This is a genomic window from Solibacillus sp. NPDC093137 (assembly GCF_050280445.1).
Lineage (GTDB): Bacteria > Bacillota > Bacilli > Bacillales_A > Planococcaceae > Solibacillus > Solibacillus isronensis_B.
In genome coordinates this window covers 1-56,659 of record NZ_JBNNVH010000006.1, presented here as the reverse complement: position 1 = coordinate 56,659, position 56,659 = coordinate 1, and the positions used below count along the sequence as shown (strand labels likewise).

Genomic DNA, 56,659 nt, shown 5'->3' with positions numbered 1-56,659 from the left:
AGTTCAGCCATTTTATATCGCTCATTACGATTAAATCTTCATCGATGTTCACTTCCGGAAATACTCGGTTGGCGATAAACAGACGTTTATTGTCATTAACATTTGCCATGATTGCCGATTTAAGCTGCACTTTTCCGATTTGCATATCATCCGAAAAGTTTTCCAGACGTGCATTCACTAAAACCATTTCAAGACCGCGCTTCAAACGTTCGACCTCTTCCTGCACACTTTTTTTATCCAGCTCTTCTTCCTGCTGCAGCAAAAGCTCCAAAACAGAGACAGGGGTTTTCATCTGGTGTACCCACTGGTTCATAAATTTATATTGTCTGGACTGTGTCGCATAAAGCGCCTGTACTTCATGCTGATACAATTTGTACAGCTCATGCAAATAACGCTCTGTCTCCATGTATTCCGTTGTTTTCGCATTCTTTTGAAGCGCGTCCTCCATCGTTTGCGGCAGCGTGGAAATCTTCGCCAAATAACGGCGCCTCAACATATAGCGCACGACTAAAAATGAGACGATTAAAAGAAGGCTGATTGCAATCGCATAAATGGCCGTAGTGACACTACGAAAGCCATCAAGCCAAAATAATGTAAGTAAAAATAATGTAAGGGCGATTTGAAAAATCAGGTAGGAAAGATGCTCCTTCACAAATAATTTAATCGCCATTACATTTCCTCCGAGCTTAATAAGAAGCGGTACCCTGCTCCGCGCACTGTTTCAATAACAGATGAAATGCCATAATCGGCCAGCTTCTTTCGAACACGCGTCATATTTACATTTAATGTGTTTTCATCAACAAATGCCTGATCATCCCACAATTCCTCCAGCAGCTGTTCGCGTGACACCACTTTTGGCGCCTGTCCCATTAATAATCCTAAAATTACACATTCCTTCTTTTGAAGCGGAACGACAAGATCCTTCAATTGAAGTTCCATCCGTTCCAAATACAATGTAAGCTGTCCTTGTACAATTTTCCGCTCTTCCTGTCTTGCAGAATATTCTCCATATGTACGACGTAAATGGCTGCGAATTTTAGCAAGTACGATTTCATAGTTAAACGGCTTCGTTATAAAATCATCTCCGCCGTTTTCCAATGCAAATATTTGATCCATTTCCCCCGAGCGAGCAGAGATAAATAAAATCGGACATTTCGTAAATTGTCTCAGCTCCCGGCACCAATAGTATCCATCATAGGAAGGTAAATTAATATCGAGTAAAATTATATGAGGAGAAAATGCTAAGCATTGTTCCATTAATGAATCAAAGTCTGTAATTGTTTCGACTTCATACTGGTATTTTCTTAATGTGTCTGCGAGTAGTGCAGCTATTTTAGGATCATCCTCAACGATGAAAATTCGATGTTTTTCCATCTGAATGACCTCCTTTTCAATAGGTTTCCAACTAAAATATCCCTACATAAGTTAATTGTTCATATTGTTCCATTGTATCAAAAAAAGGGGGCTCCCGAAAACAGGAGCCTCCTTTTCTACACTCACTATTACGTTCATGATGACTGACAGAAGCTGCTAGTAAATTAAATGAAGGAAATCCTCTTCCGTAATCCCGCCAAAGTATACCGGGATTTCAATATCTTTCAGCTTTTCTGCAATTGCGGCACGGTCATATTTCGTCCCGACCAATAATTCGGCGACCTCATCTACATCACCGACACCAAAGAAATCTCCGAAAATTTTCGCCTCTTCAATAACACCTTTATTCACTTCTAAGCGAATATCCAAGCTTCCTGAAGGGTAACGCTTCGTTTTTTGAATGTTAAAGCGCGGTGATTTCCCGTAATTCCACTCCCATAACTGGTAACGGTTTTTCGAAATTTCATAGATTTTTTCCCAATCTTCTTCGGTAAGCTCGTAGTATTGAATATTTTCCTCGCCACCGAAAATCGATTTTAAAATCTCCATACGGAACTCTTCTACCGTAATTTTTTCTGGAAGGAAATCAATGATGTTCGCAACACGCGAACGCACTGATTTGATTCCTTTTGATTCAATCTTGTCCTGTTTTACTTTAAGTGAGTTCACGACAGCGTCAATATCAAGATTGAACATAAGTGTCCCATGGCTGAACATGCGGCCACGTGTCGAATATTGGGCATTGCCGGAAACCTTTTTTCCTTCAGCCAAAATATCGTTACGGCCTGAAAGCTCAGAGTTAACCCCTAATTTTGCAAGTGCATCAACAACAGGCTGTGTAAATTTTTTATAGTTGCTGAAGCTGTTGCCGTCATCCTTTGTCAGGAAGCTGAAGTTCAGATTGTTTAAATCATGATAAACTGCCCCACCGCCGGAAAGACGACGTACTACAATGATTCCGTTTTCTTCAACGTAATCTGTGTTGATTTCTTCGATCGTGTTTTGATTTTTTCCGATGATAATCGAAGGCTGATTAATATAGAACAGTAAAAAATCATCCTTTTCGATATCCATGTTTTTCAGTATATACTCTTCTATTGCCAGGTTAATACGCGGATCTGTAATTCCTTTATTATCGATAAAATACAAGAGGCTCACTCCTTCAAAAATCGTCCATTTATATTTTAACTTAATTTAGGCATTTTGTGTTGACGAATTAAATCTGTTATAATACAATACATTATATAAACAGAAGTAATATAACAGAAACTTAAAGGAGGCATGCACAATGTTAGAAAACGTAGTGGAATTTTTCAAGAATTTACCTGATAAAATTTGCGTTCAATGCGGTGATAGAATCGAAGAACAAAGCGAATGCTACAGCAACAATTGTGATAAATGTAACTCTCTTTAATTCTTTACACACTGTTTAATTCGCATTACTGACAACCTTCATCTTAGAAATAGGATGAACCTATAATAGCTTACTTGAACCACGGGCTTGCTCAATGCTCGTGGTTTTTTCTGTATAAAAAAGCATGGACTCAACGGAAAACCCGAGTCCATGCTTTTTCTTTTTATAGTTCTGTTTGTTGATTTGAATAACGTTTTTTATAAAGCAATGCAAAATAACCGAACGTGATTGCTAAGCATGAAATCATAACTGCACCTAAAATTGACCAGTTGAACAATAGGAATGATGTATCACCAGTTGAAATGGCTGCTTTGAAGCCTTGTACAGAGAATGTCATCGGTAAAATTTTATTGAAGAAATGCAATTGCTCTGGTACTAGCTCAATCGGGAATGTCCCTGCACTTGTTGTTAATTGAAGAATCAACACGACGATGGCAATAAATCGTCCTGGATCACCAAACACAGATACAAGCAATTGAACCATAGCTAAAAATGTAAAGCTAGTTATAATTGTTGTCAGTATGAACTGCGGCATATTATTTACCTCAAGTCCAAGTCCCCAAACGACAATTGCAATCGTTATAAATGACTGCACCAATCCAACACCGATTAATACAGTTACTTTACTTACAAACCAGCTTGAACTGTTTTTCGGAATAATGGCTGGTTCAACTAATGGGAATACAATCGAAATTAATAATGCCCCGACGAATAATCCTAAAGAAATAAAGTATGGTGCAAAACCTGTACCATAATTCGGTACATGGTTTACGGAATCTTTTTCGACTTCTACTGGAGAACCGACCATATTATACGTATCTTCAGTCGGATTTACAGCGGCTTTTTCGCCTGCTTCCGCCAATTTTTCAGATAAAGTTGTCGTACCATCCTTCAATTCTTTCGTGCCATCCGCTAAAGTAGTAGAACCTTGTGCCAACTCACCTGACTTTTCTGCCAATAAGCTAGTACCGTCATATAATTTATTCGAACCATCAACTAATGTGTTCAAACCTTGCGCTAATGTGTTGGCACCTGTTGCAGCACTTGATGCGCCTGCTGTTAGTTCATTTAGTTTTCCGGCGATTGTTGTATTGCCTTGTGCTAATGAATTGGCACCCTCTATTAGCTGTGCTGAATTTTGCTGTAATTGTGCAACACCTGCTGTTACTTGTTGTTGCCCTGCATTTAATTTACTTGCACCATCACTGATTGCCGCAATTTTATCGTCCAATCCGTTTGTTCCTGCGTGCAGCTGACTTAAACCGCCACTTACTTGTTTACTGCCTTCTTGCAGTTGCCCTAGTGCGGCTTTTAATGCTGCTTGATTTTCTTCAGGCAACATTGGTAATATCGCTTCAAGTTGACCCGCCAATTGATCCATACCGCCTGCTACATTAGCTGAACCATCTGCGAGCGCTTTTACTTTGTCATCGATATTCGCTGTACCTTGTGTTAATAATTTCAGATTTTCAGCTAAGCTTGCCTGACCGGATGTGATGTCCTTTTGTCCGTTTGCTACTTGTGCAACACCACCCGTATAGCTTTCAATACCTTGCTGCAATGTATTGGCGCCATCTGCTGCAGATTTTGCTCCTGTTTCAAGTTGGCTGCTGCCATCCGCAATTTTTGCTACACCTGCCGCCAGATCGGCAGCACCTTTCGCAGCATTTTTAGCACCGGCAACTAAAGCGTCCGTACCATCAGATAATTGAACAGAGCTTGATGCCAATTGTTCTAAATAGCCTTTCAGCTCATCAGCGCCATCCGCCAGCTTCGCGGCACCTTCATCCAGTTCCCCTGCTCCATCTGCTGCCTCGGTAAAACCGTCACCAAGCTGCGTAATGGAATCAAATAATTTTTCTGCATATGTTGCTGAAACTTGCGTATTTACTTCCGCTTTTATGCGATCCATTGCAGTTTCACCAATTTGTGCTCCTAAAAAGTTGAAGCCTTCATTTGGAATATAATCAATAACCAATTTTTGTGGTTCTTCATCTAATAATGTAGTTGCATGTTCAGAGAAGTTTTCCGGAATTTTAATTAAGATATAATATTTTTGATCCTTTAATTTTTGGTCCGCTTCCTTTGCATCAACTTCCTCAAACCGGAATTGCTCGCTATCTATCAGCTTATCGACCAATGTTTGACCTAGCTCCATTGTTTCCACATCCATCACAGCACCTTTGTCTTCATTGACAACGGCAACCGGCAAGTCCTTTAAGTTGGCATATGGATCCCAAAATGCCCATAAGAACATCCCGCTGTACATAACAGGAACAAATAGAACGGCAATAACTGAAATAAGCATTTTCTTTGTTTTAAAAATCTTCAGCCATTCTGCTTTTATCATACTAATTTCCTCCTTCTAAAACTATATGACCAATATCGTTTTTCGGTCATTTCATGGTAAAAAGAAACCACTTCACCAGGAAGTGACTGCTACTTTTTCTTTGCCAAACCACGGAAAATGGTTTCGCTGAATAATGTCAGAATTTCTTGTTCGTTGAGTGGTTCTTTATGTGTCAACTGCCAGTCTACAATAAAAGCCAAATACGATTTAAATAATAAAAAAGCCACATGCTCAGGATTACAGTCAATAACCTCATCTTTTGCAATGCCATTACGAATACGCATCGAGACGTAAGAAATGATTTCCAACTCGATTTTCAACAGCATCTGCTGTACTTCAGGAGTTCCAAGTGCTGTTTCCTCTTCTATTAGTTTGGCAAACAGTAAATGACGCTCACGGAATTGCAGCATTTTCATCAATGCTGTATGGGCATTTTGCATAAAGCTCGCATTTGCATCGATTAGCTGATCTGTTTCACGCTTCATTTCACCGATTAAATGGAATACAACTTCCTGAAACAGCTCTTCTTTATTTTTAAAAAAAGTATAAATAGTCCCTTTTCCTACATTTGCAATTTTAGCAACTTGTTCAATCGTTGTCGCTTTATATCCAAATAATGTGAAAGATTTTGTAGCAGCTAATAAAATTTCATGTCGACGATCCATAAATCCACCTCCTCAAAAAAGTGACCAAATGAACACTTCGGTCATTCAGTCACTATTATACACCCATTTTCTTATATTGCAATATTTAATGGTTATGATCGTCTTCTTTTTCTTCTGTAATTTCTTCGTCATTTTCCATCGAATTAGAACTTGTATCTTCCAGCACTTTGCTCATATCTGGGTTGCCGACAATCAGCTCCTGCTTTGGCATCACGTGCATACCGCGCGCCGTCGTATGGGCAAACATATAGTATACGCCATCATGGTCAAACGTATAGTCAGCGACATAGATTCCGTCTTCTGTCAGTTCTCCGTCCAGCATCTCCCCTTCATCGCGAAGGCCAGATTCCCATACTTCAAACTTCACTTCTTTCGCATCATTTACCGCTTCATCATCTTGAGTCACACGTGCCGCAAGCTGAATCGTTTCCCCAGCATTCAATTGTTCAGCCGTTTGAATATGTACATCTACAATTGCCGGTACCTCGGCAGTATCAAGTGTTTCCACTTTTGGATCATCCCCACACCCAACTAACAAAATAGGTACTGCAACTAAACTGTAAAACCACTTTTTCATCGTGAAATCTCCCATCCTTGCTATAATTATGTAATTTATTTCAATCTTTTCTCCATCCTTCTTAGCGTACTAAAAAATCCGGACAGATGCATTACTATAATTAAGATAAATTTGTGAACCATTAGGAAAATCTTCAAACGAGAAATGCTGCATTAAAAGCGGTTCACTTTTAATACAGCATGTCGTTCAACTAGTCTATTGAATTATTGTTACATTGCTAATTTTGATTCGGCCAACTGGTTGAGTAATTGCTCGGCTGTATTTCTTCCTTGTAAAACACAGTCCGGAATACTAATTCCCTCATAGGAGCTTCCTGTTAATAAGACATTCGGAAACTCTTGATAAAACTGTTTTTTCATAGTTGACATACGAGACTCATGACCAATTGTATATTGAGGCATTGCTTCCTTCCAGCGTGCAACTGTCGTCAACAATGGCTGGGCATCTAAACCTACCGCCCGTTCCAAATCCTGCAATACGATTTTTTCAATTTCACTGTCGGAGAGCTCTACAATCGATTCATCCCCTACACGGCCAATGTATACCCTAAGTAGTTCATGGCCATCCGGGGAAACATTATCCCATTTCCGGTGACTCCACGTACAGCTTGTAATGGCAAAATGACTATTGCGTGAAACGAAGAAGTTAAGTGCATCTTCATATTTTTGCATCGAACCTTTTTCAAATGCCATCGTAACCGTTGCGATTGTAGCATAATTCATATCCGGAACTTGCTGCATTGTTACAGAGTCCGGGAAAATTCTTTTCGTTACATTAAACGGTGTCGTTACAATGATGTTATTTGATTGAATGGACGTCCCATCATTCAATTCAATAAGATGAGTATCATCATTATTTTTTTCAATGGAATTCACTTTCAAACCTTTTAAAATCGTTACATCGGTTAAAGCATTTTCCAAAGTTTCAATTAATGATTCCAGCCCGTTTTCAAATGATTCATAATGTAGTTCACCTGGAGTGTCAACGAGTGCGTAAATACCTTTACCGGTTTTTTTCATACCGAGCAGCAAACTGCGATAATCCTTTTCCAACTGATAAAACTGCGGGAACATCGATTGCATGCTAAGATGGTCGATATCACCTGCAAATGTACCTGCCAACACCGGCTCAACTAAATTTTCTACAACTTCTTTACCAAAGCGTCGATTGAAAAATTCACTAATCGGTTCGTCTGCCGCATGCGGTAATTTCGGTAATAACAAATCCCCTGCTGCGCGGAATTTCCCCATTAGAGATAGAACATTCGATTTCATGAACGGGAGGATTTTAGGTGACCCTCCGAGCAGGATATTACTCGGAATTTGGTGCAACTTGCCACCAACTGCGATGAATGTTCGACCATAATTATTTTGAATCATCTCATGTTCGATATTTAAATCACGTGCCAACTTTCGGACACTGCTACCTGTATCAAAAAACGATTCAGGCCCACGTTCGATAATATATCCATTTTGACGTACTGTATGGATTTTACCACCTAAACGTAGTGACGCTTCGATCAGCACGATGTCTATCGGTAAATTATGCGCCTTCGTTTTTTGCTGTAAATAGTATGCCGTCGTTAAACCAGTGATGCCACCGCCAACGATAACAACCTTGTTCCTTTTTAAAGTCACCCTCATCATCACTCTCTACTATTTCGCTAATTTTTTATTGATAGCATCTACCATTGCATCAATGAATAAAGGATGTGTATTTGGCATTGTCGGGCGATAGTAGCTTGCACCGATTTCGTCACAAACAACTTTACACTCAATATCATTATCATATAGCACTTCTAAATGCTCAGTAACAAATCCTACTGGTGTATAGATGAATGCTTTATAACCTTTTTGCTCAAATAATTCCTTCGTTAAGTCCTGTACATCCGGTCCTAGCCATGGCTCTGGTGTTTGTCCGGCTGACTGCCAGCCTACTTCAACATTCACAATATCAGAAGCCTCTTCAATTAAACGTGCTGTTTCGATTAACTGCTCTTCATACGGATCGCCCGCAAGCTTAATTTTTTCCGGCAATGAGTGGTTGGACACGATTAAGCACGCATTTGCGCGCTCTTCTTCTGTCATTTTTGCCAACTCGCCATTCACGGCATTTTTCCAGAATTCAATGAATTTAGGTTCGCCATACCATGCTTCAACAGAAGTGATATTTAACGTACCGCCTAATTTTTCAGCAGCTTCCTTTGCTCGTCCATTGTACGATTTAATAGAGAAAGTTGAGAAGTGTGGTGCTAAAACGATTGATACCGCTTCAGTGATTCCTTCTTTCACCATTGCTTCTACTGCATCTTCTACAAATGGTTCAATATGCTTTAAGCCGATAAATACTTTATATTCCACTTCGTCCTGTACTTCGTTCAAACGTGCACATAATGCATGGGCTTGTGCTTCCGTCATTTTCGCAAGCGGAGAAATACCGCCGATTGCACGGTAACGTTCTGTTAAGTCGTCCAAATGTTCCTGGCTCGGTTTGCGGCCATGACGAATATGTGTGTAATAACGTTCGATATCTTCTTCTTTATATGGCGTACCATAAGCCATTACTAATAACCCGCGTACTTCTTTCATGTAAGTTCACCTCTGCATGTTTTTAAACACGTTTCTTTTTTAGTAAGTTATTAAAGATTCTTCATTCTTCATCTTAATAAGGGGTTGATTTACATTCCGGGTCGGACGTTTTCCGCGGACACAACCAGAGCCTGTAGTCTCAGGCGTCGTACTGTTCCCGCTGGAGTCGCCTCCCCTCCATTGCAATCAACTTTTCACCTATATAGTTTTCTCACCTTCACCGGTGAATAATCAAATTAAATTTATTGTTGTATTGAACGTTTTGCAATTTGTTCGCGGCTGTATTCGTGTACAAATGTTGTTAGTCGTTTTAATACAGCTGGATCTACTTCTGGGAAGACACCGTGGCCTAAGTTGAAAATATGTCCGCCTGTATGCGCTAATCCTTGATCCACAATATCTTTCGCTCGTGCTTCGATTACGTTCCAGTCAGCAAGTAATAATGTAGGATCCAAGTTCCCTTGTACCGCTTTTGTTACGCCGCGAGATTCTGCTTCACGGATCGGTAAACGCCAGTCCAAACCTACTACATCAACTGGCAGGTCATGCCATTCTTTTACTAAATGCGATGCACCTACACCAAATTGGATTAACGGTACATTTAATGCGCGCAATTCAGCAAAAATGCGTGTCATCGTCGGCTTGATAAAAATTCGGTAATCTTCTACATTTAATGCACCAACCCAAGAATCGAAAATTTGGATTGCCTTTGCACCAGCTTCTACTTGCGCTGTAATATCCACAATAATCATATCAGCCAGTTTTTCCATTAAAGCAAACCATGCTTTTGGCTGTGAAACCATGAATGATTTTGTTTTAGCATAGTTTTTGCTTGGGCCGCCTTCGATCATATAGCTCGCAAGCGTAAACGGAGCACCGCCAAAACCGATTAACGGAACATTTAACTGTTCTGTCGTTAACATTTTAATTGTCTCTAGCACGTAAGGTGTATGCTCTTGTGCGTTGAAATCACGTAAGTTTTCTACATCAGCTGCTGAACGGATAGGATTTGAAATAACCGGACCGATTCCCGCTTTTATTTTTACATCAATTCCCATTCCTGGTAAAGGGGTAACAATATCTTTATAAAGAATCGCTGCATCTACATTGTATTGATCAACAGGTAAACGCGTCACATATGCACATAACTCCGGCTGCATTGTAATCTCTTCTAATGAATATTTTTCTTTTATTTCACGATATTCTGGCTGTGAACGGCCTGCCTGGCGCATAAACCAAACTGGTGTATGTTCAACTTGCTCACCGCGAGCAGCACGTAATAATGTGTCATTAAATTTCATCATTTTTGATTTCTACCCCTTAAAGTAAATTCTTTTTTATTTTATAACTCAAAAACGTCATTGATATCCATCATCGACTATAAACTTTTCATAAATAATTGTATAGATTTCTTCAATAAATGTCATGAATTTGTCTTTTCTGCTATAGAACTTTTTGACAAATGGCTTGAATATCTTTATAAATGGAAATAATAGTGTAAGGAGGTCGGTATATATGAATTTTTATGTAACTTCAGGAACACCTGACTATATGGAAAATTTAATCACAAAAAATCCACAGCACCCTTTAATTTTATTGCACGGAAATGGTAATTCAGTGGTGTTGCATGAAACAGAGAACAAATCTATTTTCGCAGTACCCCGCAAGTTTGAAGTTATTGCTCAAGATGGACAGTTTACACAAAAGGGCTATTATACTTTTTTCAATATGCCCATTATGTCAGATGAGCGCCCGGTTTTCGAGAAAAAAGCTCTTGATGTCATCCCTGCTTTGAACTCCAATGACGCTGTAATTGCCTATCGTTTACTGCGTCCGATTAAAGCAGAAACCTATTTATTTATTATTCAATGGGGCGGGCCTGCTTCTTATGAAGTCTGGAAAGCCAGCAATGAGTATAAGACTTCATTTGCCCCTATCTTTGAAGGCACGACACAAGTGCTACAGTCGATGTTTAACTCATCATCCTATATTACGACATATAGTGCAGCTTCAAAAGAATAATGCTTTTATAAAAAATGCTACGATTGTGTTTCGTAGCATTTTTATATAAAATAATACATATTTAGAAAATCTTTCGTTTTCCGAACTATTCTGCTTCTCACTAAACAAAAGGCGGTTATTATGTGAAAATACAAATTCAGTTGTTTAAAGCTTTCTTTGTTTCAGGAATTCTTGGATTCGGGGGAGGTCCGACAATCATTCCATTGCTTCATAAAGAAGTAGTTGAAAAATATAAACTTATGACAGATGATGACTTTTCTGATGTGTTATCGATTGGAAACACATTGCCTGGTCCAATTGCTACAAAGATGGCAGGCTACATTGGTTACCGTATAGGCGGTTTTCTCGGATTAATTAACGCTCTGTTTGCTTCGGTTATGCCTACTGTACTATTAATTATTTTATTATTAAATTCATTAAACCAATTCAGTAACTCTGACTTTATCAACAACATGTCTAATGGCGTCATCCCCATTGTGACAGTGATGATGGGGATTTATGCATTTGACTTTTTAAAGAAATCGCATAAAGCTTTAGGTCTAAAAATCAGCGCAATTATTTTCGTGTTCAGTTTTATAACGATTGTTTTATTCGATCTTCACCCTGGGATTATCATTGGTTCCCTCTTAATATTGGCGCTGGCATTGCCCAATAAAGGAGGAAAAGAACAATGATATTTTGGGAGCTTTTTATTGCATTTTTAATACCGAACCTTTTGGCATACGGAGGCGGGCCTGCTTCAATCCCGTTAATTGAACATGAAGTGGTAGACAGGTATGAGTGGATGACCCAAAGTGAATTCAGTGAGTTTCTTGCTTTGGCAAATTCATTGCCCGGTCCTATCGCAACGAAGATGGCGGGTTATATCGGCTTTGAAGTTGGTGGTATTTTAGGGAGTATTATAGCGTTATTTGCGACAGTAGCCCCCACCCTGATTTTAATGATTACACTTTTGAATCTTCTACAAAAATATAGAGATTCGCCTAAAGTAATGCGGTTATCAAGCTTTGTATTACCTGCAATTGCCGTATTATTAATTACATTAACATTCGATTTCGCCAAGTCTTCCTATGAATCAAATAAATTGATTCCAACGATTTTAATGATTGTCGGCAGCTATATTGCTCTGGAAAAATTCAAAGTTCCTTCTATTATAGTAATCGCCGCCGGATTATTAATTGGCGGATTCTTGTTATAAACATAATAGGCACCCATTTTCGCTCTAGAAAATGGGTGCCTTATTTGTTGTACAATTCTATTTATTATTTTGACATTCTCATCGTCAGTTCACTGACTGCAATAATGACAATCGGAATGAAATAAAACTGCGGCTGCATGACTGCACAAAGTGTCACAATAATAGCCTGTACAATGCTTAGTTGACGAAGCAGTTTTGCGACAGCCTGTTTTCTCGTATCGCGAGGGATCGGGTAAAGCATGTCCATCCGAAAATCCCCTGCTGACATGAGGGCATACTTAAGCTGAAGGGTTGTCGCAAATGCAAGTGCTCCTGCAACGATCCAAGTTACAAATGGAATCGTAATAAACATCGCAATAACAGCTGAAATCGCCGTTAACCGTACCCATAAATAAAAATGGTCATCTGTACGGATAAACGTGCGGTAAATTAAATATGCCTGTGTATTTTCCTTTTTATAGCTGATTGCTTTATACGCAATATCCAGCCATGCACGACGTTTTACAGAGCCCTTTAAATGCGGGACATCTGTGAAGTAGTTGGCAAAACGGTAAAAACGCATCATGCGGTTTTGCTCAAGCTTAATAAAATGTTCGTAAGGCACTGGATTGTCCTGCACTTTTTTCTTCAATGTAAATGTATAATAAGCCATCATAATAAGAAATACGATGCCCAGCAAACCGTCTGTCAATGTCATTTGAATCCCGATAATCGACACGATCGCCCGCACAAATCGGTCGAGTACAATGGCATTCCCACGATTTGCATAACGGTAATTGAATTCGGCGCGCACATTAATAAATTTCAGCACCGCGATAAATAGAGCTGTCAGCCAAATTTCAGCTACGCTAAGTGTCGTAACTTCTTTCAATAACGGAATCGTTATAATATACAGAACGACCGGCAACAATAGCTGTGACCAAAACGTCCAGTTCATCGCCTTTTTGAAATAGTTCGGCATTTGGCTTTCTAGCGGCAATAAGTATACTTGATCGGGTTCTTTCAGCAATGTGACAGGTCTACTTAATGCAACTAAGAACCCGATTACAAGGGCAATGAGCCATTCTGCCGGAAAATCAGGCTGCACGACCTTCAGCCATTCACTGTACTGATATCCCCCTGCCCCTGCGATAAAGACAAGGACAATCGCAATATGCCCTGTAAAGACGAAGCGCATATACTTCATCACTTCGCCAATGTAATGCTCGAAGCGCTTAGCCCATACACTATGCATGCTGTTCATTGTCCTGCTCCTTTGTCATTGCAATATACAAATCATCCAGTGTCGCAGTCGGCATATTGAACGCTTTGCGCAAATCATTCATTGTTCCTTGTGCACGAACACGTCCTTCATGAAGTAAGATGATGCGGTCACAATGTTTTTCTGCAGTCGATAAAATATGTGTCGACATTAAAATCGATGCCCCTGCACGTTTTTTATCATCCATTTGATCAAGCAATGACTGAATGCCGAGCGGGTCTAAACCGACAAACGGCTCATCGATAATATATAAACTTGGATCGACTAAAAATGCGCACATAATCATTACCTTCTGGCGCATCCCTTTAGAAAAGTGCGAAGGGAACCAATTTAATCGCTTTTCCATACGGAATTCCTTCAATAAAACTTCAGAGCGTTCTTCCAATGTTCTCTCATCTAAACCATAGGCCATTGCCGTTAATTGTAAATGTTCTTTTAATGTTAATTCTTCATATAGTACGGGTGTTTCCGGAATATAGGAGAAGCTTGATCGGTACTTGTCCAAATTTCCCTTTAACGTCACACCGTTTAAACGAATTTCTCCAGAGCGCGGTAAGAGCGTGCCAATAATATGCTTGATCGTCGTACTTTTCCCAGCACCGTTAAGGCCGATTAATCCAACGAGCTCTCCTTTGTTAATTTCAAATGATAAATCTTGAATCACAGGCTTTCTCGTATAACCACCTGTTACATTTTGCAGTTGTAAAATTGTCACAGTCGTCACTCCTCTTTTCTAAAATTTAGTTTATCAAAAGCGAATAAAATTGAACACTGAATGCAACACTCAATTCAAAGAACAAAAAGTAAATCCTTCATATAAGAAAGTAGTTTTCCGAATAATCTATGATAGAATAAAGAAAAATAATAGTATCTTCACCATAAATTGGGGTTGTACAGTTGATTTTTATTGTTGGCGGATGCTTTCCAAGGGAAATTGCCGCCCTGTACTCCACATAACTTACAATAACATTATTTTCTAACTTCTAATGGTGAAAATCAAAAATAAAAAAGGAGCGATAAATAAGATGAGTGATTGCTTATTTTGCAAAATCATTGCCGGTGAAATTCCAAGTATTAAAGTTTATGAGGACGAGCATACTTTTGCCTTCATGGACATTGCCCCATTAACAAAAGGCCATACACTGTTAATCCCGAAAACACATTGTAAAGATCTATTTGAAATGTCAGAAGAAGTAGCACGTAATTTATATGCTGCTGCCCCGAAAGTGGCTAATGCCATTAAAGCTGCTTTTAACCCGGCTGGTATGAATACGATTAATAATAACGGTGCTGAAGCAGGCCAAACCGTTTTCCATTACCATCTGCATCTCGTTCCACGTTATGACGAAAAAGATGGACTAGTTGTCAACTGGAATGGTCGTTCACAGGAATTCCCGCCAGATGTGCTGTCGACACTTTCTGAGGAAATTAAATCACATTTATAATTGCTCCTATCAGTTATATTTACATGAGTGTATGAGGAGACTATGGCCAGCATCTTTTTCATCTATGAAAATGCTGGTTTTTCTTTTATTACTTACCCGCCCAATCTTTCCAATGTTTATCGGAACATGGATTTGGAAAAAGATTTGGATAACAAATATAAATAAAGTGAGGTTATCAATATGAAAGCAAAATCATTTTTACTAGGTATTACAACTGGCATCGTTGGCGGTGCGGCTGTTATTTTATTTACAGCACCGCAATCAGGGACAGCTTTACGACAAAACTTATTGGAGAATACTAAAAAGGCCACATCAAAGCTCCAAGACGTACAACATGAACTAAATAACGTCAAGCAATCGATTACAACTTTAAAGGCAGAAGTACAAAATAGTATGCCTAGTATAGTAAATGAATTAAAGGATAATTTCGCAAATTTCAAAACCCAGATAGAACCGGAAGCAATAAATTTAAAACAAGAAATCGAGAAATTACAGAATTCTATAAGTGAAATCGAGAAAAATATACCTTCAAATAGAAATAATGAGTAATGAACAGCGATTCACCAATATAACTTTAGAACTACATTAAAGTTTGAAAACGGTCAATTTAATCCCAAAATTATCTTTTTATAGCATAAATCAACCAATGTTGAATTATTCCATTTTTCTAACTTTAAACTCTTTTCTTTTATTGCTATAATAATTTTAAAATGTAAATGAAAGAAGAAGGTGATTGCTTTGACAGAAGATTTATACTCACAACGAGAGGCTATGTTATTTAGCCAAAGAGTCGCACAACTTTCGAAAGCACTATGGAAAGCTATCGAAAAAGATTGGCAAACATGGATTAAACCTTTTGATTTAAATATTAATGAACACCATATTTTATGGATTTCATATCATTTGAAAGGTGCCTCCATTTCAGATGTAGCTAAATTTGGTGTCATGCATGTATCTACCGCTTTCAACTTTTCAAAAAAATTAGAAGAACGTGGATTACTAACTTTCTCAAAACGTGATGAAGACAAACGTAATACATATGTTGAGTTAACTGATAAAGGCGCAGAACTCATTCTACGTATGTACGATCATTATCACGATACAGAACATACGATTTTAACAGGCGCATTGCCATTAAAAGAACTATACGGACGTTTCCCTGAGTTTTTAGATGTAATGGCTGTTATTCGCAATATTTACGGGGATGACTTCATCGAAATATTTGAACGTTCTTTCTTTAACTTTAAAGAAACAATTGATGACAAAGGTAAGCCATCAATCACTACAACTTTATAAAACTCCCAGTAAGAAATGTCGCCAATTTAAATTGATGACATTTCTTTTTTTATTTATTATAGTTAGTTTTATGTTTAATAATGTTTCGTTAATGGAAAAGCATTATACGTCCTTTTCCATAATGTTTTAGGGGGGCTCACATGCATTGTTGGAAAACGATCAACATTGAGCGAGAGTATGGTACGGGAAGACTTGTATTATTGGCAATCACTCTTTTCGTCCTTGTATTTTGCTTTTCATACATTGCATTTAGTTTTAATTTTAACGGTAAGCATATCGATCGACATTTATGGTTAGTTTTATTAGTAATACCTTTTATTTATCCTATGCATAAATTAATACATTATTTCGCTCTGTTTCAACATAGAAAATCACTCGTCATTCGCTTTAAAATTCAACATCTCATGCCGGTTGTCCGGATGCGCCTGCAAAACGGCATTCCAAAAAAGTCTTACCTTTTTGCACTCGTAACACCTTTTATCGTTATTAATGCTGCATTGATCGCTGGGGGCATTTACTATCCTGAATATGCGCATTATTTCAGTGGTTTGCTCGCATTTCACTGCTGTATATGTCTTATGGATTTTTTATATGTGAAAAATTTAATGTATGCACCAAACAATGCTATAATTGAAGAAACGCCAAGAGGTTATGAAATTTTAGTTCCGCTTGATATTTAGGTTTTTATTGATGCTTTAGAGGGGAGGAATAAATTTGTTACTACTTGTTGTAATCTTATTCTCAGTAATATACTTATTCCAAATAAATCGAATGACTGCGGCGCTATGCAGTCGACGTGAAATTCCAGAAGAAAAACAGCCAAAAATTTTCCGTACGATTAATGTACTGATTACAATTTTACTTGTAAGCATGTACGTTGAAGTACTGCTTGCCGTTTAAAAAAAATTTTATTTATGTAATAATTTTTTTGTCCATACTTTAATAATTAGAAAAGGTGTGTTAAAAGTCGTAAAGACTTTTAACACACCTTTCTTTCTTAGTAGATGAATGCTGCACCTACAATAATTAATAAGATAAACAACACAACTAATAAAGCAAAGCCAGAGCCGTAGCCTGAGCCGCCGCCATTGTAACCTCCGCCACCCATATTGCCACCTCCCTTCTCTCTTTCTCTCAATATCGTATGCACCTGTTGATACAAAACTTAGGCACTCTTCACATGCAACCATTTTGTTTTTAAATCGTTTATGTTATAGTTACAAGTGCATTAAAGTTAAGTTAGGAGCGTATTCAAATGAAAAAGACCATTTTTGCATTAACAGTTGCTGCTTCAATCGGTTTAGCTGCATGCAGTAATCCTGGAGATGAAGTTGTCGTATCAACAAGTGTAGGCGATATCACTCAAGAAGAATTTTATAATTCAATGAAGGACATCGCAGGTGACCAATTACTGCAACAAGTAGTAGTTGAACAGATTTTAAACGATAAATATAAAGTAACAGATGAAGAAATCGAAGAAGAATTGAAGGGTGTAAAAGAGCAGTATGGCGAGAGCTATGAGTCTGTTTTAGCACAAAGCAATTTAACGGAAGAAACGTTAAAAACAAATATTCGTTTCACATTGTTACAAGAGAAAGCTTTAAAAGATGTTGAAGTAACTGACGAGGAAATCGAAAAGTACTACAACCAAGCATCTCAAGAATTAAACGCTCGCCACATTTTAGTGGAAGATGAAGAGACTGCAAAAGAAATCAAAGCTAAATTAGATGCTGGAGAAGATTTTGCTAAACTAGCGAAAGAATTCTCAACTGATCCTGGTTCTGGAGCACAAGGCGGAGATTTAGGTTGGTTTACAGTAGGTACAATGGTGCCTGAATTCAACGATGCTGCATATGCATTGGAAATCGATGAAATCAGCGAGCCTGTACAATCTGAACATGGTTTCCACATCATTCAAGTGACTGAAAAACGTGATGTTAAAGATTACGGTAAACTTGAAGACAAAAAAGAAGAAATCCGTGAGTCAATTGCAGCTACAAAAGCTGATTGGAACACGAAAATGGCAGAGTTAATCAACGATGCTGATGTAAAAGTTAAAGACAAAGATTTAAAAGACGCATTTTCAGGCTTCAAAGCTGAATAATCGTTGACATATGAATGCGAGACCCACAAACGGGTCTCGCATTTTTTAGTTTTTCTTTACGAATTCCGATTTCAGCTTCATTGCACCAAAACCGTCGATTTTACAATCAATATTGTGGTCGCCTTCTACAAGTCGAATGTTTTTAACACGTGTACCGATTTTTAACGTAGAGGAGCTTCCCTTTACTTTTAAATCCTTCACAACTGTTACGGTATCACCATCAGCCAACAGGTTACCGTTTACATCACGAACGACTAATCCTTCTTCTTGCACTGTTTCAACTGCTTGAGACCATTCATGCGCACATTCCGGGCACACATAATTTTGTCCATCTTCATACGTATACTCTGATCCGCATTCCGGGCATTTCGGTAATTGTTCCATTTTTATTTACCTCCTGTATTTCATCCCCTCTATACTCGCATAGTTCCTGTTTATAAACAAGGTTATAAAAGTAAATATGCTCAAAACACGAACATTCCCTTTTCCTTTGTGACAAAAATCTATAAATTTTCTATAAGTTCTTCTCTTTTATGACTATTAAAAAAATAATTTAAAGAATTTTCACATATTTGTTCGGAAAGGGTATATTATCAATTTATATTCTAATTCTAAAATTCAGGAGTGATTGCATTGACAGTAACAACTAAACGCGCATTTAACTTTAATGCTGGTCCATCGGCATTACCATTAGAAGTTTTACAAAAAGCACAGGCAGAGCTAGTAGATTTTAAAGGTACTGGTATGTCTGTAATGGAATTAAGCCACCGTAGCGCTGCATTTGAAGAAGTACATAATGAAGCGATTGCAAATTTACGCCAATTATATGAAATCCCTGAAAACTATGAAGTACTATTTTTACAAGGCGGAGCAAGCCTTCAATTTTCAATGATTCCAATGAACTTCTTAAGTGAAGGTCAAAAGGCGAGCTATATCCAAACAGGTGCATGGTCAGAAAAAGCCTTTGCAGAAGCGAAGCTATTCGGGACACCTGTAGAGGCAGCAAGCTCAAAAAGCAATAACTACAAAAATATCCCGGCTCTTTCAGATATCCAAATCGATGAAGATACAGCATACCTTCACTTAACATCAAACAATACAATTTTCGGGACACAATGGAAAACATTCCCCACTACTGGTGACCTTCCACTAATTGCGGACATGTCTTCTGATATTTTATCGAAGAAAATTGATGTATCGAATTTTGCCATGATTTATGCAGGTGCACAGAAAAACTTAGGTCCTTCAGGTGTAACTGTTGTCATCATCCGTAAAGATTTTCTTGAAAAAGCAAATTCAAATATCCCGACAATGCTGAAATACGCAACACATTCTAAAAATAATTCGTTGTACAATACGCCTCCTACTTTCGGTATTTATATGTTAGGCGAAGTATTAAAATGGGTGAAAGCTGAAGGTGGCTTAGAAGCGATTGAGCAGCGTAATGAAGAAAAGGCGAAGTTTATTTATGATGTAATCGACAATTCGAACGGCTTCTACTACGGGCATGCAACTGAAGATTCACGTTCATTGATGAACATTACGTTCCGTGTAGCAGATGAAGAGCTGGAGAAAAAATTCCTTGCTGAAGCAAAAACAGCCGGATTTGTCGGTTTAAACGGTCACCGTTCTGTAGGAGGCTGCCGCGCTTCTACTTATAACGCTGTCCCAGTCGAAACATGCAAAGCCCTTGCTGATTTCATGTTGAAATTCCAGCAGGATAATCAATAACAAGCAAAACCATAACTCATAATTAAAGGCCGTTCAAATTTTTAGAATTTGAACGGCCTTATTTAGTTCCTGCTCTTTATACATTGTTCTCCGTTACGGCGGATGCTTTCCTGGGGGCACGAGGCCAACACGATGTTGGTCACAAAAGCGTTGCCACAGGACGTGGCGCTCCTAGCTTTTGTTCCAAGTCTCTCCCACGTGCTTTTCCCCTGGGAGTCGCCGCCTTCACTCCGAACAACTAAATTTTCAGCTTAAATCATCGGTTTGTAGAATGAACGGTTATCTAATGGGAATAGACGCTCTGTAAATTCACCAGGCTTCGTTTTATCAAGGGCACGTGTCAGCATATTCATCTTCGCATCGATATTATCAATATAGTGCAGAATTTCCGCTTCCTGAATCATAGGCTTTTTCGGGCTGCCCCACTCTTCTTTTCCGTGATGTGACAACACTAAATGTTGAAGCAGCATCACTTCTTCACCTTCGATTTTCAGCTCATTGGCTGCTTGACCAATTTCATTGACCATAATCGAAATATGACCAAGCAAGTTGCCTTCCACCGTATACATAGTACCTACCGGACCGCTCAGCTCAATGACCTTACCGATATCATGTAAAATAACCCCTGCATATAATAAATCACGGTTCAGCGTTGGATATAGATCACAAATCGCCTCACTTAATTTAAGCATCGATACAACATGGTCAAGTAAGCCTGACGCATAGTCATGGTGATTTTTAGTTGCCGCAGGGTAAATCAGTATTTGATCTTGATATTTTTTTGTAAGATTGCGTGTAATACGCGAGATATTCGGATTTTGAATTTGAAAGAAGTATTGTGTCAGCTCTTCAAATAATTGTTCCTTTGGCACCGCAGACGTTGGCAAAAGATCGCTGATTTGAACGCCTTCCTCATCACGTGCAGGTCGGATTTGTTTCACACGCAGTTGGTTTTTTCCACGATAGTCGTGAATCTCTCCCCCAACTTTTACAATAACCTGTGCACGGTATAGATTTTCATGTTCCTCGTTTGTATCCCATAGCTTCGCTTCAATATCGCCGCTACGATCCTGTAAAATTAGTGACATAAAAGGCTTACCGACAGTCGTTACGCCTTTTTTTGCTTCTTTTATCAATAAATATTGGTCCACTTGTTCACCAGGTTGGAGTTTTGTAATTCCATTCACAAGCAATCGCCCCTTTATAACTCTATTACAATTTATTGTAACATGTATATGCGTTATTTATCGATTAAAAGACTATCAATTGCTCCTCCGTTACCGAAAGCTGAATTTTTTTCACAAAATAGCGTTTAGCAACCCAAAAATCCGGGTAAATTTCGATGAATTAAAATGTTCATGAACAGTTCATAAACTGCAAATATTTCTCGAATAATGATAGCTGCTTCGTGAATTTTCGGAAAATTTCTAGTATAATTATATTATCTTGCTTATAAAGGGTGGTTTAAATGGAGAATTATCGTTTTACTGCATTTGAAAAAACTGGGGAAACATTATTTGATGAAGTGTGGAATTTCGCAAACGATGATGCTGCAAAAATCGAAGGTCAAAAGCAAATCGAAGAAAAAGGTATTGCTGAGAAAACACACCGATTAGTAAACTCATCAGGTAAATTAATTTTATTCCACGTTTAAAATTAAACGTACATAATGAAACTATCAATCCGGCTTTTACCGGTAGTTGATCTTCCGCCTATGCGGGATAAATAAGAGGTGCCCTGAAATTCAGGGCACCTCTTTATTATACTAAACGTTTGATCGCCCCATAGAGCTCTTCATTTGTTGGTACTTGTAAATACATGCGCAGCCTTACAATACGATTCAATTCCTTTTCAATCATACATCGTGCATACGTCACACGATCTTCAGTAGCATACATCTTCCGGAACTCTTCCTGCATATTATACATTTCATTAAAATCGCTTAACACTAGTTGAAGTTCTTTTTCATTTAATAAATATTGCTCTACTAAATTGACAAGCTCCTCATTAAAGATCTCCAGCATTTTAACGGCATCATCTTTTATAAATAGATCAAGCACTTTTTTGACAAGCGTCGTCGTCAATATACTCCCTATAATAAGACCGATGATCCCGCCGATTAAGCTAATGACAGTTGTACTAACATTCGGAATCGATAAGCCGACTCCTCCACCTACGATTAAACCAATAATACTCCCTGCAACACTTGCAGCCGTTTTGGAAATATTTTTAAATAGCTGTGCCGGAGACATCTGCTTTTTAATTGCGCGAATTATATCGACGCTCGACATGACACCTGTTACGATTGCTCCTGTTACAACATTTGCATTCAGTAATGTGATAGCTTTTTTAGCTATAACAGAGCTGTACATCGCCTTTTTCGTGGCCGTACTAGCCATCCTCTTCACTACTGCTTTTGCACCGTTTTTCTTTACGGCACTTGCAATACCTTCATCCAGCTCAATATGGTCAACAATATTCAGGTTATCGATTTGCTTTTCGATAATTTCTTCAGCAAATGGCTCTCCTATAACTGTTAAACCTGTCAGTACAGCATTTTCAACTGCGGTACCTCGTTCTGCACCATTCCACTTACTTTGGGCGAAAGAAATTGCGGTACTCATTCCGATCGTTTCTTTCTTAAAATCGATGCAGCCTCTTTCATCAATGACTAGATTATGGATATTTCCAGCATCTAATATGTGACGAACTTGCTCATATGTGAATGCACCTTGTTTAATAATATCGCTATTATTAAAATGTGCATGTATTTCATTATATTGCTCAAAAGGAACTTCCAAGTAATTACTATGTTCCTGATCTAGCTGTTTTAGTTCAATTTCGCAAATTGCAATCGCATCATTTACATTGGGACAATACACATTGTGTACGATTTGTCGCCGGTTGTTTGATAGCCAAATTTGGTCCATGAAGTTACCTCCATTTTTCGTCTTTCACTATCATATAAGCATTCGGTAATGTTGTACAGTAATATTTTATTTCCCAATAAAAAAGAAGGAGCCAGCGTTGTTTCACCAGCATCCTCCGATATTATTTACTTTCCTTCAAATTGCGGCATTCTCTTTCCAACGAAAGCCTGAATACCTTCTAAATGGTCTTGTGTTTGGCGCATTTTCACCTGTCCCGCCGATTCGCCTTCCAATATCTGCTCTAACACAGGCAAGTTCGCATTATGCAATATCAGCTTAGTTTCAATCTTCGCCAAAATTGGTGATGCTAACAGCTTGCCAACAAGTTGGTCAACTGTTACTAATGCCTGACCATCTTCCACATTATAATCAATGAGTCCTAATGTTAGCGCTTCATCGCCGCTTAACACTTTTCCTTCCCATATCATTTGCTTTGCTTTTGGTGTTCCGAGACGTTCCTTCATAAAGAAGTGTCCTGCACCGTCAGGAACTAAACCGATTCCGATAAAGTTCATCGCTAATTTACTAGATTGCTCCGCAACGATGATATCGCTTCCTAATGCCAGACTAAATCCTAAACCGGCTGCAGCTCCATGAATTTGTGCAATCGTAATCATCGGAAGTGTATAGTAAGCCTTCACTAAACGTGAAATGTCTTCCATAATTGTTCCAAAATCAGAAAAGTCGTCTGATGAAACCATCATTTTTACATCGCCACCAGCAGAGAAGACTCTCCCTTCCCCTCTAATGATAAGAATTTGAACATCCTTTTCATTATGTAGCGCTTCAAAGCAATCCGCCAACTCGCGCATCATCGTAAAATCCATTGCATTCATAGCATTTGGGCGATTTAATGTTAATGTTGCTTTTCGCTCCGCAATTTCCAAGTTAATTGTTTCAAAGTTCAATTGTATACACCCCTTATTTATGAATAATCATTCATTTCGACAAATGACTTCATATCTCCTTTATTTTCATACTTCTAACACTTTAGCTTTGTTCGGTACCGGCTTATAATTGGCTAAATATTTACCGACCTGCAATCCAGTAAATAAGCATCCTCCTAAAAACGTCCCTTCCAATGAGCGGTAACCATGTACCCCACCGCCACCAAAGCCGCTGACTTCTCCTGCCGCAAAGAGTCCTTGAACAGGGTTGCCCTCGTCATTTATTACTTGCCCGTTTAAATCGGTTTGTAATCCCCCTAATGTTTTTCTTGTGAGTATATTTAAGCGTACGGCAATTAACGGTCCAGCTTTCGGATCCAAAATTTTGTGGGGCTTGGCTGCACGAATCAATTTATCACCGATATAGTTTCTCGCTCCATGCATAGCATTAATTTGTGCATCTTTTGAGAAGAGATTTTCGATTTCACGGTCCCGCGCTAAAATCTGCTCTTTAATTTGCATAAAATCAAGCAAGTCATTACCTGCCAGTTTATTCATACCATCCACTAAATCTTTTAAACTATCCGCTATGACAAAGTCTTCCCCGTTTTCTTTGAATGCCTGAACGGCTTTAGGCGGCCCTGGTAAAACACGCTTCAGCACGTCCTTTATGCTTTTATTTGTCAGATCCATATTTTGCTCAGAACCGGATAATGCAAATTCCTTTTCAATTATTTTTTCCGTCAAAATAAACCAGGAATAGTCATACCCTGTTTTTTGAATTGCTTCTAGTGTGCTGAGGGTATCAAAACCGGGAAAGTTCGGTGCTTTAAATCGGTTTCCTGTTGCATCAAACCACATCGATGACGGTCCGGGTAATATACGAATCCCATGGTTTTTCCATATCGGATCCCAGTTTTTCAACCCTTCCGTATAATGCCACATCCGGTCTCGATTGACGATCCGTCCGCCTGCCCGCTCGGTAATTTCGAGCATTTTCCCATCAACAAATGCAGGTACGCCGGACACCATATTTTCCGGTGGAAGACCTAGTCGTGACGGCCAATTTTCTTTGATAAGTTCTAAATTTGCTCCGATGCCACCGCTAGCTACTACGACTGCATCAGCTGTATATTCAAATGTTCCGATGATTTCTCTTGAACTTTCTTCCCCGCGGCGAATGATACTATTTTCTAAAATATTGCCTTGAATGCCGGTAACTGCACCATCTTCAGTCATTAAATCCGTTACTTGGTGACGTGGCAAATAATCGATTAAACCACTTTCCGAAGCTTCCAATACTTTATTCGAAAATGCCTCTACAATCGCGGGTCCAGTTCCCCAAACGATATGAAAGCGGGGAACCGAATTCCCATGTCCGCCTGCTAAAGCACCCCCACGCTCTGCCCAGCCAACAACCGGGAAAAATTGAATGCCCTGTGATTTTAGCCAATCATATTTTTCTCCCGCTGCAAAATCTACATAGGCCTTTGCCCATTCATATGCCCAGTAATCTTCATCCTCTAACCGGTCGAATCCTGCAGAACCGCGCCAATCTTGCCATGCGAGCTCCTTACTGTCTTTTATACCCAACCTTCTTTGTTCAGGGGTATCTACTAAAAACAGTCCCCCAAATGACCAAAATGCCTGACCTCCGATTGAATTTTCGGGCTCTTGATCAACAAGCAATACCTTTTTTTGCGCATCTATGAGCTGACAAACCGCAGTTAATCCTGCTAACCCCGCTCCAATTACGATTGCATCATAATGCATTTTCTACTCCCCCTTTGTCAGTGCATATGTTATACAATTTCGTGGTATTTTTTATTTCACCTTCTTTATTATTTTTCTTTAAAGCATTGAAAATTTAAAACAAGGGAAAATTTTAGTGAAATAGTAAAACCGTTATTTTTCCGATGAATTCTACAAATCATTATTTTTCTGTAAATTCAAACAAATCCCTTTAAATCAATATCGTTAGCGCTTTCATACTTTTCCTAAATTACGAACATTAAATTTAGAAACCCTAAATATAGTTCGTGAAACAACCATATATCCGCTAATTAATTCACTAATTATTTATTAATTTTGAAAATTCCGTTGACAAAGATGAACAATCAGGTTTATGATGTTATCAAATTTAAAAACGAAAAACTATTGTGATAGAGACATACTATTTAGTTTTGTATAGCAAAGAGAGCTGGTGGTCGGTGTAAACCAGTGTATACGCTAAATAAGTTCCACTCTTGAATAGAATAGCCGAAAATCCCAAGTAAGTTATTCCGTCCCATGCACGTTACGCATATTGATAAGGTTGTATGACTATTTTTTCAAATAGTCGGCAACGAATAAGGGTGGTACCGCGATTTGTTTATTGAATGCCTTTCGCCCCTTACGTTATTCGTAAGGGACGGAAGGCTTTTTTTGTATAGTAATTTAAAAATAATAGTGAAATTTAAGGAGAGATTATTATGACAGCAACACAATTAATCGAAAAGGCAACAAAAACAATCAACGTATTCATTGCAGATCCACTAAGTGATGACGGGATTTTCCCGCTTCGTCAAGAAACAGAATTAAATTTAAACATCATCGTCGATACAGGATTATCTCCAGAACAATTAATCGCTCGAATTGCAGATGTGGATGTATTACTTGTCCGCTCTCAAACAACTGTTACACGCGAAGTTATTGAAGCAGCGAAAAACTTGAAGTTAATCGGGCGTGCCGGTGTAGGTGTTGATAACATCGATTTAAATGCCGCGACAGAGTACGGAATTATTGTTGTAAACGCTCCAGACGGGAACACGAACTCTGCGGCTGAGCATACAATCGCAATGATGACATCACTTGCCCGCTTTATTCCACAAGCATTCAACACATTAAAGAATGGTAAATGGGATCGTAAATCTTATGTTGGGGTTGAACTTAAAAACAAAACATTAGGTGTAATTGGGATGGGCCGTATCGGTGCTGAAGTGGCTTACCGTGCAAAAGGTCAACGTATGGACGTGATTGCCTATGACCCATTTTTAACTGAAGAGCGTGCAAAAGAATTAGGTATTACAAAAGGTACTGTTGACGAAGTATGTGCTGCAGCCGACTTTGTAACAGTTCATACACCACTTTTACCTGAAACTCGTAACATCATTAACAAAGAACGCTTTGCCATTATGAAAGACGGTGTCCGTATTATCAACTGTGCTCGCGGCGGTATCATTAACGAAGATGATTTATACGATGCGATTGTTGAAGGTAAAGTAGCTGGTGCTGCACTAGATGTATTCGTACAAGAGCCCGCAACAGACCATAAACTGTTAACATTGCCGCAAGTGATTGCAACACCTCACTTAGGTGCATCTACAGTGGAAGCACAGGAATCAGTAGCAGTCGACGTATCAAACGATATTATTAAGTTCTTTAAAACAGGTACTGTAACAAATCCGGTAAACATGCCATCTATTCCGAAAGAAAAGCTTGCGGAAGTAGCGCCATTCTTCGCATTAGCTGAAAAGCTTGGTAAGTTTTTAATTCAGGTTACAGAAGAAAGCATCAAACAATTGAACATTTCTTACGCTGGTGAAGTCGCTAACTTTGATGTACGTCCATTAACAGCAAATGCTATTAAAGGTCTGCTTTCAACGAACCACGGCTCTCACGTAAATGATGTAAATGCACGTTACTTGGCTGAGCGTATCGGCATTCAAATTAATGAGCATAAAACAACAACTGCTAAAGGCTTCACAAATTTAATTACGGTCGAAATCGTGACAGAAACAGAAAAACATACTGTAGCTGGTACGTTATTAAATGGTCTTGGTGCCCGCATCGTTAAAGTGGAAGGTTTCGTAGTGGATGTTATTCCTAACGGCAACCTGCTTTACATTAAAAACCAGGATAAGCCAGGTTCAATCGGCCGTGTAGCTACTAAGCTGGCAGAAAAAGATATCAATATCGCAACAATGCAAGTAGGTCGCGATCAAATCGGCGGCTCTGCAGTCATGATGCTTGTCGTAGATAATGAAGTAACAACAGAAGATTTAATTTTTGTAGCACAACTTGAAAATATTGATGAAGTAAAAGCCATTTCACTTTAATCATTCCTACTACTGATGAACGAAAATTTCCTTCATCAGTAGTTTTTTGTTTTAACATATTCCCCATTCGCATACATAAGTTTAAAGGACGATTTTATCTTTTATTATTTGAAACTTCGATTGGATAAAATCTTACATAAAACTTGGCGAAAGTGAAGACCCCTACCCGATTCCCACCAACCGTTCACTCTATTCGCTCACTTTTTACTAAAAGGAGAGTTTAGTTGAGAAAAATACTTTATTTCTTATTAATTGTTTTCTGTATCGTTGGTGTTTCCCTAGTAAATAACGGGCGTGTCCATGCAGCAGCCCCTTCTGCCACAATTAAAATCACGGCAATAGAGACCGGAGTATTTGATGAAACTTTAAAGCAAAAAGTGATTACACTGTCTAAAGCAACACCCGTTATCGTACTTTCAGAAGCGGATGGATGGGCTAAAATTCAATATAAAACGGTGATAGGCTATATTCCAAGCGAATATTTAATGTCTGCAACCCCTCAATATATGCTCGTACAAGCGAAAGAAGAGCCACTTGTGCGTGTGACGAATAAACAAGAGAGCGAGATTAAAGGAAAACTCCACTTAAATACAATTGTAGAGCTTTACGGATCTGCAACTGCCGACTTTGTTTTTGTAAAATACGGACGTCTTGTCGGTTTTGTCAATCAGCAGGCACTTGTGAAACCTGCTTCAAAAGCGATGATCGTCAAAAGCTCAGCCGATTTAGTTGTAAGAGAGATTGCCAGTTCTTCGAGTACTGAAATTGGTGTATTACGTAAAAACAGCCCTGTTAAAATGCTTACTAATTTAAAAGGTTGGGCGTTTGTCAAAACTGATAAGCTATCTGGCTATGTGCTGACGAACGGACTGGTTACACCACCAGTTGAAAAGGAGAAACCAGAGAAGCCAGAGAAACCAGTTAATCCTAAGCCAGCAACGGATAAGAAGATTGCCTTAACATTCGATGATGGCCCCCACCCGAAGGTGACGAGACAAATTTTAAAAACGTTGGAGAAGTATGAGGCAAAGGCGACGTTTTTTGTTGTAGGGCAAGAGGTGAAGGAACATCCAGAAATTTTAAAAGCCGTATATAACGCGGGCCATGAAATCGGCAACCACACATTTAATCATGAAAGACTGACGACATTAACACCTGAGGAAATAAAGAAGCAAATCCAATCTACCGATACACTTATAAAGTCGACGATCGGTCAACGGGCAACTGTTTTCCGCCCGCCTTATGGGAGCTATGATGAAACGATTACTGATCAATTAAATGTTCCGAACGTACTGTGGACAATTGATACACTTGACTGGAAGCATCGTGATCCAGAAAAAACGGTGCTGGCAGTAAAAGAACATGCAAAAAATGGGAGTATCATATTAATGCATGATATTCATCAGGCAACCGCCGATGCATTGGATGATGTGCTTGCAACACTACAAAAACAGGGCTTCGAATTTGTGACTGTCTCCGAACTGTTAGGAAAATAATAAAAGGACCTGGTGAATGGTTTCACCAGGTCTATGATTTACAATGATTTTAGTTGTAAAAAAGATAAATACTCATTTATTAAAATAGATTCCGTTTCAAATAGTGGCAATGTCACAATGTCAGCACTTTGCGCTACTCCTAATGCTGCAATCGCAACGAAAAATAAGACACCAACTGCAATAAATGCAGACAATATACGGTGAACTCCTAGCATTTCCGGATTGGCCTGTTTTCTGTTTTTACTGCGTACAAGGCTGAAGAAGCGGTTTTTGTTTTCAGGTAAATGAAGCACATGTTCACATGCCAAACAAAGGTATGCTGTATGATGATCAATCGTTATCGGATTGATCTGTACTGAATTGTTTGTGCGGCCGCAGTTTTCACAGCGACATATATTATTATTTACCATAGAAAAACCTCTTTCATCCCTTTCATACACCCATTATAGCATTAATTTTTAGAAAATTCATTCTTTTAATACAAAAACGCACTTACTTAAAGTAAAGTGCGTCTGCTAGTTTATAATGTTTTCACTAACTGTAAAAATTCTGTAAGAGATGTTACTTCATATGTCGGAACAATTTCCGGATTGTGCGGTTTACTTTCACGGTTAATCCAAACGTTGCGCATACCGACACGAGAAGAACCTAAAATATCGGTCATTAAATTATCGCCGACCATAATGGCTTCATCTTTCGTAACCTGCGCTTTTTCCATTACAAACTCGAAAATGGAAGCGTCCGGTTTCCCTTTACCAAAATCACCTGAAATAATAATATGGTCAAAATACGGTACAATCTCCGGAGTAATCTCCAACTTTAAATTTTGTAAACTTGGTGCACCGTTCGTTAATAACACAAGTTCGTATTTCCCTTTTAATTCATCCAATACGACAAATGTATCCTCATAGAAAAATGGTGCTTTTTTACGTTCTTCTACGAAACGCTCCCCAAGTACTGTACCTAATGCTGCATCTTCAATTCCAACTGCCGCCAAACCTTTTGTCCAAGCTTCAGCTCGATACGCAGGTACAATTTCTTTCAATTGCTGAAATTGCGGTGTCGGATCATCAAACGTTCCCCAAAGACCTTCAAATGGATTAATACCGATCAAGACCGTGTAGTCATATGTAGGATAACTTTCATAAAGACTGCGCGCTGCCGATCTTACCGCTTCTTCCAATTCCTGTGCGTCGACGTTTTTTTTAGTCGCTGCATAGTCACATGTCTTTTCAAATGCCGTTTTTACTGAATGTTGATCGAATAATAAAGTATCATCTAAATCGAAAATTATTGTTTTAATAGCCATTGTTACGCTCCTAAAATTAATATATGTACCCATATATTTTACCATACTAAAGCGTCCAATTTCCGATACTTTTTGATTTTTCTAAATTTTTGAGGATAAATAGAATTAAGAAATAAAGACTGTTATTCCTTGTTTCTTAATTGCTGTAACAGATTATTGACCCGTGCTTTTTGATTTTCAGTTTCTTCTTTCAGTAACTCAAACTTATAATCAAAACCATCATCCATAATATTTACAATATCGCCTTCTTTAAGCTCTGATGGAATTTCAGCATGATGGATCAGAAGTTGTTCCGTTTCTTTCGGGTGTTTTAAAAAAATCGCATAATCTCCATCAAATCGGTCTAGCGTGTATTTATTGTAGTTCACTTACAACTTCCCCTTTCGTATTGACTAATTGGGCTGCATCACCACTGTTTAGCCATATTTGTCTTTTCGACCATTCCAGTGTGGCCGCACCTGTTTTTGCATTGGGACCACTTGTTATCGATAGCTTTTTCCCTGGTGCTAAATTAATATCCGGGAAATTAAATACTTGATTGCCTTCAACAGATACTATTTCCCAGCCTTCCAAATTAACAGCTTGATTACTATTATTCTGAATGACAACAATTTCTTCATGCACATCTTTGCTGACCAATTCGACTTTACCGCTCTTCGTTGAAGCTGGTAACGGTATCGAACTCGTTGCCCCGATACCTGTCCACTGCTGTGCATCTATGTCATATGTTACCCCATCTGTTGTAATCACAATCGTCCCGGCTTCTGCGGTACTATATATTTCACTGTTTACGTTTTGCAATATATCGATTACTTCTGCATGCGGGTGACTGTATTTATTGTCCTGTCCATAGCTTAGTATTGTGGCTAGTGGACTCACCGCTTCTACAAATTTTGGCGAACTGCTCGTATTCGATCCGTGATGGCCTGCTTTTAAAATGGTTGCCTGTACATCGGTTCCCTTTTGTAAAAGCTCCTGCTCTACCCCGTGATCGGCATCCCCCATTAATAAGAACGAAATATTTTGGTATTCCGCGCGTAGAACGATTGAAGCGTCATTATTATCAGAAGCAGATTCATCTGCAGCAAGAACTTCTACAATAAGGTTGTCTTCAAGCTGAATTTCATCGCCTGCTTCAGGTATCGTGAACTTAATATTTTTAGCTTGAATGAGGCTTAACATTTCTTCATATGTTTGGGATGTATGTACTTTTCCCGAATCGATAAACTCCTTAATGGAGATGGAATTCAGCACTGAAATCAATCCACCGATATGATCGGCATCCGGGTGTGTAGCGACTACATAATCCAAACGATTGACTCCCTGTACTTTTAAATAGGCGACAACTTCCTTACCGGCACCCTTTACGCCACCATCAATCAGCATCGTTTTCCCGTTCGGTGCTTCGATGAAAATGGAATCCCCCTGCCCTACATCAATAAAGTGGACGGCCATTTCTTTTAGTGGTTCTTCATATGTGTCTTCGGCTGTTTCTGTACATCCTGCTACGAATAGTAACGTGAACATTATCAGTCCCATTATTTTTTTCATTGCAACAAATCCTTTTCTTTTACTCTCTTACTAGTTTACACAAGTTGATCATATTATAAAAATCTCCCCTTCGCAGAAACACCAAATAGCACATGCCAATTGTTTGGCTGTGCTATTTGGCGATATTTAAAGTTCATCAAATTAAGAATAAAGCTCATCTAAAATGGCGATTTTCTTGGCGATTGATTCTTCAAATGTCAGGATATATGCTGCTGGATCTTTCGGGTTGTGGAACTGTGTAATTTTGCCGGTCGTTGGATGCACGAACTTCGAGGAAGCTCCGCAGCCGATACCTAAAATAGTTTGCACTTCTTCCATAATGACAATATTGTAGATCGACTCTTCTTCCGGTTTACAATAGCCGACGTTTTCCAAGTTTCCTAAAATATTTTTCTGGCGGTATAAGTAATATGGAACATAGCCGTTTTCAGCTGTCCATTCTGTTGCCATTTGCATCATTTTCCCTACTGTATCACGGTCAGCTACTTTATACTTATCTTTGTTTCGCGTCATTTCCGATGCACGCTTAAAGCTGAGTGTATGAACCGTTAAACTTTCAGGCTGCATTTTAGCAGACTCTGCTAATGAATTCTCGAATTCTTCAATACCTTCATTCGGCAAACCGATGATCAAATCCATATTAATATTATTCATACCGGAATTGCGTGATAGCCAAAACTTCTCAACCGTTTCTTCAACAGTATGATGGCGGCCAATTGCTTTTAATGTTTCTTGCGTGTAGCTTTGCGGGTTAACGGAAATACGGTCAATGCCCCATTTTTTCAACACTTCGATCTTTTCAGGTGTAATCGTATCCGGGCGCCCTGCTTCTACAGTAATTTCACGAATAGACTCTGGATTCGGGAAAGCATCGAACATTGTTTTATATAATGCATCCATTTCATGTGCTTCGATTGATGTCGGTGTGCCCCCGCCCCAGTAAATCGAAGTAATGCGCATATTTTTTTCTGTCAGCCATTTGCCCATTTCACGCAGCTCAATGTGAAGGCCATCGATAAATTTCTCTACGCGTCCTGCCTTACGATTTGACTGGATCGCATAGGCCGGGAATGTACAATATGCACACATTGTCGGACAGAATGGAACCCCAATATAAATTGAAATTTCCTTTCCAAGCTCATCCAAATCCGGAATCACCGTAAGTTGTCGCTCAACAATCGCTTTCATCAAAGCGATTTTCTGATCCGAAATTCGGTAATCCTCTTTTAGTACCGCGGCAATTTGCTCATCGTTCATACCGGCTTTCCGATATTTATGATAAAGCTTTGTCGGACGCACTCCTGTTAAAATACCCCACTGCTGAGTCATACCGGAATATTGTTCAAGTACATCAAGCATGACATGTGACAATGCTCGCTTCATTCGGATGTTTTGTTCTTTTTCCGTTCCTTCTGTCTCATACTTAATCGAATAGTCGCTCGTATATTCCTGCCCATCCACTTTTAACTTGGCAAATGTGTAAATCGTAAAAGTTTCATCAATAGACTTGTTAAATTCAATCGACATATCCGAACCATCCTGCTCGATTTGAATAACGGAATCCTCGTAAAATAAATTGGCTATATGATTAAGAACACGTGTCCAGTCTTCTTTGAATTGCTCATTAATATGAATCGTTTTCATGTTATTCTCTACCTTCTTATGATATTAAATAAAAAATCTATCTCATTGTAACAAATATTAAGGTAGAAGAAAAAAAACATGTTTATTGTTAGTAAATTTAATTGGGATATTGCCCTCATTATCCTCAAAATAAAAAGGAGCCACACAAAAGTGTGACCCCTTTGAATCTTATAGTCCGTCGTACATTGCTTGGATTGGCTGTGTGATAATACGGTTAATTTCCTGAATTACTGCACTTAAAGCCATTTCCGCTTCAAGCATTGCTATAATTTTAGCGTTTTGCTGAGCCAACTGTGCTGTTTTTTGTAAAAATACATACTCTTCTTCTGTAATTTCTTCACCAGCATTTTGTTTGTCCTGCATCTTTAATTGAACATCGCGGAAGTTTGTGAATAATACTTTAGCTTCCTCATCTGCACGTACAGTTTCCACTGCGTTCTTTAAATTTTGAAACTCATCAGTCTTGCGGAATGTTGCTTCAAGTTTATTAATATCTTCATAAATATTAATCATGTAATATTCCTACTTTCTCTTTTTAGTTCGTCAAAAAGACGATTAACGCTTGAATGATCCCGACAAGACCACCAATAATGCCGCCCAGCCATGTGATTAATTTCAGCTCTTTACTAATAATACCTAGTACAAGCTCTTCTAATTTGGCGATAGGGAAAGAATCTACTTGCTCTCGAACGACTTCCGCTAAATTCAATCGCTTCAGTACGTCTTCGATTTTTCCTTCTGCTGCAATAAATGTTTTATCCATCATTTTAGGGAGCAGATCATTTGTAGCCCAGTCTTTTCCTTGTGGCCAATAGTCATTAATCGTTTTATCCAGGCGTGCCTCCAATGCCAATGCATTTTTTGCATAGCTTTGGATACTCGTTTCAATCGTATCAAAGTTTACATCATTCATAAAGTCCATTGCCGGGCGATTTTTAATTTTTTCCCATTCTGTTGTGAAAATTCGATTTAAAAGTGCAGCTGTTCCTGGAGCTTTTAAAAACTTTATAAGTTCACGCTGTACTTTATCAACGAGTGATGTGGAGTCTCCTAAAAACATCTGGATCATTCCGCCAAATGAACCTTTTGTCGATAAGAAGTCATCCAGCATGTTTTTGATTGTCATCGTACCTTCTGGCGACATAAAATAATCTTCGCCCTTTTGCAATATCTGTACGACAGCCTCATCGATTTTCTGGTCCAGCATAGGCTCCAAATCATTCGGTAATAATTCACGGATCGATTTTGATGATAACGTATTTTTTACTTTATGGAATTGTAGGTGAATAAGTTCATCCACTTTCCCTTCCACTGTTTGCGGTAATTGTGTGAAACCCGCCAAACGAATCCAGTCATTAATCGTTTTTTCGTTAGTAAAAATTTCTTGCGACACTTTATTTTGCGCAAAAGTTAATACATTTTCGCGTATTTCTTTTGATAAAAACTTTTTCTTAATTGTTTCGGGTGTCAGTAAATATTCCGAAACGGTTTTTCCTAACTGAATCGCCAAATCCTCACGGCGTTTCGGAATAAGCCCCGGTGTTAACGGCAGCTTCCATTTTTTAAAATAGATTGGCTTATAAGGTCTAAACAGCATTTTGATTGCCATATAATTTGTCGCTGCACCAACGACAGCCCCTACAACACCAAGCAGGAATAATAGCGAAATAAATTCTCCCATTTTGCTCACTCTTTCTTCATCATGTGTATGTTCTATTATTAATTTCAAAAAAGAAAAATTGCAACAATGTACTACTTTCTTGTACGATAAAATAGGGAGGGAAGTTTCATGATTCAACATTTTAGCTATAAGCCATTATTTGAAAACAGTCAAATTCCGGGGTGGTCCATCCGCTTTTTCTATGAGCAGAAACGTTATGTAGCGGAATATTATAAAGATGGAAGCATCAAATTCTTTGGGGAAAGTCCTGCTGAAGAACAGAAAGAACAGCTTGAGAAAATGATTCACGAGTTAATGCTCTTTCATGTTTACGAATAAAAAAGAAATGGGAGCAGTCGAATTTTCGATGCTCCCATTTTTATGCGCGTTTCGAGTAATCATAATTTAATAGCTGGCTGCAGGTAATTATAGCTGCTGGCGTTTGCTAATTACTCTGCCTACTAAATTATCATTATCTACCATTTCACAGTAGCATAAATCTATTGAAATTTCAATTTTCTATCAATTTATCCACATCTGGTAAATCATTCATTTTTTTATTATAGACATCAATCCCACTTCAAATTATTTCCTCAATTTTCAAATTCATAAATTGTTTTTTTTACGTAAATATTTTATGATTGTAGTATTAAAATTTTTTTAGGAGGTGTACTCTTTATTTGCCACGCTCATTTGCGCCGCGAATAGGGAATATAGTTGGACGTAGACATAGGAATCGAACTAACCATTAGGTTGATAGCATTTGCTATCTTAATTGCCGCTACGGCATTTTTCGTTGCAACTGAGTTTGCAATAGTTAAAGTAAGAACGACAAAAATTGATCAGCTTGTAGCAGAAGGAAATAAATCTGCAATACGGGCAAAAAAGGTAATTTCAAACCTCGATGAGTATTTATCTGCTTGTCAGCTCGGAATTACGATTACGGCATTAGGACTCGGATGGCTCGGAGAACCGACTTTCGAAATAATTCTTCATCCAGTATTTGAGTTCTTTAACTTAAGCGGTAATGTCACAACTGTTCTTTCATTTATTGTTGCCTTCTCACTCGTAACGTTCATACACGTTGTCGTAGGGGAATTAGCACCAAAAACTCTCGCTATTCAAAAAGCAGAAGCCGTAACATTAAAGCTGTCAGGATTTTTAATTCTGTTCCACAATATCATGTATCCTTTCATCCGTGCTTTAAACGGATCGGCACGTGGATTAACTGGACTTTTCGGCTTAAAAATGATTTCTGAATCTGAAGAAGCGCACTCTGAAGAAGAGCTTCGCATGATTTTATCAGACAGCTTTAAAGGTGGGGAAATTAACCACTCGGAATACGAATATGTAAATAGTATTTTTGAGTTTTCTGATCGAATAGCGAAGGAGATAATGGTACCTCGTACTGAAATTATCAGTATTGAAAGAGGTCAAACGATTCGCGAAGTATTTGAAGTAATGGGCATTGAACAATATACACGTTACCCTGTTACAGATGGCGACAAAGACCATGTCATCGGCCTTGTTAATATGAAGCATTTATTAACAGCCTATATTAAAGATTCAGCAAATGGCGATAAACTTGTTGATGACTATATGCAACCGGTGATTCGGGTAATCGAAACAATTCCTATTAGTGATTTATTATTAAAAATTCAAAGCGAACGTATTCACATGGCTATTTTAATGGATGAATACGGTGGTACTTCCGGTTTAGTAACAATTGAAGATATCATCGAGGAAATTATCGGTGATATTCAAGATGAGTTCGATGAAGATGAAATTCCGGAAATACAGGAAATCGCAGAGGATCACTACATCTTTGACTCTAAAATGTTGTTGCAGGAAATGAATGATATTTTAGGTACAACAATTGAAGATGAAGATATCGACACAATCGGCGGCTGGTTCATGACACAACGCTTCGATGTTCAAGAAGGCGATATCATTGAATCAGAGGGCTATAGGTTCAAAGTAACCGAACTCGATGGTCACCACATTTTGTATATTGAAGTAACAAAACTTCCGCCGTCTGAAACGACAGACGAGGAAATTCTATAATCAATACAAAAACCTCACTCTTTTTCCTACCGGAGAAAAAGTGAGGTTTTTAATTTTATCTGATGAATTGAGCTATTTAAATTAACTTCGTTTAGCTTTCATTCGTCTCAGTCAAATTATGTTTTACAGCATATAAAGCGGCCTGAGTACGGTCCTGTACATGGAGCTTCGCAAAAATATTCGATATATGGGTTTTAACCGTTTTTTCCGTCACATATAACGAAGAAGCGATTTCCCTATTGCTTTTACCCTTTGTCAGTTCCGCCAATACGTCCTGTTCCCGCGGTGTCAGCGGATTTAAAATATGGGGCTTGTTCTCATCTTCGCGCAGCCCTTCTTCTAATTGCGTAGTCGCTTCCGGATGGATCGTATTTTCTCCGCGCATAATCTGACGGATTGATTCCACCAAATCATCCGGTTCAATATCTTTTAGCTGGTAGCCTGATGCCCCTGCATCCATTGCCGGCAGCACATGGTCTTTATCTGAAAAGCTTGTCAGCATCAGTATTTTAATATGCGGCCAATTCTTTTTTATTTTTTTAGTTGCCTGGATGCCGTCCATCTCAGGCATGACAAGGTCCATTAAAACGATATCGGGAGAAAGTTGTTCAACAAGATCTACTGCTTCTAATCCGTTTTTCGCTTCGCCTACAACTTCGATGTCCTTTTGAGTTTTTAAAAAGAATAATAACCCCCGTCTTACTACATGATGGTCATCTGCTATTAGTACCCGTATCATCAAATCCCCCCTAGTATGGTAAACGAACAAGCAATTCTGTTCCTTTTCCAATTTCACTTACCCAATCTGCGGTGCCTCCAACTGCATGTGCCCGGTCAATAATTGATTGCATGCCGATTGATGGTATGCGGCGATGCGCCTCCACATTAAAGCCTTGGCCTGTATCGTTTATAACGAGTAATACATCGGTAGCGGTCACGTTGATATATATTTCCACAGTCTTTACACCTGCATGTTTTCGTACATTATTCAATGCTTCCTGAGTAATTCGGAAAAGCGTTTCCTCTACTCTTGAGGGGAATTGAATGACCCCCGAAACATTAACCGTTAATTTCAAGCTCAGCATTTCTGCATACACTTTGATCGCTTCAATGAGCCCGCTTTCCAAACCTTTCGGACGGAGCTGCCAAATGAGTGCACGCATTTCCGTCAAAGCCTCCTGTGTAAGCTGCTGAATATCTTTAAATGTTTCTTTAATATCCTGCTCGTTGCTCATCTCTACTCCAGCACGGGCTGTAAGTGTTACTGAAAAAAGAAGCTGGTTGACAGAATCATGTAAATCGCGCGCTAAACGGTTGCGTTCCTGAACAAGCGCAATTTCCTGCTGTTCATTTGTTAAATAAATACGTTTAATCGCCGAACCCATCTGAAAGGCTACGGATTCAAGTAAATCCAGCTCTTCGTCGGAAAAGCGGACTGTATTTCTTGAAGCGACATTAAGCAACCCGAAGCGTTCCTGCCCTGACTGCAATGGTACAGTCGCATGATGGGTAATTTCGTTATGATCGCCTACATTTGCTGCGATGGCACTTTCAATGCGCTGGCATTCAATAATATTCGAAGCTTTTTTTAATTCTTCATTGCGGAAACGGGACACACACCAGCATCCGCCCTTCTTTAAATAATGGCAATCGTTATGGCTAAGCGCATCCGGTAAATCCTGCTTCACTACAAGCTCCGACTTTCCTTTTTCATCGATAAAGAAAATCCAGCCTGTCTCGAATTTCGTACCGCTTAAAAATTTCGACAGCGCACCATTCAGCATCGGAATCATCTCTGTTTCCTCGTTTAACAGCTCAGCAATTTCTTTTAATATGGCAATATTCGATTGGTCTTTTGTCATACTGGCTCTTCCTTTGCAACTTCACTTTTCTCTATCATACCATTTCAATTAAATAGAACGCACCGCTATCCCTCTCATACTTTTGAATGAAAAAAATCCTGCTATCTTTTACAATAGCAGAATTCCCCTGTAATTTATTTCAAATATTCCACGCGATATACGTCATGGCGTCTGTCTTTAAGGTGCTTTACGGTACCGTCTTGGCGTTGTCGGCGCAATATTTCCAGATCGACATCCCCGATCAATACCATTTCCAGGTTTGGACTCGTCTCTCCGACAATTCCATCTCGCGCAAATTCAAAATCGCTTGGTGCGAAAATGGCCGATTGCGCATATTGGATATCCATATTTTCCGTTTCAGGCAAGTTGCCGACCGTTCCGGAAATAACCGTGTAAATCTGGTTTTCAATCGCTCGTGACTGTGCACAATAGCGCACGCGTAAATAGCCTTGACGATCTTCTGTACAAAACGGCGTGAAAATAATATTCGCGCCCATATCTGTCGCAATGCGTGCAAGTTCCGGAAACTCGATATCATAGCAGATCTGAATGGCGATCTTGCCGCAGTCCGTATCAAATACGCGTACTTTATCACCGTTACTGATTCCCCACCATTTGCGTTCATTTGGTGTAATGTGAATTTTATACTGCTTTTCAATTGTCCCGTCACGTCTGAATAAGTAGGCGATATTGTAAATTTCCTCATCCTCTTCCTCAACGAAATGCGAACCGCCGATAATGTTGACATTGTAGCGGACCGCCAGACTTGTAAACAGTTCGATGTATTCAGGTGTATATTTCGTCAATTTACGGACAGCCTGTGATGGTGATTTCTCATTTAAGAAACTCATCAGCTGCGTCGTAAAAATCTCCGGAAAGACAACAAAATCCGAGCCTGCATCAGACCCGACATCCACAAAGTATTCGCACTGTTTCGCAAAGTCTTCGAAAGAATCGATCGCGCGCATCATATATTGCACAACACAAATACGCACTGGATAACTTGTCTTGAAATGACGTTTTGTCAGTGGACGATAATCCACGTTGTTCCATTCCATTAATGTCGCATACTTGCCCGAAGCTCTATCGTCCGGCAGATAGTTTGGATTGATACGCATTAAAATAAAGCCGTTCATCATCTGGAATGTCAGCACCGGGTCATATATTTTATGGCGGCTTACCGCATCCACATAATCACGCGGACTCATTTCATCCGAATGGACATGGTAGTTTGGAATACGGCCGCCAATAATGATGGATTTTAAATTAAGTGTTCGTGCCAGGTCTTTCCTCGCCTCATAAAGCCTTTGACCGACTTTCATACGTCGATACGCCGGGTGTACCATTACTTCAATTCCGTACAGATTATAGCCATCCGGATTGTGGTTTGTAATAAAGCCATTGTCGGTAATATCATTCCATGTATGGCGGTCATCGTATTCATCGAAATTAATGCGCAAACTTGAGCAGGAACCGATCACTTTCCCATCAAGCTCGGCCACCATTTGACCCTCAGGAAAAATCGTTAAATGGCTGTATAAATGCGCTCGTTCCCATGGCTCCATACCTGGAAAGCATATACGCTGAATTTCTAATATCGAGTCAATATCCTCTGTTGTCATATTTCGGATAATCATTGGTTTTTCAAATTGGGACATATCTAATGAATCTGTCATGCAAAACTCCCCCTCCATATTTAACTTTCCTTTTAATAGCCTTTGATAAACGTAGTAATTTACTTTTTCTCGAATTCAAACTATAATCAATGAGAATAAATATGAAAAACTTCTGCCGATAGAAGTTAAAATTTGAATATCGAGGTAGCACTATGTCCAAAAAACTTGAAAATGCCTTGCTTATTATTTGGGTTGTATCGTTGACAGCAACGCTCGGATCATTGTACTTTTCTGAAATACGAAGCTATGAACCATGTACATTATGCTGGTACCAGCGCATTATAATGTACCCTATTGTGCTGATTTCAACGATTGCCTACATCCAGAAAAATGCGAAAATTGCATTAACAACAGCCGTGTTCTCTACAATTGGAGCGGCAACATCTCTTTATCATTATAGCCTGCAAAAGTTAGTTTTTATGCAGGATGCAGCACCTGCTTGTGGTCGAGTAGCGTGTACCGGTCAGTATATTAACTGGCTAGGCTTCATTACGATCCCATTTTTGGCGCTTACTGCTTTTGTTATTATAGCAGCAGTTAGTTTTTATATGTTAAAGGTTTTAAAGGGGGAGAAATAATTTGAAAAAGTTAGCGATTGTCGGTGCGGTTATTGTGTTATTATTCGCAGCAATTATTGTACTGACAAACATGAAAAACAATGAAAAACTAGAAAACAATCCGTACGGTACAGACAACTTAAAACAATCAACAATCGACTTATTGGACGATGAAAACTATCAAAATATCATTTTACCGGATGCTTTAGCAGAAAAAATCGAGTCAGGTGACGGCGTTGTCGGCTATTTCTTCAGTCCCGAATGTTCACACTGCCAAAACTATACTCCAAAACTTATGCCAATTGCCGATGAACTAGATGTTCAAGTTGATCAATTAAACATTCTTGAGTATACGGATGAGTGGAATACTTATAATATTCAAGCAACACCAACACTTATCTATTTCGAAAACGGTGAAGAAGTTGCTCGTTTAGAAGGTGACGCTCCAGATGAAACAACGCGTCAATTCTTTAACGATGTTGTGTTAAAATAAGACTATATTCAAAATCGTGTTCTTTACGAGCACGATTTTTCATTTGGAGGAAAATTAATGTTCACATATATCATTCACGAAAACGGACAAACCGTTGAAGACCTGCTGCGCGAAAAGTGGCGCTTAGGCAAAAAGCTTGTTCATGAATTGCGTATGGCTAAGGCAGTTACAATCGATGGAGAGCCTGTTATTTGGAAGGAGCCATTCGAGAAAGGAACGAAAATCGAATTTGCTTTTGATATACCCGCTTCGAACTATATTCCAACGGACAGCTGTGATGTAAAGATCCGCTATGAAGATGAGCACTGCCTAATTGTTTCAAAGCCTAAAGGGATGGCAACACATCCAAACGAACCAACAGACAATGATACATGCATGAATCATGTAATGCGTCACATTCTGGACAACGGCGGACACTATGCAGAGCACGTACACCGTCTCGATCAAGGGACAAACGGATTACTGCTAGTCGCAAAGCATCCGATTGCAAAGTCTATTTTTGACCGTATGATCGAGGAAAAAACAATCGTCCGTACGTATGCTGCAGAAGTTCAGGGCAATCTCCGTACTGACAGCGGTACGATTAACGCGGCCATCGGTAAAGACCGTCATCACAATACTCGCCGCGTCGTGTCACCTACTGGCCAGCATGCCGTGACACATTATGAAGTAATGAATCGCTATAAAGGCACATGTATTGTCCATGTTGTTCTTGAGACAGGTCGTACTCACCAAATCCGCGTGCATATGGCACATTTAGGTCACCCGATCGTAGGCGATACAATGTACGGTGCACGTGAAACTGCATCAGGCGATTATGCACTGCATGCCATTCAACTAGCATTTATGCACCCGTTTTTAGACGAGCAAATCATCGTTAAAGATAACTAAAAAACAGGCGTCCGTAATTAAACTACGGACGCCTGTTTCTTATCTTTTTTCACGCTCAATATAGGTTACTTCATTCTCTCGCGAAAGTTGATAAATTAAGCTTTTACCAGTTGAGTGCAATTCTTTTTCTTTAATAACAAACTGATCCCCTGTTTTTGTTGTAAATGTGATATCTCCCTTGTTACTACCTACCACATATTCATAAACAACTTCATCGAATTCTTCCCACCGATATTGTTGTTCCTCAAATAAATAGTGACGTTCCAATTGTTCCTGGCTAATCAATAAATAATTTTGAGTCGATAAATAACCAATGCCAATACTCAATATAAAGAGTAACAGACCGATCAAATAAACTTTCATATTACGCCTGTACGCTAAAAGCCAAAACATCACAATCAAAACCAAACCTGTTACAAGTACAAGTCTAAAATTAATAGGGTTTGGAATAAATGTAGCGGACGACTTATTAAACTGAAAAAACTCATTTTGAAAAATAGGATGGAATATCATAAAAAATGGTGCAACAACTATAACCGTTACTGCTGACATTGAGAAAAACAAACTCGGTGAAAATTTTTTAAACACAGTTTCACTCCCCCTAAGTAAAAACGATGTTAGAAATCAAAACTGAAATTATCCGGATCTTTCCCGAATCGTTCATTGCGATTCAATGCATTTAACTGCTGCATTGTTTCATTTGTTAATTCGAAATGATATAGTTCACTATTTTCTTTAATACGTGAAGCAGTAACAGATTTCGGAATGATGATGACATCATTTTGTAAATGCCAACGTAAAATGATTTGTGCCGGTGATACATTATATTCATTTGCAATACGAATAATCGTTTCATCGTTTAAAACATTTCCGCGGCCTAGCGGTGACCACGCTGTTACAGCAATCTGCTGCTGTTCACAAAATGTGCGCAGCGGTTCTTGGGACAAATACGGATGTGCTTCGATTTGGTTGACCGTTGGCGCTTCATTGCAAGTTGCCATGATTTTTTTCAAATGATGTTCATGATGATTGGATACCCCAGGTACACGGATAAGCTTCTCATTATACAAGCGCTCAATTGCACGGTACGTATCTACATATTTATCCTCAACCGGCCAATGTGTTAAATAAAGGTCCACATAATCCATATCAAGCTTTTTCAATGATGTTTCAAATGCACGTAATGTATTGTCATACCCTTGGTCGCTATTCCAAACTTTTGTTGTAACAAAGATGTCCTCGCGCGGTACAGAAGAATGGCGAATTGCTTCCCCTACTTCTTCTTCATTGTAATAAAGCGCGGCTGTATCGATTGCACGGTAGCCTAAATCTAGCGCTGTTTCAATCGCTTGAAGTGTTTCATCACGATCTGTCATTTTATAAACCCCTAAACCTAAATAAGGCATTTCTGCGCCATTCATTAACTTTTTCGTTGATTGTAAGTTCATATTGTTCACCTCTTAAATTTGATTGTCTTTATTATAACATTCTAATTATTCATCGTTTATTAATTGCTAGTATTTGTTAATATATACAGTCTTGTGAACTTGTTATCTAGTATATTACTATTTACAGAATAATCCTCCAACTTCAGGAGTATATATAATAATATATTCTCATTGAGGAGCTGAAAAACTATGATGGATACACAACTAGTTTTGACTGGATTTTTAAAGCGTGCACAGCGGTACTTCCCGAACAAACAAATCATCTCTCGTACAAGCCCCACTAAAACACATCGCATTACATTCAATGACTATGTAAAAAGAACGCACCGATTAGCGGATGCCCTGACAAAGCTCGGGATGAAGCGTGGTACAAAAGTCGGCACATTTGCCTGGAATCATCATCGTCACCTAGAAGCGTATTTTGCGATTCCATGCGGCGGTGCAATTTTACACACGATTAATATCCGCCTTGCCCCTGAACATATTGTTTATATTATCAATCATGCCGAAGATGAAATTTTATTGATTGATAGCGACTTATTCCCGTTAATCGAACCTGCTCTTGGCCACTTGAAAACGGTTAAACATATTATCGTCATGGGTGATGAATTAAGCGCTCCACAATCCAGTTTCCCGAATGTATACAGCTACGAACAGCTTCTTCAGGAAGCGGATGAAAATTACGAGTTCCCGACTGATCTGGACGAAAATCTTCCAGCTGGGATGTGCTATACTTCTGCAACGACAGGTATGCCAAAAGGTGTCGTCTATACACATCGAAGCATCGTGCTTCATAGCCTGGCACTTGGTCTAGCTGAATCCTTTGCATTAAAAGAAAGTGACACTGCCCTTCCTGTTGTGCCGATGTTCCATGCAAATGCATGGGGCTTCCCGTTTGCTGCATTGAATTTCGGCTCCAATATCGTTTTGCCAGGACCAATGATGACACCAAGTTTAATACTGGACTTGATTGAACAAGAAAAGGTGACAATTACAGCAGGTGTCCCTACAATTTGGCTAGGCGCACTGGTTGAACAGGAAAAAAATCCACGTGACCTTTCATCTGTCCGTTTAATTATTTCAGGTGGCTCCGCATCACCAAAAGGCTTAATTCAAGCTTACAATGAAAAACTTGATGTTCCGTATATCAACGCCTATGGTATGACGGAAACTTCACCACTTGTAAGTATGTCGCATCTAACAAGCGATATGAACGACTATACAGAAGATGAACAGTTAAATATCCGCGTTTCTCAAGGTTTGACAGTTTCGCTAATTGAAACAGAAGTTGTGAATGAAAATGGCCCGGTTCCATGGGATGGCAAAACAATGGGTGAACTGCGTGTCCGCGGTCCATGGATTGCCTCTGAATACTACAATGATGAACGGACGAATGAAGCATTCCGAGATGGCTGGCTTTATACAGGTGACATTGCGGTCTACACAAAAGAAGGCTATATCAAACTTACCGATCGTACGAAGGATCTTATCAAATCCGGCGGAGAATGGATTTCGTCCGTTGATCTGGAAAATGCCCTTATGTCACATCCTGCTGTTTTCGAGGCAGCCGTAATTGCAGTTCCCCATCCGAAGTGGCAAGAGCGTCCGCTGGCATGTGTCGTTTTAAAAGAAGGTGCAACGGCCTCTAAAGAAGAGCTTATCGAGTCAATCGAACTGGACTTTGCAAAATGGTGGCTTCCGGATGATGTCGTATTTTTAAATGAAATTCCAAAAACTTCTGTCGGCAAATTTTTAAAAGCAACATTACGAGAACAATTAAAAGACTATAAGGTTCAAATTTAACGAAAAAAAATGTGCACTGAAACGTAAATTTCAGTGCACATTTATTTATTTCCCTTCATCCTCTTCATCATCATATTGCTGCGGATCTGAAATGCGTTCCGCTTCTTCCAATTGTCCGCCATCTCTTAAATTCTCCATTTGCTTCCCGAGAATTTTCAGCTCATCCATCGTATTCGCCATATTTCCATTAACGATTTCTTCTCTTTTCATATAAATCCCTCCAAATTAATTTAGTATTATTTTTTTCCAATTTTGACTGATTTCTGTCATAAATAAAGTATTCATTCAAATAATTTATGTTATACTGAAAAAAGAGATAATTAAAACATGAGGAGGATTCTTCCATGAAATTACTTTTAATTCTTGGTGTCAGCATATCATTTTTAATCGCTATTTTCACAGCTGGCTATGATAGCAAACCATTCCCAAAAGAAAGATAATTCCACTAGCTTTCCAGTAAAGGACAATCGTCGTGTAGCGATTGTCTTTTTCATTTGACTTTTATTGTCGCATATTTTATATTAGTTACATAAAGTAAGTTGATTATAAAAAATAACCATTAAGGGAGTTCATATATTATGGCTACACATTTTCATAAAAAACCTAATCTATACCCAGCTCATGTTCAATTAAAGGTTTCTAACTTAGTACGTTCGATCGAATACTACACAACGGTTATCGGCTTTAAAGTATTACAGCAAACAGAAACGGAAGCATACTTAACAGCAGACGGACAAACAAGCTTAGTATCACTAGTCGAAGTACAAAATGCACAGCCGCTTAAACAAGGCTTTGCAGGTTTATACCACTTAGCATTACTATTACCCTCTCGCAAGGACTTAGGAAACATCGTACAGCATTTTGTTAACATGAATATTCGTCTCGGTGCTGCAGACCATGATGTTTCAGAAGCGCTTTACTTGAACGATCCGGATGGAAACGGAATCGAAATTTATATCGATCGTCATGAATCGGAATGGACTTGGAATCAGGACGAACAAGTGCATATGGTGACAGAACAGCTGAATTTCCAGCCGATCTTAGCAGCTGCAGACGGCAACTGGAACGGTTTGCCTGCAGACACTGTTATGGGGCATGTACACTTATCCGTAGTAAATCTGGACAAATCGGAGCAGTTTTATACAAATGTATTAGATTATAATGTTGTGACTCGTTACGGTGCACAGGCATTGTTCGTATCAACAGGAAAATACCACCACCATTTCGGATTAAACACTTGGAACAGCAACAACGGCCATGCTCCAACGAACGATATGGTTGGCTTAAAATCCTTTACTGTCGTGTTAAAGGATGCGCAATATGCTGAAGAAGTAAAACAAAGCCTGACAAATAACGGATTCATCGTTGAAAACTTTGCAGAAGCACCATCACACGGTGGTACTCAGTTATTCTCAACAGTCGATCCAAACGGTTTACGCACCGTATTTACATTAGACGGTGAATAATTACCGGTACCTAAAGCAAGAGCCCGAAAAATTTTTCGGGCTCTTTTTGAAACTTTCTTTTCTGTCCTACGTATACATAACTAATTACAATAAACGGAGGAATTCATTTGTCACTATTTAATAAAGTTTTAGCAAGTGTTGGTATAGGAGCAGCAAAAGTTGATACAAAATTGCACAAATCAACTTACACGTTAAATGAAAATATTTCAGGTGTTGTCGAAATCATCGGGGGTAGCACGGAACAGCAGGTTGATGCAATCTATCTAACACTTCATACAAACTTTATCCGCGAAATTGATGATAAAAAGATTAAAGATGTAGCGGTGTTGCACAAATACAAATTAAATGAGCCATTTACAATTCAGGCAGAAGAAAAACGCCAAATCCCATTTTCATTCGCCCTGCCCCCTGTTGTTCCGATAACGACGGGCAACTCGCGTGTCTGGATTCAAACCGGCTTAGATATTAAAAATGCGGTAGACCCTAAAGATAAAGACTTTATCGAGATTCAGCCGACCCGTCTTGCGAATGGTGTGTTAACAGCGATTCAAAACATGGGTTTCCGGTTGCGTAAAGTAGATAACGAACAAGCCCCTTCTTATTTACGCCGCCAAACACCGATTGTCCAGGAATTTGAGTTTACACCGACAAACAACACTTATCGCCGGTATCTAGACGAACTTGAAGTTGTCTTTTTACATCAATCACCAAACTCAGTCGAAATTTTATTGCAGGTAGATCGACGTGCACGCGGACTTGGAGGTTTTTTATCCGAAGCATTCGATATGGATGAAAGCTTCATCCGCCTCACATTATCCGAACACGACAATATCCAGGCAAAGCTTGAGCAAGTGATAAAAACGAAGATGAAATAATAACAAGGCAAGAAGCATCAGTCGCTTCTTGCCTTGTTTTATTTTAAACCTGGATAGTTTTGCTGTCTTAGTACTTCGTAAATCACAATTGCCGCTGTATTTGATAAATTCAGCGAGCGGATATGGTCGCTTTGCGGTATGCGCAGACACATATCGGCACGTTCTTTTGCAAATTCTTTCGGCAAGCCTGTCGTTTCTCTTCCGAACATAAAGTACAGGTCACGTTCTGAATTTCTGAAATCATGTGTCGTAAATGGCTCATCACTATATGTTTCAATTAAATAAACATCGCCATCTTTACTGTACTCGATAAAATCTTCTAAAGAATCATGGTATACGACATTCACATGTTCCCAATAATCCAATCCAGCACGCTTTAACATTTTGTCATCTGTTGAAAAACCTAATGGACGGATTAAATGTAATGATGTATTCGTTCCAGCACAAGTGCGGGCAATGTTGCCTGTATTTGCTGGGATTTCTGGTTGATATAATACAATATGGTTTGGCACTTCTGATCCTTCTCTCTTAATGATTTAACATTGCCAGCCCTTTTTCAATCTCGGCCAGCACTTCTTCATCCTGCTCTGTTTTTCTGGCAGCCAATAAAATGTCCTCTGCCCCATCTGTTCCAATTTTTCCGATTGCCCATGCAGCCGTCCCTCTTAATACAGGGCGTTCATCTTTTTGCAATACTTGAACTAAGTCAGGCATTGCCGCTTCTTCTTTAAAGTGGGCAAGCGCTAAAATGGCATTGCGCTGAATTGGCTTTTTGCCGCGCCATGAGCCGGATACATGTCCAAACTTTGCTTTAAATTCCTTATTGGAAATCGATAAAAGCGGCTGAAGTAACGGTTTTGCGATTTCAGGATCCGGCGTGAATTCATCATGAATCCAGTTTAGCTTTCCTTTATTTTTCGGACACACTGTCTGGCATGTATCACAGCCATACAAACGGTTTCCGATTTTGGCACGAAACTCATCGGGCAAAAATCCTTTCGTCTGAGTTAAAAAAGCTATGCAACGCTGTGAATTCAGCTGCCCTGGTGCAACGATTGCTCCTGTTGGACATACATCAATACATAATGTACAGTCCCCGCATTCATCTTCCATCGGTGTATCTGGAGCAAACGGGATATTCGTGATGATTTCGCCTAAATAGACGTACGAACCAAATTCAGGTGTAATGATAGAGCAATTTTTGGCGCTCCAGCCGATTCCTGCTCGTTCTGCAACCGCACGATCTACCAGTTCCCCGGTATCTACCATCGATTTTACCTTTACATTCGGCACACGTTCCTGCAGCCAAGCTTCAATGAGCTGCAGACGTTCACGAACTGCTGTATGATAATCAATTCCCCATGAAGCACGACAAAAAATGCCGCGACGCTCCCCTTTCTTTCCTTGCGGGGCATCTTGCATGCGTGAAGGATACGCAATCGCAATCGCAATAATACTTTCTGCTTCATCTAATAATTTTAAAGGCTCTGTACGCAGCTCTACATTTGCTTCTTCAAAGCCTGATTGGTATGCTAATTGTTGCTGACGACGTAGACGATTCTTTAATTCATGAAACGGAGCAGCGGTTGTAAATCCGATTTTATCAACACCAATGGATGCTGCATATTTCACTAAATCTTCTTGAAGTTGATGTACTTTCATTTCACATGCTCCTTTCAAATGGTACAATAAATATAAATTTATTTCACATTACATATTTTAGTATTTATTCCATTAAAAACAATGTAAGAAGGTGTTCTACATGACTATTTCAATAAATGAAGCTCTTTTTTCTGTAAATGAACAATTAAAAATTGGCCTTATCCATTATAGCAAAATTATCGTTGAAGAATCTCCTCAAATGATTAAAGGACGTACACAACTTTATCAGGAAAATCTATTTTTGGAATTACAGGAAACACCTGTGACAGAACGACCTGGCATTAAAGAGTGGCGCCAGCTTTGGAAGGCTTTCGGCGGTGATCCGAACCGTTACCGTCACTCTGCCGAAAGTTTAATGCGACGTATCGCTAAACAGCAATATTTAGCACCGTTCCATTCGGCTGTTGATTTAAACAACTTCTTTTCACTGCAATACGAGATTCCTGTTGGCATATATGATTTAGATGTTATTAAAGGGGACGTGGAAATCGAAGTTGGTAATGCATCGACAGGCTACGAGGGGATCAATGGACGGTTTAATTCATTGGAAAATATCATCCATTCAAAAGATGCGCTCGGCCCATTCGGCAGTCCCTTTGTTGATTCAAAAAGGACGGCCGTAACAGAAGCTACGACAAATGCGCTGCAAATCTTTTATTTACGCCCTTCCTTAAGTGAAGAAGAAGCAACTAAACTATTGAGCAGTGCAGGAAACATGTTTACACAAATTAGCGGTGGCGAATATGAAGTACATATTCTATCAAAGGAAAATTCAAAAGTTCATTTTTAAGGAGTGGAATCATTTGAGTATTAACTTAGCTGAGGCAGTAAAACTGAAAAGTATCATTACGAAAAGAATACAGGAACGAACAATGCAAGTGCATTCATTAACACATGTTATTATCGAGAAAGGTGAACAGCCAAAAACACCTGACTATTCTCTTGAAATGCTTGAAGGAGAGCTAAAAGAGCTTCGTTATGATTCACGTAAGCTTGATGCCCTAATCTACCGAGCTAACATCGACAATACGGTTGTATTTAAAGATGAGGAAATGCCTATTGTCGAAGCGATTGAACTGGCGAGCCAATTACGCGCAGAAGCACAATTTTGTAAAAACCTTGGTTCAGAAGAAAAAGAAGCATTTTACCACAATTCCGGTGATGCTATGCTTTACCGCGTAGCATTGTATGATCCAATGACATATCGAAACCGTGCAAACGAGCTTGAAAAAGAGGCACATCGCCTTTCCAACTTAATTAATGCCAAAAACTATCAAGTTGAAATTGAATTTGATGACAGCAATTATTTCTAAACCTAGGGCGGTGAGACTCCAAACTAGGTAATAACGAGCGATTATGCTTCGGCATTCCCAACAACTGGTGAAACCAATAACTCTTTACCGTTTACAATGTTACCTTTAACTCATAACCAACCATAGTAAAGGCTAACACAAACTATAGAGTAATTTTGCTCGCTCGTTATTAAAAGACACCTGCTCACATTTGTGAAAAGGTGTCTTTGCTTTTAATTATATATAATTCTTACTCTACACCTGGTAAAATTCTTAATGCTTTTTCATCTGCATCCAAAATTACTTCCACACCTAATGGAATCGCAATATTAGGTTCGCAGTGGCCAATTTTGAAACCAGCTAATACAGGTTTGTTAAACGGCTTCAAATACCCTTCTATTACCTTCAATACATCTTCATAGCTATATGTATCATCCGGCATATTAAAATCTGCTATAGCAAAACCTGCTGCAAGCTCCAGCTTTCTTGAAAGACGCAACTGGTTCAGCATTAAATCAATTTGCTCAATTGTTTCCCCTATGTCTTCAAGAAGTAAAATTTTATTACGTACATCAATCTCAAATTTAGTTCCTAGCGTACTGACAATACGGTTTAAATTTCCGCCTGTCAATTCTCCGCGTACAACTCCCGGTACAACTGTTGTAAGAGGAGAAATGCTTTCCGTATACTGAATTTCAATCGGTTGGAAAAGCTGTTGGAACATCTTTTTAGAAAGAGTATCCAGCTCCCCTTTTGGACTGGACATCATCGGGCCATGGAATGTCACTAAATTTGCAAACTCGTTTACTTGAGTATGTAAAGCCGTCACATCAGAAAAGCCCCAAATAATTTTTGGATTGTCCTCGATTAATGGGTAACTTATTTTATCGATAATTCTTGAGACCCCATAGCCGCCCGTCACTAAAAAGACTGCCTTCACTTCCGGATCGACAATCATCTGGTGGAAATCTTTAATTCGCTCCTCATCGGAACCTGCCAAATAGCCTTCATAATCCTGTACCGTATTACCAAGCTTATATTTTAAACCAAGCTCTTCTAAAAGCGCTAATTTATCACCTAATGATTCTGTCTTAAGCGGACTGCTTAAATTAACTAATCCTACAGTATCGCCATGCTGTAATCTTGCTGGTCGAATTTTCATGTTAATGACCTCCTTTTACTTCTGTCGCTATTGTATCATAGCGTTTTATGTAAAGCGCATTGCAAATTCCATGGGGTTGTCCCTATAATAGATAAAATCATTTTTCCAATATAAGGAGATGTACAATAATGAAACTTCCACCACCGCTACTGCTCATTTTAGCTACTTTATTATGGGGCGGTAACTTTGTAATTGGACGCGCTGTTTCTGGAGATATTCCTCCGATTACTCTTGCTTTTTTACGATGGATAGTCGCCTTTCTCGTATTTTTCCCTATCGCTTACCAACGTACGAAAAAAGAATGGTCTGCACTGAGACAGCATTGGGGTGTCGTCATTGTTTTAGCACTTACAGGAGTTGCTGCATTCAATACGCTCGTTTATATCGGCTTGCATTATACGACATCCATTAATGCATCATTAATGAATTCATCAACACCGATTATTATATACATACTGAGCTTCATCTTTTTAAAAGAACGTTTAACAAAATTTCAACTGCTCGGCACGCTGCTGTCTTTAGCCGGAGTGCTCTTTATTATATCTGGGGGTTCATTACAAAGCCTGTTTTCATTTTCATTTAACAAAGGAGACTTAATCGTATTAGTTGCGGTAGTGTGCTGGAGTGTCTACTCATTACTCATTAAAAAGTACGCTGGTAAACTGCCCGGATACTCTACATTTTTAGTGACGATCGTAATCGGTGCCATTATGTTACTCCCGTTTGCAGTATATGAACAACTTACAACGTCACAAGCAATCGTATGGAACGCTTCGACAATGGGGGCGATTATTTATGTAGGGATCATTGCTTCAATTGTTGCCTTTTTAAGCTGGAACACTGGAGTTGTCTCCTTAGGTGCAAACAAAGCCGGAATCTATTTGAACTTCATTCCACTATTCGCTACAATCTTTGCCGTGCTGTTTTTAAATGAGCAACTCCTGCTTGCACAAGTAATCGGTGGGATTGCTGTTATTGCTGGGGTATTTATTTCAACGATGAAATAATATAAAAAGGAGTGCATATTGTATGCACTCCTTTATTTTATTTTACATCTGTATAAATAACGGTCACATCCGGATGGTTGTGCAGAGCGCTTGCAGGGAAGTCTTCTGTTACTATCCCACTGCGCAAACGATCAAAGGCCTCTTGTTTTGATGCACCCGAAATTAATAATACAATCTTTTTAGAACTCAAAATTGTTTTGATACCCATTGTAATAGCATGTGTCGGCACATCATCAATTGAATCAAAATAAACTTGGTTCGCTTCACGTGTAGACTGTGCAAGCTCTACAATATTTGTACCTAAATCGAAGGGAGTTCCCGGCTCATTAAAACCAATATGTCCATTCACACCAATTCCCAAAAGCTGGATATCAATATTTCCTGCTGCCTTAATCATCGCATCATATTCAGCTGCGGCCTTTTCTAAATTTGATTTATTGCCTGCAGGTAAATTAATATTTACCTGTTTCATATCGATATGATTAAACAGATGATGATCCATATAATAATGGTAGCTCGATTCATTTGCCGGATTAATGCCGATATATTCATCCAAATTAAAGGACTTGGCCTGTGCAAAAGAGACCTCGCCTGCTTTGTATGCTGCTACCAGCTCTTTATAAAAACCTTCAGGAGTACCTCCAGTAGCCAATCCTAATACCGTTTCACTATTCTTTTTCAGTTGGTCTATAAAAATTGTTGCGGCAATTTTACTCATCTCATCATAGTTCGCCGCTTCAATCCATTTAAAGTTTGTTGCTACATTCATTTATTTAATTCCCTACTTCCTCGCTATATTCCATAATTTATAGATCACTTAAATAAAATACGTTTTTTTAAATTCATTCCTAACATCACTATGTTAATTTTATAGTAAATAATTTTAATACGCCAGAAAAAACGTGCAGGATTTTCTGGAAAAAATACTAATTTTCTTTGTATATAATATAATATTCTCCAATACTAATTTCCCAATATTCCGTACGCAGACTTCATTTTTCTCATTATCATATAAAAGAATTTATAAATATATTCTTTCCTAATTTCAATTATAAATAACACTGTTGAAGTCGGATTCTATAATCTATTCTATGCTCTTTAAAAAGATTATGGGACTTTATATATCGATTATAAAAATAAAAAAAGACCTCACAGTATGAACTGTGAAGTCTTTTTTTTAGATACCGAGTGTGGGACTTGAACCCACACGCCTCGCGGCAACGGATTTTGAGTCCGTCGTGTCTGCCATTCCACCAACTCGGCAAAATAAGGTAAAAAAAAATCGGGTTTTCCGATTTAATAAAATATGGAGGCGGCAACCGGATTTGAACCGGTGATAAAGGTGTTGCAGACCTGTGCCTTACCACTTGGCTATGCCGCCATATTTGGAGCGGAAGACGAGGTTCGAACTCGCGACCCCCACCTTGGCAAGGTGGTGTTCTACCACTGAACTACTTCCGCAAATAAAAAAATGGCTGGGGTACCTGGATTCGAACCAGGGCATGACGGAATCAAAATCCGTTGCCTTACCGCTTGGCTATACCCCAAATATTTAAATTTTATATAGAATGGGGCGACTGATGGGAATCGAACCCACGAATGCCTGAACCACAATCAGGTGCGTTAACCACTTCGCCACAACCGCCACTATAATATAATTTTAATACTTAAACCTAAATAAAAATGGGGCGACTGATGGGAATCGAACCCACGAATGCCTGAACCACAATCAGGTGCGTTAACCACTTCGCCACAACCGCCACTATATTATTTTAAGTATTTATAAGTTATTTGGCAGGGGCAGTAGGAATCGAACCCACACTGACGGTTTTGGAGACCGTAGTTCTACCTTTAAACTATGCCCCTATCAAAAGGATGGTGGAGGGGGACGGATTCGAACCGCCGAACCCTAAGGAGCGGATTTACAGTCCGCCGCGTTTAGCCACTTCGCTACCCCTCCAGGTAATGGTGCCGGCGAAAGGAGTCGAACCCTCGACCTACTGATTACAAGTCAGTTGCTCTACCAACTGAGCTACACCGGCAAAAATATGGTGGGTTTGGACGGAATCGAACCGCCGACACTTAGAGCTTCAATCTAATGCTCTACCAACTGAGCTACAAACCCACAATTTAATTTTTAAAAAATGGCGGTCCCGACCGGGATCGAACCGGCGATCTCCTGCGTGACAGGCAGGCATGTTAACCGCTACACCACGGGACCATTTGGTTGCGGGGGCAGGACTTGAACCTGCGACCTTCGGGTTATGAGCCCGACGAGCTACCACTGCTCCACCCCGCGATAATATTATTTGTTTAATGGTGGAGGATGACGGGCTCGAACCGCCGACCCCCTGCTTGTAAGGCAGGTGCTCTCCCAGCTGAGCTAATCCTCCAACGCTGGATACTACTTATGTATCTTTTTGGTGACCCGTACGGGATTCGAACCCGTGTTACCGCCGTGAAAGGGCGGTGTCTTAACCACTTGACCAACGGGCCTATTTGTAAATTTGCCTGGCGGAGAGTAAGGGATTTGAACCCTTGATGCAGGGTTACCCGCATACACGATTTCCAATCGTGCTCCTTCGGCCACTCGGACAACTCTCCAAGATTTAATGGCTCCGAAGGCAGGACTCGAACCTGCGACCTGCCGGTTAACAGCCGGATGCTCTACCAACTGAGCTACTTCGGAATAATTTTATAACAGCCTAGCGACGTCCTACTCTCACAGGGGGAAGCCCCCAACTACCATCGGCGCTAAAGAGCTTAACTTCCGTGTTCGGTATGGGAACGGGTGTGACCTCT

59 protein-coding genes, 16 tRNA genes, 1 rRNA gene and 1 other annotated feature (1 of these 77 cut by a window edge) are annotated in these 56,659 nt (G+C 39.2%); of the genes, 25 read left to right on the top strand and 51 right to left on the bottom strand.

The features are described from left to right. From ACQKN3_RS16630 to ACQKN3_RS16620, 3 genes are all read right to left on the bottom strand, one after another. Positions 1–670: the 5' portion of a sensor histidine kinase gene (locus ACQKN3_RS16630; protein ID WP_251690359.1), read on the bottom strand. Its footprint begins 314 nt before the window's first position; the window shows 670 of its 984 coding nt (coding positions 1–670); its start codon is at positions 668–670; its stop codon lies beyond the left edge, outside the window. Next, complete coding sequence (locus ACQKN3_RS16625) at positions 670–1,374, bottom strand: response regulator transcription factor (RefSeq protein ID WP_427713376.1); 705 nt, start codon at positions 1,372–1,374, stop codon at positions 670–672. Before ACQKN3_RS16625 ends, ACQKN3_RS16630 begins: the two co-directional genes overlap by 1 nt. A 156-nt stretch (positions 1,375–1,530) precedes the next feature. Further along, complete coding sequence (locus ACQKN3_RS16620; RefSeq protein ID WP_427713373.1) at positions 1,531–2,523, bottom strand: lipoate--protein ligase; 993 nt, start codon at positions 2,521–2,523, stop codon at positions 1,531–1,533. Between the two features lie 139 nt (positions 2,524–2,662). Between ACQKN3_RS16620 and yhfH the strand changes: the two genes are divergently transcribed. Beyond that, positions 2,663–2,788, top strand: coding sequence for a protein YhfH (gene yhfH, locus ACQKN3_RS16615; protein ID WP_251690365.1), 126 nt, complete (start codon positions 2,663–2,665; stop codon positions 2,786–2,788). A gap of 163 nt (positions 2,789–2,951) precedes the next feature. Here yhfH and ACQKN3_RS16610 read toward each other — a convergent pair whose 3' ends face one another. The 6 genes from ACQKN3_RS16610 to hemE form a co-directional block, all read right to left on the bottom strand. Beyond that, positions 2,952–5,138 (bottom strand): YhgE/Pip family protein, encoded by a 2,187-nt coding sequence (locus ACQKN3_RS16610; protein WP_427713370.1) that lies wholly within the window; start codon positions 5,136–5,138, stop codon positions 2,952–2,954. 89 nt (positions 5,139–5,227) lie between these two features. Further along, on the bottom strand, positions 5,228–5,803 hold the full coding sequence (locus ACQKN3_RS16605; protein WP_427713367.1) for a TetR/AcrR family transcriptional regulator: 576 nt from the start codon (positions 5,801–5,803) through the stop codon (positions 5,228–5,230). 85 nt (positions 5,804–5,888) lie between these two features. Then, complete coding sequence (locus tag ACQKN3_RS16600) at positions 5,889–6,380, bottom strand: FixH family protein (RefSeq protein WP_427713364.1); 492 nt, start codon at positions 6,378–6,380, stop codon at positions 5,889–5,891. 209 nt (positions 6,381–6,589) lie between these two features. Beyond that, positions 6,590–8,023, bottom strand: coding sequence for a protoporphyrinogen oxidase (gene hemY / locus ACQKN3_RS16595; protein WP_427713361.1), 1,434 nt, complete (start codon positions 8,021–8,023; stop codon positions 6,590–6,592). 12 nt (positions 8,024–8,035) lie between these two features. After that, positions 8,036–8,968 carry a ferrochelatase gene (hemH, locus tag ACQKN3_RS16590; RefSeq protein ID WP_427713358.1) on the bottom strand — a complete coding sequence of 311 codons (933 nt, stop codon included), beginning with the start codon at positions 8,966–8,968 and terminating at the stop codon, positions 8,036–8,038. A 242-nt stretch (positions 8,969–9,210) separates the two neighbouring features. Beyond that, a complete protein-coding gene (gene hemE, locus ACQKN3_RS16585; RefSeq protein WP_251690378.1) occupies positions 9,211–10,272 on the bottom strand; it encodes a uroporphyrinogen decarboxylase in 1,062 nt (353 codons plus the stop codon). Between the two features lie 211 nt (positions 10,273–10,483). Between hemE and ACQKN3_RS16580 the strand changes: the two genes are divergently transcribed. The 3 genes from ACQKN3_RS16580 (at position 10,484) to ACQKN3_RS16570 (ending at position 12,188) form a co-directional block, all read left to right on the top strand. Continuing rightward, positions 10,484–10,990 carry a Target of RNAIII-activating protein gene (locus ACQKN3_RS16580; RefSeq protein ID WP_251690380.1) on the top strand — a complete coding sequence of 169 codons (507 nt, stop codon included), beginning with the start codon at positions 10,484–10,486 and terminating at the stop codon, positions 10,988–10,990. 122 nt (positions 10,991–11,112) lie between these two features. Continuing rightward, positions 11,113–11,664 carry a chromate transporter gene (locus ACQKN3_RS16575; protein ID WP_251690382.1) on the top strand — a complete coding sequence of 184 codons (552 nt, stop codon included), beginning with the start codon at positions 11,113–11,115 and terminating at the stop codon, positions 11,662–11,664. Then, entirely contained in the window at positions 11,661–12,188 is a 528-nt protein-coding gene (locus ACQKN3_RS16570) for a chromate transporter (protein ID WP_014822746.1), read from the top strand. Before ACQKN3_RS16575 ends, ACQKN3_RS16570 begins: the two co-directional genes overlap by 4 nt. Positions 12,189–12,252: 64 nt before the next feature. On the opposite strand, the gene ACQKN3_RS16565 is transcribed toward ACQKN3_RS16570, so the two are convergent. Together ACQKN3_RS16565 and ACQKN3_RS16560 are read right to left on the bottom strand one after the other, a co-directional pair. Beyond that, complete coding sequence (locus ACQKN3_RS16565; RefSeq protein WP_427713354.1) at positions 12,253–13,431, bottom strand: ABC transporter permease; 1,179 nt, start codon at positions 13,429–13,431, stop codon at positions 12,253–12,255. Continuing rightward, a complete protein-coding gene (locus tag ACQKN3_RS16560; RefSeq protein ID WP_251690388.1) occupies positions 13,415–14,164 on the bottom strand; it encodes an ABC transporter ATP-binding protein in 750 nt (249 codons plus the stop codon). The genes ACQKN3_RS16565 and ACQKN3_RS16560 overlap by 17 nt, the downstream gene beginning before the upstream one ends. 310 nt (positions 14,165–14,474) lie before the next feature. On the opposite strand from ACQKN3_RS16560, the gene ACQKN3_RS16555 reads away from it, so the two are divergent. From ACQKN3_RS16555 to ACQKN3_RS16535, 5 genes are all read left to right on the top strand, one after another. Continuing rightward, positions 14,475–14,894: an HIT family protein gene (locus ACQKN3_RS16555; RefSeq protein WP_427713351.1), complete on the top strand. Its 420-nt coding sequence runs from the start codon at positions 14,475–14,477 to the stop codon at positions 14,892–14,894. A gap of 180 nt (positions 14,895–15,074) precedes the next feature. Further along, the gene (locus ACQKN3_RS16550; protein WP_251690390.1) at positions 15,075–15,443 is read left to right on the top strand and encodes a YtxH domain-containing protein; all 369 of its coding nucleotides are present in this window, start codon (positions 15,075–15,077) and stop codon (positions 15,441–15,443) included. Between the two features lie 183 nt (positions 15,444–15,626). Beyond that, the gene (locus ACQKN3_RS16545) at positions 15,627–16,190 is read left to right on the top strand and encodes an HTH-type transcriptional regulator Hpr (protein WP_251690456.1); all 564 of its coding nucleotides are present in this window, start codon (positions 15,627–15,629) and stop codon (positions 16,188–16,190) included. Positions 16,191–16,330: 140 nt separating this feature from the next. Further along, on the top strand, positions 16,331–16,870 hold the full coding sequence (locus tag ACQKN3_RS16540; RefSeq protein WP_251690392.1) for a DUF3267 domain-containing protein: 540 nt from the start codon (positions 16,331–16,333) through the stop codon (positions 16,868–16,870). Between the two features lie 34 nt (positions 16,871–16,904). Further along, a complete protein-coding gene (locus tag ACQKN3_RS16535) occupies positions 16,905–17,090 on the top strand; it encodes a hypothetical protein (RefSeq protein WP_079524475.1) in 186 nt (61 codons plus the stop codon). Positions 17,091–17,187: 97 nt separating this feature from the next. Here the strand turns inward: ACQKN3_RS16535 and ACQKN3_RS16530 are convergent, their stop codons facing one another. Beyond that, entirely contained in the window at positions 17,188–17,298 is a 111-nt protein-coding gene (locus tag ACQKN3_RS16530; protein ID WP_008406467.1) for a YjcZ family sporulation protein, read from the bottom strand. Between the two features lie 147 nt (positions 17,299–17,445). Between ACQKN3_RS16530 and ACQKN3_RS16525 the strand changes: the two genes are divergently transcribed. After that, a complete protein-coding gene (locus tag ACQKN3_RS16525; RefSeq protein ID WP_251690393.1) occupies positions 17,446–18,294 on the top strand; it encodes a peptidylprolyl isomerase in 849 nt (282 codons plus the stop codon). 45 nt (positions 18,295–18,339) lie between these two features. On the opposite strand, the gene ACQKN3_RS16520 is transcribed toward ACQKN3_RS16525, so the two are convergent. Beyond that, positions 18,340–18,678, bottom strand: a complete 339-nt coding sequence (locus ACQKN3_RS16520) for a zinc ribbon domain-containing protein YjdM (RefSeq protein ID WP_251690394.1) — start codon at positions 18,676–18,678, stop codon at positions 18,340–18,342. Between the two features lie 249 nt (positions 18,679–18,927). On the opposite strand from ACQKN3_RS16520, the gene serC reads away from it, so the two are divergent. Further along, positions 18,928–20,025 carry a 3-phosphoserine/phosphohydroxythreonine transaminase gene (gene serC / locus ACQKN3_RS16515; RefSeq protein ID WP_427713346.1) on the top strand — a complete coding sequence of 366 codons (1,098 nt, stop codon included), beginning with the start codon at positions 18,928–18,930 and terminating at the stop codon, positions 20,023–20,025. Between the two features lie 251 nt (positions 20,026–20,276). Here serC and yhaM read toward each other — a convergent pair whose 3' ends face one another. After that, positions 20,277–21,212, bottom strand: coding sequence for a 3'-5' exoribonuclease YhaM (yhaM, locus tag ACQKN3_RS16510; RefSeq protein ID WP_339173491.1), 936 nt, complete (start codon positions 21,210–21,212; stop codon positions 20,277–20,279). 281 nt (positions 21,213–21,493) lie between these two features. Here yhaM and ACQKN3_RS16505 point away from each other — a divergent pair, with 281 nt between their 5' ends. Next, a complete protein-coding gene (locus tag ACQKN3_RS16505; protein ID WP_008406474.1) occupies positions 21,494–21,679 on the top strand; it encodes a YhzD family protein in 186 nt (61 codons plus the stop codon). Between the two features lie 106 nt (positions 21,680–21,785). On the opposite strand, the gene ACQKN3_RS16500 is transcribed toward ACQKN3_RS16505, so the two are convergent. The 3 genes from ACQKN3_RS16500 to ACQKN3_RS16490 form a co-directional block, all read right to left on the bottom strand. Beyond that, the gene (locus ACQKN3_RS16500; protein WP_427713343.1) at positions 21,786–22,955 is read right to left on the bottom strand and encodes a hypothetical protein; all 1,170 of its coding nucleotides are present in this window, start codon (positions 22,953–22,955) and stop codon (positions 21,786–21,788) included. A gap of 125 nt (positions 22,956–23,080) precedes the next feature. After that, complete coding sequence (locus ACQKN3_RS16495) at positions 23,081–23,863, bottom strand: enoyl-CoA hydratase (protein ID WP_427713340.1); 783 nt, start codon at positions 23,861–23,863, stop codon at positions 23,081–23,083. Between the two features lie 66 nt (positions 23,864–23,929). Further along, positions 23,930–25,615, bottom strand: a complete 1,686-nt coding sequence (locus ACQKN3_RS16490; RefSeq protein ID WP_427713338.1) for an FAD-binding dehydrogenase — start codon at positions 25,613–25,615, stop codon at positions 23,930–23,932. 377 nt (positions 25,616–25,992) lie between these two features. Next, positions 25,993–26,238: a binding site (T-box leader), on the top strand. 75 nt (positions 26,239–26,313) lie between these two features. Between ACQKN3_RS16490 and serA the strand changes: the two genes are divergently transcribed. Together serA and ACQKN3_RS16480 are read left to right on the top strand one after the other, a co-directional pair. Next, positions 26,314–27,939 carry a phosphoglycerate dehydrogenase gene (gene serA, locus ACQKN3_RS16485; RefSeq protein ID WP_427713336.1) on the top strand — a complete coding sequence of 542 codons (1,626 nt, stop codon included), beginning with the start codon at positions 26,314–26,316 and terminating at the stop codon, positions 27,937–27,939. 224 nt (positions 27,940–28,163) lie between these two features. Next, a complete protein-coding gene (locus tag ACQKN3_RS16480; RefSeq protein WP_427713333.1) occupies positions 28,164–29,435 on the top strand; it encodes a polysaccharide deacetylase family protein in 1,272 nt (423 codons plus the stop codon). A 38-nt stretch (positions 29,436–29,473) separates the two neighbouring features. Here the strand turns inward: ACQKN3_RS16480 and ACQKN3_RS16475 are convergent, their stop codons facing one another. The 7 genes from ACQKN3_RS16475 to ACQKN3_RS16445 form a co-directional block, all read right to left on the bottom strand. Continuing rightward, the gene (locus tag ACQKN3_RS16475) at positions 29,474–29,845 is read right to left on the bottom strand and encodes a DNA polymerase III subunit delta (protein WP_427713331.1); all 372 of its coding nucleotides are present in this window, start codon (positions 29,843–29,845) and stop codon (positions 29,474–29,476) included. Between the two features lie 110 nt (positions 29,846–29,955). Beyond that, on the bottom strand, positions 29,956–30,744 hold the full coding sequence (locus ACQKN3_RS16470) for an HAD family hydrolase (protein WP_427713328.1): 789 nt from the start codon (positions 30,742–30,744) through the stop codon (positions 29,956–29,958). 122 nt (positions 30,745–30,866) lie between these two features. After that, positions 30,867–31,112: a DUF3006 domain-containing protein gene (locus ACQKN3_RS16465; RefSeq protein WP_251690413.1), complete on the bottom strand. Its 246-nt coding sequence runs from the start codon at positions 31,110–31,112 to the stop codon at positions 30,867–30,869. Further along, positions 31,099–32,295, bottom strand: a complete 1,197-nt coding sequence (locus ACQKN3_RS16460; RefSeq protein WP_427713324.1) for an MBL fold metallo-hydrolase — start codon at positions 32,293–32,295, stop codon at positions 31,099–31,101. The genes ACQKN3_RS16465 and ACQKN3_RS16460 overlap by 14 nt, the downstream gene beginning before the upstream one ends. A 141-nt stretch (positions 32,296–32,436) precedes the next feature. Beyond that, a complete protein-coding gene (locus tag ACQKN3_RS16455) occupies positions 32,437–33,939 on the bottom strand; it encodes a coproporphyrinogen III oxidase (protein WP_251690417.1) in 1,503 nt (500 codons plus the stop codon). A 168-nt stretch (positions 33,940–34,107) separates the two neighbouring features. Continuing rightward, positions 34,108–34,452, bottom strand: a complete 345-nt coding sequence (locus tag ACQKN3_RS16450) for a YlbF family regulator (protein ID WP_065216702.1) — start codon at positions 34,450–34,452, stop codon at positions 34,108–34,110. A 22-nt stretch (positions 34,453–34,474) separates the two neighbouring features. Beyond that, on the bottom strand, positions 34,475–35,620 hold the full coding sequence (locus tag ACQKN3_RS16445; protein WP_251690419.1) for a DUF445 family protein: 1,146 nt from the start codon (positions 35,618–35,620) through the stop codon (positions 34,475–34,477). Positions 35,621–35,728: 108 nt separating this feature from the next. Here ACQKN3_RS16445 and ACQKN3_RS16440 point away from each other — a divergent pair, with 108 nt between their 5' ends. Both ACQKN3_RS16440 and ACQKN3_RS16435 read left to right on the top strand, forming a co-directional pair. Beyond that, positions 35,729–35,938 (top strand): YheE family protein, encoded by a 210-nt coding sequence (locus ACQKN3_RS16440; protein WP_008406488.1) that lies wholly within the window; start codon positions 35,729–35,731, stop codon positions 35,936–35,938. Positions 35,939–36,352: 414 nt separating this feature from the next. Further along, a complete protein-coding gene (locus tag ACQKN3_RS16435; protein WP_251690457.1) occupies positions 36,353–37,663 on the top strand; it encodes a hemolysin family protein in 1,311 nt (436 codons plus the stop codon). 91 nt (positions 37,664–37,754) lie between these two features. Here ACQKN3_RS16435 and ACQKN3_RS16430 read toward each other — a convergent pair whose 3' ends face one another. From ACQKN3_RS16430 to ACQKN3_RS16420, 3 genes are all read right to left on the bottom strand, one after another. Continuing rightward, positions 37,755–38,402 (bottom strand): response regulator transcription factor, encoded by a 648-nt coding sequence (locus ACQKN3_RS16430; protein WP_251690421.1) that lies wholly within the window; start codon positions 38,400–38,402, stop codon positions 37,755–37,757. 10 nt (positions 38,403–38,412) lie between these two features. Beyond that, the gene (locus tag ACQKN3_RS16425) at positions 38,413–39,525 is read right to left on the bottom strand and encodes a GAF domain-containing sensor histidine kinase (RefSeq protein WP_427713318.1); all 1,113 of its coding nucleotides are present in this window, start codon (positions 39,523–39,525) and stop codon (positions 38,413–38,415) included. Between the two features lie 134 nt (positions 39,526–39,659). Further along, on the bottom strand, positions 39,660–41,201 hold the full coding sequence (locus ACQKN3_RS16420; RefSeq protein ID WP_251690425.1) for a bifunctional GNAT family N-acetyltransferase/carbon-nitrogen hydrolase family protein: 1,542 nt from the start codon (positions 41,199–41,201) through the stop codon (positions 39,660–39,662). Between the two features lie 152 nt (positions 41,202–41,353). On the opposite strand from ACQKN3_RS16420, the gene ACQKN3_RS16415 reads away from it, so the two are divergent. The 3 genes from ACQKN3_RS16415 to ACQKN3_RS16405 are packed head-to-tail and all read left to right on the top strand — an operon-like array spanning position 41,354 to position 43,142. Then, positions 41,354–41,779 carry a disulfide oxidoreductase gene (locus tag ACQKN3_RS16415; protein ID WP_251690426.1) on the top strand — a complete coding sequence of 142 codons (426 nt, stop codon included), beginning with the start codon at positions 41,354–41,356 and terminating at the stop codon, positions 41,777–41,779. A gap of 1 nt (position 41,780) precedes the next feature. Further along, positions 41,781–42,251: a thioredoxin family protein gene (locus ACQKN3_RS16410; protein WP_251690428.1), complete on the top strand. Its 471-nt coding sequence runs from the start codon at positions 41,781–41,783 to the stop codon at positions 42,249–42,251. 57 nt (positions 42,252–42,308) lie between these two features. Further along, the gene (locus ACQKN3_RS16405; RefSeq protein WP_251690430.1) at positions 42,309–43,142 is read left to right on the top strand and encodes an RluA family pseudouridine synthase; all 834 of its coding nucleotides are present in this window, start codon (positions 42,309–42,311) and stop codon (positions 43,140–43,142) included. 39 nt (positions 43,143–43,181) lie between these two features. Here ACQKN3_RS16405 and ACQKN3_RS16400 read toward each other — a convergent pair whose 3' ends face one another. Further along, complete coding sequence (locus tag ACQKN3_RS16400) at positions 43,182–43,730, bottom strand: acyl dehydratase (RefSeq protein WP_427713314.1); 549 nt, start codon at positions 43,728–43,730, stop codon at positions 43,182–43,184. Positions 43,731–43,759: 29 nt separating this feature from the next. Next, on the bottom strand, positions 43,760–44,590 hold the full coding sequence (locus ACQKN3_RS16395; protein WP_427713312.1) for an aldo/keto reductase: 831 nt from the start codon (positions 44,588–44,590) through the stop codon (positions 43,760–43,762). 189 nt (positions 44,591–44,779) lie between these two features. Here ACQKN3_RS16395 and ACQKN3_RS16390 point away from each other — a divergent pair, with 189 nt between their 5' ends. Then, positions 44,780–46,393, top strand: a complete 1,614-nt coding sequence (locus ACQKN3_RS16390) for a long-chain fatty acid--CoA ligase (RefSeq protein WP_427713309.1) — start codon at positions 44,780–44,782, stop codon at positions 46,391–46,393. A 45-nt stretch (positions 46,394–46,438) separates the two neighbouring features. On the opposite strand, the gene ACQKN3_RS16385 is transcribed toward ACQKN3_RS16390, so the two are convergent. Next, positions 46,439–46,603 (bottom strand): multidrug ABC transporter ATPase, encoded by a 165-nt coding sequence (locus ACQKN3_RS16385; RefSeq protein ID WP_251690437.1) that lies wholly within the window; start codon positions 46,601–46,603, stop codon positions 46,439–46,441. A 368-nt stretch (positions 46,604–46,971) separates the two neighbouring features. On the opposite strand from ACQKN3_RS16385, the gene ACQKN3_RS16380 reads away from it, so the two are divergent. Both ACQKN3_RS16380 and ACQKN3_RS16375 read left to right on the top strand, forming a co-directional pair. Beyond that, positions 46,972–47,859, top strand: coding sequence for a VOC family protein (locus ACQKN3_RS16380; protein ID WP_427713306.1), 888 nt, complete (start codon positions 46,972–46,974; stop codon positions 47,857–47,859). A gap of 107 nt (positions 47,860–47,966) precedes the next feature. Beyond that, on the top strand, positions 47,967–48,734 hold the full coding sequence (locus ACQKN3_RS16375; protein WP_427713303.1) for a sporulation protein: 768 nt from the start codon (positions 47,967–47,969) through the stop codon (positions 48,732–48,734). A gap of 38 nt (positions 48,735–48,772) precedes the next feature. Here the strand turns inward: ACQKN3_RS16375 and trmL are convergent, their stop codons facing one another. Both trmL and queG read right to left on the bottom strand, forming a co-directional pair. Beyond that, positions 48,773–49,246 carry a tRNA (uridine(34)/cytosine(34)/5-carboxymethylaminomethyluridine(34)-2'-O)-methyltransferase TrmL gene (gene trmL / locus ACQKN3_RS16370; protein ID WP_251690440.1) on the bottom strand — a complete coding sequence of 158 codons (474 nt, stop codon included), beginning with the start codon at positions 49,244–49,246 and terminating at the stop codon, positions 48,773–48,775. A gap of 16 nt (positions 49,247–49,262) precedes the next feature. Then, positions 49,263–50,396 carry a tRNA epoxyqueuosine(34) reductase QueG gene (gene queG / locus ACQKN3_RS16365; protein WP_427713299.1) on the bottom strand — a complete coding sequence of 378 codons (1,134 nt, stop codon included), beginning with the start codon at positions 50,394–50,396 and terminating at the stop codon, positions 49,263–49,265. 100 nt (positions 50,397–50,496) lie between these two features. On the opposite strand from queG, the gene ACQKN3_RS16360 reads away from it, so the two are divergent. Together ACQKN3_RS16360 and ACQKN3_RS16355 are read left to right on the top strand one after the other, a co-directional pair. Then, the gene (locus tag ACQKN3_RS16360) at positions 50,497–51,186 is read left to right on the top strand and encodes a B3/B4 domain-containing protein (protein WP_251690442.1); all 690 of its coding nucleotides are present in this window, start codon (positions 50,497–50,499) and stop codon (positions 51,184–51,186) included. Between the two features lie 13 nt (positions 51,187–51,199). Continuing rightward, on the top strand, positions 51,200–51,709 hold the full coding sequence (locus ACQKN3_RS16355; RefSeq protein ID WP_427713296.1) for a hypothetical protein: 510 nt from the start codon (positions 51,200–51,202) through the stop codon (positions 51,707–51,709). A gap of 229 nt (positions 51,710–51,938) precedes the next feature. On the opposite strand, the gene ACQKN3_RS16350 is transcribed toward ACQKN3_RS16355, so the two are convergent. Next, positions 51,939–52,850 (bottom strand): S66 peptidase family protein, encoded by a 912-nt coding sequence (locus ACQKN3_RS16350; RefSeq protein WP_427713293.1) that lies wholly within the window; start codon positions 52,848–52,850, stop codon positions 51,939–51,941. Positions 52,851–52,978: 128 nt separating this feature from the next. On the opposite strand from ACQKN3_RS16350, the gene ACQKN3_RS16345 reads away from it, so the two are divergent. Further along, positions 52,979–53,857: a DMT family transporter gene (locus tag ACQKN3_RS16345; protein ID WP_427713291.1), complete on the top strand. Its 879-nt coding sequence runs from the start codon at positions 52,979–52,981 to the stop codon at positions 53,855–53,857. A 37-nt stretch (positions 53,858–53,894) separates the two neighbouring features. On the opposite strand, the gene nagB is transcribed toward ACQKN3_RS16345, so the two are convergent. The 18 genes from nagB to rrf form a co-directional block, all read right to left on the bottom strand. After that, positions 53,895–54,626 carry a glucosamine-6-phosphate deaminase gene (nagB, locus tag ACQKN3_RS16340; RefSeq protein ID WP_427713289.1) on the bottom strand — a complete coding sequence of 244 codons (732 nt, stop codon included), beginning with the start codon at positions 54,624–54,626 and terminating at the stop codon, positions 53,895–53,897. 413 nt (positions 54,627–55,039) lie between these two features. Continuing rightward, positions 55,040–55,120, bottom strand: a tRNA-Leu gene (locus ACQKN3_RS16335). A gap of 44 nt (positions 55,121–55,164) precedes the next feature. Then, positions 55,165–55,238 (bottom strand) — tRNA-Cys (locus ACQKN3_RS16330). Positions 55,239–55,243: 5 nt separating this feature from the next. Next, a tRNA-Gly gene (locus ACQKN3_RS16325) sits at positions 55,244–55,318 on the bottom strand. An 11-nt stretch (positions 55,319–55,329) separates the two neighbouring features. Then, positions 55,330–55,404, bottom strand: a tRNA-Gln gene (locus ACQKN3_RS16320). 22 nt (positions 55,405–55,426) lie between these two features. Then, a tRNA-His gene (locus ACQKN3_RS16315) sits at positions 55,427–55,502 on the bottom strand. 39 nt (positions 55,503–55,541) lie between these two features. Next, a tRNA-His gene (locus ACQKN3_RS16310) sits at positions 55,542–55,617 on the bottom strand. Between the two features lie 32 nt (positions 55,618–55,649). Beyond that, positions 55,650–55,723 (bottom strand) — tRNA-Trp (locus ACQKN3_RS16305). Positions 55,724–55,733: 10 nt separating this feature from the next. After that, positions 55,734–55,817 (bottom strand) — tRNA-Tyr (locus ACQKN3_RS16300). Between the two features lie 6 nt (positions 55,818–55,823). Further along, positions 55,824–55,899, bottom strand: a tRNA-Thr gene (locus ACQKN3_RS16295). Positions 55,900–55,906: 7 nt separating this feature from the next. Further along, a tRNA-Phe gene (locus tag ACQKN3_RS16290) sits at positions 55,907–55,982 on the bottom strand. 20 nt (positions 55,983–56,002) lie between these two features. Then, positions 56,003–56,078, bottom strand: a tRNA-Asp gene (locus tag ACQKN3_RS16285). Between the two features lie 3 nt (positions 56,079–56,081). Further along, a tRNA-Met gene (locus ACQKN3_RS16280) sits at positions 56,082–56,156 on the bottom strand. 18 nt (positions 56,157–56,174) lie between these two features. After that, positions 56,175–56,250: transfer RNA gene (locus tag ACQKN3_RS16275), tRNA-Val, on the bottom strand. A gap of 28 nt (positions 56,251–56,278) precedes the next feature. Beyond that, positions 56,279–56,353: transfer RNA gene (locus ACQKN3_RS16270), tRNA-Glu, on the bottom strand. 16 nt (positions 56,354–56,369) lie between these two features. Beyond that, a tRNA-Ser gene (locus ACQKN3_RS16265) sits at positions 56,370–56,461 on the bottom strand. Between the two features lie 9 nt (positions 56,462–56,470). Continuing rightward, positions 56,471–56,546 (bottom strand) — tRNA-Asn (locus tag ACQKN3_RS16260). A 14-nt stretch (positions 56,547–56,560) separates the two neighbouring features. Next, positions 56,561–56,659 (bottom strand): 5S ribosomal RNA (rrf, locus tag ACQKN3_RS16255); the annotation flags it as partial.

What these genes read in the sequence shown, in the direction of transcription:
- ACQKN3_RS16625 (WP_427713376.1), bottom strand. Translation starts at nt 1,374, where the DNA reads ATGGAAAAACATCGAATTTTCATCGTTGAGGATGATCCTAAAATAGCT.
- yhfH (WP_251690365.1), top strand. Translation starts at nt 2,663, where the DNA reads ATGTTAGAAAACGTAGTGGAATTTTTCAAGAATTTACCTGATAAAATT.
- ACQKN3_RS16610 (WP_427713370.1), bottom strand. Translation starts at nt 5,138, where the DNA reads ATGATAAAAGCAGAATGGCTGAAGATTTTTAAAACAAAGAAAATGCTT.
- ACQKN3_RS16605 (WP_427713367.1), bottom strand. Translation starts at nt 5,803, where the DNA reads ATGGATCGTCGACATGAAATTTTATTAGCTGCTACAAAATCTTTCACA.
- ACQKN3_RS16600 (WP_427713364.1), bottom strand. Translation starts at nt 6,380, where the DNA reads ATGAAAAAGTGGTTTTACAGTTTAGTTGCAGTACCTATTTTGTTAGTT.
- hemY (WP_427713361.1), bottom strand. Translation starts at nt 8,023, where the DNA reads ATGAGGGTGACTTTAAAAAGGAACAAGGTTGTTATCGTTGGCGGTGGC.
- hemH (WP_427713358.1), bottom strand. Translation starts at nt 8,968, where the DNA reads ATGAAAGAAGTACGCGGGTTATTAGTAATGGCTTATGGTACGCCATAT.
- hemE (WP_251690378.1), bottom strand. Translation starts at nt 10,272, where the DNA reads ATGATGAAATTTAATGACACATTATTACGTGCTGCTCGCGGTGAGCAA.
- ACQKN3_RS16580 (WP_251690380.1), top strand. Translation starts at nt 10,484, where the DNA reads ATGAATTTTTATGTAACTTCAGGAACACCTGACTATATGGAAAATTTA.
- ACQKN3_RS16570 (WP_014822746.1), top strand. Translation starts at nt 11,661, where the DNA reads ATGATATTTTGGGAGCTTTTTATTGCATTTTTAATACCGAACCTTTTG.
- ACQKN3_RS16565 (WP_427713354.1), bottom strand. Translation starts at nt 13,431, where the DNA reads ATGAACAGCATGCATAGTGTATGGGCTAAGCGCTTCGAGCATTACATT.
- ACQKN3_RS16555 (WP_427713351.1), top strand. Translation starts at nt 14,475, where the DNA reads ATGAGTGATTGCTTATTTTGCAAAATCATTGCCGGTGAAATTCCAAGT.
- ACQKN3_RS16550 (WP_251690390.1), top strand. Translation starts at nt 15,075, where the DNA reads ATGAAAGCAAAATCATTTTTACTAGGTATTACAACTGGCATCGTTGGC.
- ACQKN3_RS16540 (WP_251690392.1), top strand. Translation starts at nt 16,331, where the DNA reads ATGCATTGTTGGAAAACGATCAACATTGAGCGAGAGTATGGTACGGGA.
- ACQKN3_RS16530 (WP_008406467.1), bottom strand. Translation starts at nt 17,298, where the DNA reads ATGGGTGGCGGAGGTTACAATGGCGGCGGCTCAGGCTACGGCTCTGGC.
- ACQKN3_RS16525 (WP_251690393.1), top strand. Translation starts at nt 17,446, where the DNA reads ATGAAAAAGACCATTTTTGCATTAACAGTTGCTGCTTCAATCGGTTTA.
- ACQKN3_RS16520 (WP_251690394.1), bottom strand. Translation starts at nt 18,678, where the DNA reads ATGGAACAATTACCGAAATGCCCGGAATGCGGATCAGAGTATACGTAT.
- ACQKN3_RS16505 (WP_008406474.1), top strand. Translation starts at nt 21,494, where the DNA reads ATGGAGAATTATCGTTTTACTGCATTTGAAAAAACTGGGGAAACATTA.
- ACQKN3_RS16500 (WP_427713343.1), bottom strand. Translation starts at nt 22,955, where the DNA reads ATGGACCAAATTTGGCTATCAAACAACCGGCGACAAATCGTACACAAT.
- ACQKN3_RS16490 (WP_427713338.1), bottom strand. Translation starts at nt 25,615, where the DNA reads ATGCATTATGATGCAATCGTAATTGGAGCGGGGTTAGCAGGATTAACT.
- serA (WP_427713336.1), top strand. Translation starts at nt 26,314, where the DNA reads ATGACAGCAACACAATTAATCGAAAAGGCAACAAAAACAATCAACGTA.
- ACQKN3_RS16475 (WP_427713331.1), bottom strand. Translation starts at nt 29,845, where the DNA reads ATGGTAAATAATAATATATGTCGCTGTGAAAACTGCGGCCGCACAAAC.
- ACQKN3_RS16470 (WP_427713328.1), bottom strand. Translation starts at nt 30,744, where the DNA reads ATGGCTATTAAAACAATAATTTTCGATTTAGATGATACTTTATTATTC.
- ACQKN3_RS16460 (WP_427713324.1), bottom strand. Translation starts at nt 32,295, where the DNA reads ATGAAAAAAATAATGGGACTGATAATGTTCACGTTACTATTCGTAGCA.
- ACQKN3_RS16455 (WP_251690417.1), bottom strand. Translation starts at nt 33,939, where the DNA reads ATGAAAACGATTCATATTAATGAGCAATTCAAAGAAGACTGGACACGT.
- ACQKN3_RS16450 (WP_065216702.1), bottom strand. Translation starts at nt 34,452, where the DNA reads ATGATTAATATTTATGAAGATATTAATAAACTTGAAGCAACATTCCGC.
- ACQKN3_RS16445 (WP_251690419.1), bottom strand. Translation starts at nt 35,620, where the DNA reads ATGGGAGAATTTATTTCGCTATTATTCCTGCTTGGTGTTGTAGGGGCT.
- ACQKN3_RS16440 (WP_008406488.1), top strand. Translation starts at nt 35,729, where the DNA reads ATGATTCAACATTTTAGCTATAAGCCATTATTTGAAAACAGTCAAATT.
- ACQKN3_RS16430 (WP_251690421.1), bottom strand. Translation starts at nt 38,402, where the DNA reads ATGATACGGGTACTAATAGCAGATGACCATCATGTAGTAAGACGGGGG.
- ACQKN3_RS16425 (WP_427713318.1), bottom strand. Translation starts at nt 39,525, where the DNA reads ATGACAAAAGACCAATCGAATATTGCCATATTAAAAGAAATTGCTGAG.
- ACQKN3_RS16420 (WP_251690425.1), bottom strand. Translation starts at nt 41,201, where the DNA reads ATGACAGATTCATTAGATATGTCCCAATTTGAAAAACCAATGATTATC.
- ACQKN3_RS16415 (WP_251690426.1), top strand. Translation starts at nt 41,354, where the DNA reads ATGTCCAAAAAACTTGAAAATGCCTTGCTTATTATTTGGGTTGTATCG.
- ACQKN3_RS16405 (WP_251690430.1), top strand. Translation starts at nt 42,309, where the DNA reads ATGTTCACATATATCATTCACGAAAACGGACAAACCGTTGAAGACCTG.
- ACQKN3_RS16395 (WP_427713312.1), bottom strand. Translation starts at nt 44,590, where the DNA reads ATGAACTTACAATCAACGAAAAAGTTAATGAATGGCGCAGAAATGCCT.
- ACQKN3_RS16390 (WP_427713309.1), top strand. Translation starts at nt 44,780, where the DNA reads ATGATGGATACACAACTAGTTTTGACTGGATTTTTAAAGCGTGCACAG.
- ACQKN3_RS16385 (WP_251690437.1), bottom strand. Translation starts at nt 46,603, where the DNA reads ATGAAAAGAGAAGAAATCGTTAATGGAAATATGGCGAATACGATGGAT.
- ACQKN3_RS16380 (WP_427713306.1), top strand. Translation starts at nt 46,972, where the DNA reads ATGGCTACACATTTTCATAAAAAACCTAATCTATACCCAGCTCATGTT.
- queG (WP_427713299.1), bottom strand. Translation starts at nt 50,396, where the DNA reads ATGAAAGTACATCAACTTCAAGAAGATTTAGTGAAATATGCAGCATCC.
- ACQKN3_RS16360 (WP_251690442.1), top strand. Translation starts at nt 50,497, where the DNA reads ATGACTATTTCAATAAATGAAGCTCTTTTTTCTGTAAATGAACAATTA.
- ACQKN3_RS16350 (WP_427713293.1), bottom strand. Translation starts at nt 52,850, where the DNA reads ATGAAAATTCGACCAGCAAGATTACAGCATGGCGATACTGTAGGATTA.
- ACQKN3_RS16345 (WP_427713291.1), top strand. Translation starts at nt 52,979, where the DNA reads ATGAAACTTCCACCACCGCTACTGCTCATTTTAGCTACTTTATTATGG.
- nagB (WP_427713289.1), bottom strand. Translation starts at nt 54,626, where the DNA reads ATGAATGTAGCAACAAACTTTAAATGGATTGAAGCGGCGAACTATGAT.